The sequence below is a fragment of the Thermolongibacillus altinsuensis genome, from assembly GCF_004341205.1.
GTDB lineage: Bacteria > Bacillota > Bacilli > Bacillales > Anoxybacillaceae > Thermolongibacillus > Thermolongibacillus altinsuensis.
In genome coordinates this window covers 56299-99985 of record NZ_SLUL01000010.1, presented here as the reverse complement: position 1 = coordinate 99985, position 43687 = coordinate 56299, and the positions used below count along the sequence as shown (strand labels likewise).

At 40.3% G+C, this 43687-nt stretch carries 48 protein-coding genes and 1 pseudogene (1 of these 49 cut by a window edge); 37 read left to right on the top strand and 12 right to left on the bottom strand.

Translation table 11 applies throughout. From position 1 onward, the window contains the following. Positions 1–105 precede the first annotated feature (105 nt). Genes EDD69_RS10405 through EDD69_RS10395 form a run of 3 tightly spaced genes read left to right on the top strand, consistent with a single transcriptional unit; the run spans position 106 to position 3768 of the window. Positions 106–1719 carry a long-chain fatty acid--CoA ligase gene (locus EDD69_RS10405; protein WP_132948895.1) on the top strand — a complete coding sequence of 538 codons (1614 nt, stop codon included), beginning with the start codon at positions 106–108 and terminating at the stop codon, positions 1717–1719. A gap of 24 nt (positions 1720–1743) precedes the next feature. Continuing rightward, complete coding sequence (locus EDD69_RS10400) at positions 1744–2595, top strand: 3-hydroxyacyl-CoA dehydrogenase family protein (protein ID WP_132948894.1); 852 nt, start codon at positions 1744–1746, stop codon at positions 2593–2595. An 18-nt stretch (positions 2596–2613) separates the two neighbouring features. Then, positions 2614–3768, top strand: coding sequence for a thiolase family protein (locus tag EDD69_RS10395; RefSeq protein WP_132948893.1), 1155 nt, complete (start codon positions 2614–2616; stop codon positions 3766–3768). A gap of 33 nt (positions 3769–3801) precedes the next feature. Here EDD69_RS10395 and EDD69_RS10390 read toward each other — a convergent pair whose 3' ends face one another. Further along, a complete protein-coding gene (locus EDD69_RS10390) occupies positions 3802–4413 on the bottom strand; it encodes a trimeric intracellular cation channel family protein (protein ID WP_132948892.1) in 612 nt (203 codons plus the stop codon). Between the two features lie 391 nt (positions 4414–4804). Between EDD69_RS10390 and hflX the strand changes: the two genes are divergently transcribed. The 4 genes from hflX to glnA all read left to right on the top strand — a co-directional run bounded on the left by hflX (position 4805) and on the right by glnA (position 9299). Beyond that, a complete protein-coding gene (gene hflX / locus EDD69_RS10385; RefSeq protein WP_243643097.1) occupies positions 4805–6070 on the top strand; it encodes a GTPase HflX in 1266 nt (421 codons plus the stop codon). 14 nt (positions 6071–6084) lie between these two features. After that, positions 6085–7353 carry a methionine gamma-lyase family protein gene (locus EDD69_RS10380; RefSeq protein ID WP_132948890.1) on the top strand — a complete coding sequence of 423 codons (1269 nt, stop codon included), beginning with the start codon at positions 6085–6087 and terminating at the stop codon, positions 7351–7353. 126 nt (positions 7354–7479) lie between these two features. After that, entirely contained in the window at positions 7480–7908 is a 429-nt protein-coding gene (locus EDD69_RS10375; protein WP_132948889.1) for a MerR family transcriptional regulator, read from the top strand. A 56-nt stretch (positions 7909–7964) separates the two neighbouring features. Beyond that, positions 7965–9299, top strand: coding sequence for a type I glutamate--ammonia ligase (gene glnA / locus EDD69_RS10370; RefSeq protein ID WP_132948888.1), 1335 nt, complete (start codon positions 7965–7967; stop codon positions 9297–9299). Between the two features lie 29 nt (positions 9300–9328). Here the strand turns inward: glnA and lexA are convergent, their stop codons facing one another. Beyond that, complete coding sequence (lexA, locus tag EDD69_RS10365; RefSeq protein ID WP_132948887.1) at positions 9329–9946, bottom strand: transcriptional repressor LexA; 618 nt, start codon at positions 9944–9946, stop codon at positions 9329–9331. Positions 9947–10093: 147 nt separating this feature from the next. Here lexA and yneA point away from each other — a divergent pair, with 147 nt between their 5' ends. From yneA to EDD69_RS10325, 8 genes are all read left to right on the top strand, one after another. Further along, a complete protein-coding gene (yneA, locus tag EDD69_RS10360; RefSeq protein ID WP_132948886.1) occupies positions 10094–10399 on the top strand; it encodes a cell division suppressor protein YneA in 306 nt (101 codons plus the stop codon). A gap of 15 nt (positions 10400–10414) precedes the next feature. Continuing rightward, positions 10415–11113, top strand: a complete 699-nt coding sequence (locus EDD69_RS10355; RefSeq protein WP_132948885.1) for a YneB family resolvase-like protein — start codon at positions 10415–10417, stop codon at positions 11111–11113. Between the two features lie 16 nt (positions 11114–11129). After that, the gene (locus EDD69_RS10350; RefSeq protein WP_132948884.1) at positions 11130–11360 is read left to right on the top strand and encodes a DUF896 domain-containing protein; all 231 of its coding nucleotides are present in this window, start codon (positions 11130–11132) and stop codon (positions 11358–11360) included. A gap of 152 nt (positions 11361–11512) precedes the next feature. Further along, positions 11513–13519 (top strand): transketolase, encoded by a 2007-nt coding sequence (gene tkt / locus EDD69_RS10345; protein WP_132948883.1) that lies wholly within the window; start codon positions 11513–11515, stop codon positions 13517–13519. Between the two features lie 137 nt (positions 13520–13656). Further along, positions 13657–13869, top strand: coding sequence for a YneF family protein (locus tag EDD69_RS10340; protein WP_132948882.1), 213 nt, complete (start codon positions 13657–13659; stop codon positions 13867–13869). A gap of 212 nt (positions 13870–14081) precedes the next feature. Next, a complete protein-coding gene (locus tag EDD69_RS10335; protein ID WP_132948881.1) occupies positions 14082–14789 on the top strand; it encodes a cytochrome c biogenesis CcdA family protein in 708 nt (235 codons plus the stop codon). A 36-nt stretch (positions 14790–14825) separates the two neighbouring features. Then, positions 14826–15185, top strand: coding sequence for a response regulator (locus EDD69_RS10330; RefSeq protein WP_132948880.1), 360 nt, complete (start codon positions 14826–14828; stop codon positions 15183–15185). A gap of 28 nt (positions 15186–15213) precedes the next feature. After that, positions 15214–15681, top strand: a complete 468-nt coding sequence (locus EDD69_RS10325; RefSeq protein ID WP_165871773.1) for a CcdC family protein — start codon at positions 15214–15216, stop codon at positions 15679–15681. Between the two features lie 25 nt (positions 15682–15706). Here EDD69_RS10325 and EDD69_RS10320 read toward each other — a convergent pair whose 3' ends face one another. Then, entirely contained in the window at positions 15707–16144 is a 438-nt protein-coding gene (locus EDD69_RS10320; RefSeq protein WP_132948878.1) for a DUF2621 domain-containing protein, read from the bottom strand. A 118-nt stretch (positions 16145–16262) separates the two neighbouring features. Continuing rightward, positions 16263–16406 (bottom strand): small acid-soluble spore protein P, encoded by a 144-nt coding sequence (locus tag EDD69_RS10315; protein WP_132948877.1) that lies wholly within the window; start codon positions 16404–16406, stop codon positions 16263–16265. 124 nt (positions 16407–16530) lie between these two features. On the opposite strand from EDD69_RS10315, the gene EDD69_RS10310 reads away from it, so the two are divergent. Continuing rightward, on the top strand, positions 16531–16791 hold the full coding sequence (locus EDD69_RS10310; RefSeq protein WP_132948876.1) for a hypothetical protein: 261 nt from the start codon (positions 16531–16533) through the stop codon (positions 16789–16791). A gap of 17 nt (positions 16792–16808) precedes the next feature. On the opposite strand, the gene sspO is transcribed toward EDD69_RS10310, so the two are convergent. After that, entirely contained in the window at positions 16809–16958 is a 150-nt protein-coding gene (gene sspO, locus EDD69_RS10305) for a small acid-soluble spore protein O (RefSeq protein ID WP_132948875.1), read from the bottom strand. A 201-nt stretch (positions 16959–17159) separates the two neighbouring features. On the opposite strand from sspO, the gene acnA reads away from it, so the two are divergent. Both acnA and EDD69_RS10295 read left to right on the top strand, forming a co-directional pair. Continuing rightward, entirely contained in the window at positions 17160–19886 is a 2727-nt protein-coding gene (gene acnA, locus EDD69_RS10300; protein ID WP_132948874.1) for an aconitate hydratase AcnA, read from the top strand. A gap of 143 nt (positions 19887–20029) precedes the next feature. Continuing rightward, positions 20030–21598 carry an IS1182 family transposase gene (locus EDD69_RS10295; RefSeq protein WP_132948873.1) on the top strand — a complete coding sequence of 523 codons (1569 nt, stop codon included), beginning with the start codon at positions 20030–20032 and terminating at the stop codon, positions 21596–21598. Positions 21599–21707: 109 nt separating this feature from the next. Here the strand turns inward: EDD69_RS10295 and sspL are convergent, their stop codons facing one another. Further along, positions 21708–21839, bottom strand: coding sequence for a small, acid-soluble spore protein L (gene sspL / locus EDD69_RS10290; protein WP_132948872.1), 132 nt, complete (start codon positions 21837–21839; stop codon positions 21708–21710). Between the two features lie 146 nt (positions 21840–21985). Here sspL and EDD69_RS10285 point away from each other — a divergent pair, with 146 nt between their 5' ends. Next, entirely contained in the window at positions 21986–22258 is a 273-nt protein-coding gene (locus EDD69_RS10285) for a DUF6123 family protein (protein ID WP_132948871.1), read from the top strand. A gap of 10 nt (positions 22259–22268) precedes the next feature. On the opposite strand, the gene EDD69_RS10280 is transcribed toward EDD69_RS10285, so the two are convergent. From EDD69_RS10280 to EDD69_RS15385, 3 genes are all read right to left on the bottom strand, one after another. Further along, positions 22269–23180, bottom strand: a complete 912-nt coding sequence (locus EDD69_RS10280; RefSeq protein ID WP_132948870.1) for a DMT family transporter — start codon at positions 23178–23180, stop codon at positions 22269–22271. A gap of 84 nt (positions 23181–23264) precedes the next feature. Further along, the gene (locus tag EDD69_RS10275; protein ID WP_132948869.1) at positions 23265–23945 is read right to left on the bottom strand and encodes a queuosine precursor transporter; all 681 of its coding nucleotides are present in this window, start codon (positions 23943–23945) and stop codon (positions 23265–23267) included. Beyond that, positions 23938–24105 carry a hypothetical protein gene (locus EDD69_RS15385; RefSeq protein WP_165871772.1) on the bottom strand — a complete coding sequence of 56 codons (168 nt, stop codon included), beginning with the start codon at positions 24103–24105 and terminating at the stop codon, positions 23938–23940. Before EDD69_RS15385 ends, EDD69_RS10275 begins: the two co-directional genes overlap by 8 nt. 198 nt (positions 24106–24303) lie before the next feature. Between EDD69_RS15385 and EDD69_RS10270 the strand changes: the two genes are divergently transcribed. Both EDD69_RS10270 and EDD69_RS10265 read left to right on the top strand, forming a co-directional pair. Further along, on the top strand, positions 24304–24951 hold the full coding sequence (locus EDD69_RS10270) for a ribonuclease H family protein (protein ID WP_424565353.1): 648 nt from the start codon (positions 24304–24306) through the stop codon (positions 24949–24951). 6 nt (positions 24952–24957) lie between these two features. After that, positions 24958–25140, top strand: coding sequence for a zinc-finger domain-containing protein (locus tag EDD69_RS10265; protein WP_132948867.1), 183 nt, complete (start codon positions 24958–24960; stop codon positions 25138–25140). Between the two features lie 24 nt (positions 25141–25164). Here EDD69_RS10265 and EDD69_RS10260 read toward each other — a convergent pair whose 3' ends face one another. Together EDD69_RS10260 and cspD are read right to left on the bottom strand one after the other, a co-directional pair. Then, entirely contained in the window at positions 25165–25446 is a 282-nt protein-coding gene (locus EDD69_RS10260; protein ID WP_132948866.1) for a DUF2564 family protein, read from the bottom strand. Positions 25447–25579: 133 nt separating this feature from the next. Then, positions 25580–25780, bottom strand: a complete 201-nt coding sequence (cspD, locus tag EDD69_RS10255) for a cold-shock protein CspD (protein ID WP_132948865.1) — start codon at positions 25778–25780, stop codon at positions 25580–25582. A gap of 257 nt (positions 25781–26037) precedes the next feature. Here cspD and EDD69_RS10250 point away from each other — a divergent pair, with 257 nt between their 5' ends. Further along, a complete protein-coding gene (locus EDD69_RS10250) occupies positions 26038–26289 on the top strand; it encodes a hypothetical protein (RefSeq protein WP_132948864.1) in 252 nt (83 codons plus the stop codon). A 10-nt stretch (positions 26290–26299) separates the two neighbouring features. Here EDD69_RS10250 and EDD69_RS10245 read toward each other — a convergent pair whose 3' ends face one another. Continuing rightward, on the bottom strand, positions 26300–28849 hold the full coding sequence (locus EDD69_RS10245; RefSeq protein ID WP_165871771.1) for an EAL domain-containing protein: 2550 nt from the start codon (positions 28847–28849) through the stop codon (positions 26300–26302). A gap of 151 nt (positions 28850–29000) precedes the next feature. Between EDD69_RS10245 and EDD69_RS10240 the strand changes: the two genes are divergently transcribed. From EDD69_RS10240 to EDD69_RS10170, 15 genes and pseudogenes are all read left to right on the top strand, one after another. Beyond that, positions 29001–29402, top strand: a complete 402-nt coding sequence (locus EDD69_RS10240) for a secondary thiamine-phosphate synthase enzyme YjbQ (protein WP_132948862.1) — start codon at positions 29001–29003, stop codon at positions 29400–29402. Positions 29403–29417: 15 nt separating this feature from the next. Next, positions 29418–29978 (top strand): glycerol-3-phosphate responsive antiterminator, encoded by a 561-nt coding sequence (locus EDD69_RS10235; protein ID WP_132948861.1) that lies wholly within the window; start codon positions 29418–29420, stop codon positions 29976–29978. Positions 29979–30138: 160 nt separating this feature from the next. Then, entirely contained in the window at positions 30139–30960 is an 822-nt protein-coding gene (locus tag EDD69_RS10230; protein ID WP_132948860.1) for an MIP/aquaporin family protein, read from the top strand. A gap of 16 nt (positions 30961–30976) precedes the next feature. Next, on the top strand, positions 30977–32467 hold the full coding sequence (glpK, locus tag EDD69_RS10225; RefSeq protein WP_132948859.1) for a glycerol kinase GlpK: 1491 nt from the start codon (positions 30977–30979) through the stop codon (positions 32465–32467). 237 nt (positions 32468–32704) lie between these two features. Next, positions 32705–33160: pseudogene (locus EDD69_RS10220) on the top strand (transposase); the annotation flags it as partial. Positions 33161–33426: 266 nt separating this feature from the next. Further along, complete coding sequence (locus EDD69_RS10215; RefSeq protein WP_132948858.1) at positions 33427–33852, top strand: c-type cytochrome; 426 nt, start codon at positions 33427–33429, stop codon at positions 33850–33852. Positions 33853–33878: 26 nt separating this feature from the next. Next, positions 33879–35747, top strand: a complete 1869-nt coding sequence (gene nosZ, locus EDD69_RS10210; protein WP_132948857.1) for a Sec-dependent nitrous-oxide reductase — start codon at positions 33879–33881, stop codon at positions 35745–35747. Between the two features lie 58 nt (positions 35748–35805). Further along, positions 35806–36372: a hypothetical protein gene (locus EDD69_RS10205; protein ID WP_132948856.1), complete on the top strand. Its 567-nt coding sequence runs from the start codon at positions 35806–35808 to the stop codon at positions 36370–36372. Beyond that, positions 36369–37676, top strand: coding sequence for a nitrous oxide reductase family maturation protein NosD (gene nosD / locus EDD69_RS10200; protein WP_132948855.1), 1308 nt, complete (start codon positions 36369–36371; stop codon positions 37674–37676). Before EDD69_RS10205 ends, nosD begins: the two co-directional genes overlap by 4 nt. A gap of 5 nt (positions 37677–37681) precedes the next feature. After that, on the top strand, positions 37682–38479 hold the full coding sequence (locus tag EDD69_RS10195) for an ABC transporter permease subunit (RefSeq protein ID WP_132948854.1): 798 nt from the start codon (positions 37682–37684) through the stop codon (positions 38477–38479). Beyond that, positions 38476–39144, top strand: coding sequence for an ABC transporter ATP-binding protein (locus EDD69_RS10190; RefSeq protein WP_132948853.1), 669 nt, complete (start codon positions 38476–38478; stop codon positions 39142–39144). Before EDD69_RS10195 ends, EDD69_RS10190 begins: the two co-directional genes overlap by 4 nt. A gap of 1 nt (position 39145) precedes the next feature. Beyond that, positions 39146–40057, top strand: coding sequence for a FixH family protein (locus EDD69_RS10185; protein ID WP_132948852.1), 912 nt, complete (start codon positions 39146–39148; stop codon positions 40055–40057). A gap of 322 nt (positions 40058–40379) precedes the next feature. Next, positions 40380–41132: a DeoR/GlpR family DNA-binding transcription regulator gene (locus EDD69_RS10180; RefSeq protein WP_132948851.1), complete on the top strand. Its 753-nt coding sequence runs from the start codon at positions 40380–40382 to the stop codon at positions 41130–41132. Beyond that, positions 41129–42052, top strand: coding sequence for a 1-phosphofructokinase (gene pfkB / locus EDD69_RS10175; protein ID WP_132948850.1), 924 nt, complete (start codon positions 41129–41131; stop codon positions 42050–42052). The genes EDD69_RS10180 and pfkB overlap by 4 nt, the downstream gene beginning before the upstream one ends. Continuing rightward, positions 42049–43687: the 5' portion of a PTS fructose transporter subunit IIABC gene (locus tag EDD69_RS10170; protein ID WP_132948849.1), read on the top strand. 233 nt of this gene lie beyond the right edge of the window; 1639 of the gene's 1872 nt are visible here — the first part of the coding sequence; the start codon lies at positions 42049–42051; its stop codon lies off the right edge, out of view. Before pfkB ends, EDD69_RS10170 begins: the two co-directional genes overlap by 4 nt.

Genomic DNA, 43687 nt, shown 5'->3' with positions numbered 1-43687 from the left:
TATCCTTATTTCTGATGTCTACAAAACGTCTATGTTCATGAAAATCGAAGAAATTCAAAGAAAAAACGAGAAAATCGTTATTTTATAGAGGGAGGTTGATTCACGATGATGAATGTTCCATTAAATATTGCGACAATGCTTGAGAGGGCAGAAACATTTTTTCCGAAAAAGCAAGTCATCTCACGCATGAAACATGGTGTTGTGCGCCACACCTATAAAGAAATCGGCGAGCGAACGAGACGGCTTGCAAGCGCATTAAAACAGCTCGGGGTCGAAGTCGGCGACCGGGTCGGTACATTTGCTTGGAACCACCATCGCCATTTGGAAGCGTACTTTGCGATTCCAGGAATAGGGGCCGTTCTCCATACGATTAACATTCGTCTTTCACCGCAACACATTTCCTATATTATTAATCATGCCGATGATCGGGTGCTGCTTGTCGATGATGACTTGCTTCCGCTCATCGAGAAAGTAAAAGACGAGATTCCGAATGTGCGTGCGTTTGTGATTATGACAGATGAGAAAACGCTTCCGGAGACGACGCTTGATCCGGTTTATCATTATGAAGAGCTTCTTGAAAAAGGGAATCCAACCTTTTCATTCGTAAAAGATTTAGACGAAAATAGTCCAGCAGGAATGTGCTATACATCGGCAACAACTGGAAATCCAAAAGGCGTTGTGTACTCCCATCGCGGCATTGTGTTACACAGCATGGCGCTTGGATTAGCGGATAGTGCGGCGCTATCTGAAGCGGATGTCGCCATGCCGGTTGTGCCGATGTTTCATGCAAACGCTTGGGGGCTCCCTTTTGCCGCTACGTGGTATGGCACGACATTAGTAATGCCGGGTCCGTCGTTTACACCAAAAACGATTGCAGAATTAATGGAAGCGGAAAAAGTAACGCTCGCGGCAGGAGTGCCGACCATTTGGCTTGGATTATTGAACGAGTTGGAAAAAGGAAATTACGACTTAAGCAGTTTGACTCGTATTTTATGCGGGGGAGCGGCAGCGCCAAAAGGAATGATTCGCGCGTTTGAAGAAAAATATCGCATTCCATTTATCCACGCTTACGGGATGACGGAGACGAGCCCGCTTGTTCTTCTTTCTCGTCTAAAAAGCTACCAACAACACTTATCAAACGAGGAAAAATTAGACATTCGCGCCAAACAAGGAATCCTTGTTCCGGGGTTGGAAATGAAAATCGTCGGGAAAGATGGCGATGTCAAATGGGACGGAATCGAAATGGGAGAGCTATGTTTGCGCGGACCGTGGATTGCCGATGAATACTACAATGACGAGCGAAGCCAAACAGCGTTTCGCGATGGTTGGCTATACACAGGCGATGTCGTGACAATCGATGAAGAAGGATTTATCAAAATTGTTGACCGCACAAAAGATGTCATTAAAAGCGGTGGGGAATGGATTTCTTCTGTCGATTTAGAAAATGCGTTAATGGCGCATGAAGCGGTGTTTGAAGCAGCGGTTGTCGCTGTCCCGCATCCGCAGTGGCAAGAACGTCCGATCGCTTGCGTTGTCGTAAAAGAAGGCAAGACCGTGACAAAAGAAGAGCTATATGACTTTTTACGACCGCAGTTTGCGAAATGGTGGCTTCCGGACGATGTGGTGTTTATGAAGGAAATTCCGAAAACAAGTGTCGGAAAATTTTTGAAATTAAAATTACGTGAGCAACTGCGCGAATATTTTTCAAATGTTAAATAATACAATGCAATTGGAGGGGTTTTGATGGTACAAACAATCGCTGTCATTGGTGCAGGTTTGATGGGAAGCGGCATTGCTCAATCCGTTGCGATGGGAAAGAAAAACGTTTATTTATATGATATTTCGGACGTTGCTCTTGAAAAAGGAATGAATTCGATTCAAAAAAGCCTCTCTCGTTTTGTCAAAGCAGGGAAATTATCGGAACAAGAAGCGAAGCAAGTGATCGAGCGCATTCAAATCAATACAAATTTACAAGACGCTGTTAAAGATGCAGATGTTGTGATTGAAGCTGTTCCAGAAAATTTACAATTAAAGAAAAATATTTTTCAAGAGTTGGATCGTTATGCGAAACGCGAGGCGATTTTAGCAACGAATACATCAGAATTAAGCGTCACCGCGATTGCTTCGGCGACGACACGTCCGGATCAAGTTGTCGGCATGCATTGGTTTAACCCTGCTCCGGTTATGAAGTTAATCGAAATCGTTAAAGGAGTAACGACTTCGGAAGAAACGGTTGAAACGATTCAACAATTATCCGAAGAAATTGGCAAGGAAACGGTGATCGTAAAAGATATGCAAGGGTTTGTGACGACCAGGGCGCTTGCGGCGCACATGATTGAATGTATTCGCATGTACGAAGAAGGAGTGGCGTCTGCGGAACATATCGATAAAGCCGTTCGCCTCGGCTTAAATTATCCGATGGGACCATTAGAGCTTGCCGATTTAGTCGGCTTAGATACGATGCTATTTGTCAGTGAAAATCTGACTGAAGCATACGGTGACCGTTTCCGTCCGCCGCAAACGTTACGAAAGCTTGTTGAGGCGGGATATTTAGGAAGAAAAACAGGAAAAGGGTTTTACACATACAACGAATAAACGAAGGAGAGAACGATCATGAGAGAAGTCGTCATTGTCGAAGCGGTGCGCACTCCTGTCGGCAAACGAAACGGCGTGTTTCGCGATGTTCATCCCGTTCATTTGGCAGCTGCGGTACTGGATGAAGTTGTGAAGCGGGCGGGACTGTCGAAAGAATTAGTGGAAGATATTGTGATGGGGTGTGTCACTCCGATCGCTGAGCAAGGGTATAACATTGGGCGTCTCGCCGCTTTAGAAGCAGGTTTTCCGGTTGAGGTGCCAGCAGTACAAATCAATCGGATGTGCGGTTCTGGCCAACAAGCGCTTCATTTCGCAGCGCAGGAAATTAAATCAGGCGATATGGATGTTACGATTGCTGCAGGTGTCGAAAGCATGACGAAAGTACCGATTTTAAGCGATGGAAATGAACGGACCATTCCGCCGTCTCTACATGAAAAATACGAGTTTGTGCATCAAGGAATTTCTGCAGAGCTAATCGCTGAAAAATATCATTTGACGCGCGAGCAATTAGATGAGTATGCGTATGAAAGTCATCGGCGCGCCATTACTGCTCAAGAAAACGGAATATTTGATCAAGAAATTGTACCGGTTCAAGGGCTTGATAAAGATGGAAACGCAATCACGGTTACCGCCGACGAAGGTCCGCGTAAAGATACATCGCTCGAAGCGCTTGCTTCACTAAAGCCTGTTTTTAAGCAAGACGGAAAGATTACCGCAGGAAATGCAAGTCAAATGAGCGATGGAGCCGCCGCTGTGCTATTAATGGAGCTTCAAAAAGCATTGCAACTGGGATTAAAACCAAAGGCGAAAATCATCGCCCAAGTGGTCGTAGGATCTGACCCGACTTATATGCTTGATGGTGTGATCCCCGCAACAAAAAAAGTATTACAAAAAGCTGGGTTGACGATCAACGATATCGATCTTGTGGAAATTAACGAAGCGTTTGCTCCTGTCGTTTTAGCGTGGCAAAAAGAGATCGGTGCTCCGTTTTCGAAAGTCAATGTGAACGGTGGCGCCATCGCCTTGGGTCATCCGCTAGGAGCAACAGGTGTCAAGCTGATGACCTCGCTTGTTCATGAACTTGAACGAAGACAAGGAAAATATGGGTTATTAACGATTTGTATTGGTCATGGTATGGCAACGGCTACCATCATCGAGCGATGGAGCGAGTAGAAGAAAAGCAGCGCAAGCACTTTGCGCTGCTTTTTATAATGTTTCTGTTTTTAATGATTTATTCGGTAACTTCCAATTATACGTGTAAGATAAAATGCGTAACACGGTGACAACGATAAACAAAATATAGAGTTGAACAGGCGATTTAGCTAAGCCTGTACCGATGGCTAACCCTGCAACAATGGCCCATGCTGCATAAATTTCAGCGCGAAGAACAAGCGGTTTTCGTCCTGCAAGAACATCGCGAATGATTCCTCCGCCGCTACCTGTTAACACAGCGGCCACGATCACAGCACTGAGCGGATGATTCATTTTTACCGCATACAAAGCTCCTTGGATCGCAAAAGCGGATAAACCGATCGCATCAAAAAAATTTCCCCATCGCTGCCAATGCGGCAACATTTTTTGCGGGAATAAATAAACGAGCGTCATAGAAATAAACGCGACTAAAAATAACGATTCTTGTTGCCAAAGAGCGGATACAGGAACGCCAATCAATACGTTGCGGATCGCTCCGCCGCCAAAGGCCGTCACAATGCCGAGAATATACACGCCGAGTAAATCGTACTCTTCTTCCATTGCCACAATCGCTCCGCTAATCGCAAAAGCAATGGTACCGATGATGCTTAACACTTCCCACGTCATAAGCAAAGCCCTTTCTATATACTTTCCATGTAAAGATTGTAAGAAGAATGAATCCGAAAATCAATCATCATTTTCGGCTGAGTAACATGTTTATGGGAAGATAATTTTCTGCCACTTTTTCCGAACGAGAATGCCATCGGACAAATATATTGGTCCGTGGAGTGTTCTTCGTTCGGATTGGCATACGGTTCGCATGCCCAGTCTGCCAAATTTTTTTACAAAAAATTGACTCACACCATCATTTTCGACTCATAGCGATTTCCAAAAAGATTTGCTATGATTAATAAAGGCTTGCTTCATCATATGATATGTGATCCCCGACATCGAGGGGAAAAATAACATATGTCGAAAAATTAACTTCAATCTATACAGAAAGAAAGGAGGTATGAGATTGAAAGACTTGCAAACAAACGAACGGGAAAAAGTCATTTTAGTCGGCTGTCAGCTTCCAAACGTAGACGATGAGCGATTTTCGTATTCGATGGAAGAATTAAAATCGCTTGTCCATACGGCAAACGGCGAAGTTGTCATGATGCTAACGCAAAAACGGGAAACGATTCATCCCGCTACGTATATTGGAAAAGGAAAAGTCGAAGAGCTCATCCGGCTTGTAGAACAATTTGAACCAGATGTTGTCATTTTCAATGATGAGTTATCTCCAAGTCAAAACCGTAATCTTTCTCGCCAACTGAACACGCGAGTCATTGACCGCACGCAACTCATTTTAGATATATTCGCTCAACGCGCACGATCAAGAGAAGGAAAACTGCAAGTAGAACTTGCGCAACTGCAATATTTACTGCCTCGCTTGAGCGGCCAAGGAACGGAATTATCTCGCCTTGGTGGAGGAATCGGGACGAGAGGACCTGGAGAGACGAAATTAGAAACGGACCGTCGCCATATTCATCGCCGTATTGATGAAATTAAAGAACAGTTAAAAATGGTTAAGGAACATCGCGAACGTTATCGCGAGCGCCGCAAAAAAAATCATGTGTTTCAAATTTCTCTCGTTGGTTATACGAATGCGGGAAAGTCGACATTATTTAATCGTTTGACGCATGCAGATTCGTTTGAAGAAAATTTGTTGTTCGCAACACTGGATCCATTAACGCGAAAATTGACTCTCCCAAGCGGATATACGGCTCTTTTGACTGATACGGTTGGCTTTATTCAAGACTTGCCGACGACATTAGTGGCTGCTTTCCGTTCGACGCTTGAAGAGGTGAAAGAAGCGGACTTGATTTTACACATCGTTGACTCATCGAATCCGGATTACTATCACCATGAACAAACGGTTTATGAATTACTAGAAGAGTTGGATGTTTCGTCGATTCCGATCGTTACCGTTTATAACAAACGCGATATTGTTCATCCTGATTTTGTGCCAAGCTCAAAAACCGCTTCTATTACCATTAGCGCATTGAACCAACACGATTTGCAGCAGCTGCGGCAGTTTATTGAGGAAACAATGATTGAACTGATGACTCCGTATCATGTACTGATTCCAACCTTTGAAGGAAAACTGCTTTCTCAACTAAAAACGGAAACGATTTTACGCGAATTGCATTACAACGAACAAAATGGCATGTATGAATGCAAAGGGTATGTATTACCAACGCATCCGCTTCATGGACAACTAAGAATATACCAAAAATAGAAAGGGTTTGTTGTATGTTTCAACATTTAAAACACGGAGAAAAAATTGCATCACTCGTCAAAGAAGTAGAAGCACAAATTGCTTCGATTCATAAAGAAATCGATGAACGAATTGACTACAATCAATACCGCGTCTTGCAAAGTTTTCGACGTCATCAAATAAGCGATACGCATTTTATTCCATCAACTGGATATGGTTACGATGATATCGGGCGCGACACATTAGAACGCGTGTATGCCGATGTATTTGGCGGAGAAGCGGGACTTGTTCGTCCGCAAATCATCTCTGGAACACATGCGATTTCGATTGCTTTATTTGGCATTCTTCGCCCTGGTGATGAACTTCTTTACATTACGGGAAAGCCATATGACACACTTGAAGAAATTGTCGGCATTCGCGGTAGCGGAATCGGCTCATTGAAGGAGTTTCATATTGGTTATAAAAGCGTTCCGCTAACAGAAGAGGGGAAGGTCGACTTTCAAGCAGTCAAAAATGCGATCAACGAACGAACAAAAATGATCGGAATTCAACGTTCAAAGGGATACGACCCGCGCCCATCGTTCACGATTGCTGAAATCAAAGAGATGATTGATTTTGTTAAATCCATCAAACCAGATGTGGTTGTGTTTGTTGATAACTGTTATGGAGAGTTTGTTGAAGAGCAGGAACCGTGCCATGTTGGTGCGGATTTAATCGCTGGCTCGCTCATTAAAAATCCAGGCGGAGGGCTTGCGAAGACGGGAGGATATATTGTCGGAAAAAAAGAATACGTGCAGGCATGTGCCTATCGAATGACTTCGCCGGGAATTGGGGCGGAAGCCGGGGCATCCCTTTACAGCTTGCAAGAAATGTACCAAGGCTTTTTCTTAGCTCCTCATGTGGTCGGACAAGCGTTGAAAGGCGCTGTATTTACAGCAGCATTATTAGAGAAAATCGGAATGAATACATATCCGAAATGGAATGCCAAGCGGACCGATCTCATTCAATCTGTCCAGTTTGATGACCGGGAAAAGATGATTGCGTTTTGTCAAGCGATTCAGCATGCCTCTCCTGTTAATGCTCATTTTACCCCGTATCCGAACTATATGCCGGGGTACGAAGATGATGTGATCATGGCGGCAGGAACATTTATTCAAGGAGCAAGCATTGAGCTATCTGCAGATGGACCGATTCGGCCTCCATATGTTGCTTATGTGCAAGGGGGATTGACCTACTCTCATGTCAAAATTGCGATTTGTATTGCGATCGATCAGTTGATGGAGAAAAAACTCATTCAATTGTAAAAGAATCCTCCTTTCATTTTTTCTTTATTTTCAGAAAAAAATGATGTGATAAAACATAACATGTAATTGACATGATTTTTGACATGGTGTAAAATAAAGGCAAGTAGAGATGAGGGAGGAACCGACATGAGTAGCCATATTCGACGCTCCATGCCGTTGTTTCCAATTGGAATTGTGATGCAGCTAACAGGTCTATCTGCACGACAAATTCGTTATTACGAAGAACATGGCCTTGTTTCTCCTGCACGAACAGAAGGAAATCGTCGTTTATTTTCGTTTAACGATATAGACCGACTTCTTGAAATTAAAGACTTAATTGAACAAGGAGTCAATTTAGCAGGTATTAAACAAATTTTTGCTTCGCGCAAACAAGCGGAACAACCCGAACAGCCGAAACAACCGAACAAATCGAACACACCTGCCACACCAAAAGTGGTTAAACAAGATTTGTCAGAAGAAGAATTGCGTGAGCTTTTACGTACTGAATTGATGCAGGCAGGTCGTTTCAACCGTGCTACCCTCCGTCAAGGAGACATGGCGCGATTTTTCCATTAAGTTTGTTTTTATATTTTTAACATAAATAGCAGAAAGAATCTGGGGGAGGAAATGAAATGGCTAAGTACACAAGAGAAGACATTTTGCGCATTGTAAGGGAAGAGAATGTAAAGTATATCCGTTTGCAGTTTACGGACATTCTCGGCACAATTAAAAACGTTGAAATTCCTGTGAGCCAATTGGAAAAGGCGCTCGACAATAAAATGATGTTTGACGGATCCTCCATTGAAGGATTTGTTCGCATTGAAGAATCGGATATGTATTTGTATCCGGATTTAGACACGTTTGTTATTTTCCCGTGGACAGCAGAAAAAGGAAAAGTGGCTCGCTTTATTTGTGACATCTATAACTCAGATGGCACGCCGTTTGAGGGTTGTCCGCGTTACAACTTAAAACGTGTATTAAAAGAAATGGAAGAGTTCGGTTTTACCGATTTCAACCTTGGAGCAGAACCAGAGTTTTTCTTATTTAAGTTAGATGAAAAAGGCGAACCTACTCTTGAGTTAAACGATAATGGTGGTTACTTTGACTTAGCACCGACAGACTTAGGCGAAAACTGCCGCCGCGATATCGTATTAGAGCTCGAAGAAATGGGATTTGAAATTGAAGCATCTCACCATGAAGTGGCACCGGGACAACATGAAATTGACTTTAAATACGCAAATGCTGTAAAGGCGTGCGATGATATTCAAACATTTAAGCTTGTCGTCAAAACGGTTGCGCGCAAACACGGATTGCACGCAACGTTTATGCCAAAGCCGTTGTTCGGTGTAAACGGTTCAGGCATGCATTGCAACCTATCTTTATTTAGAAATGGAGAAAATGCATTTTTCGATCCGAACGGTGAGTTACAATTAAGTGATGTAGCGCTTCAATTTATTGCCGGAGTATTAAAGCATGCGCCAAACTTTACAGCGGTAACAAACCCAATCGTCAACTCTTATAAACGTCTTGTTCCTGGATATGAAGCGCCATGCTATGTTGCTTGGTCTGCTCGCAACCGTAGCCCGCTTATCCGCATTCCTGCGTCACGCGGCATGAGCACACGGATCGAAGTGCGCAGTGTGGACCCTGCAGCAAATCCGTACTTAGCCATGGCGGTACTGTTAGCGGCTGGTTTGGACGGAATTAGAAATAAACTCACTCCTCCAGCGCCAGTTGATCGTAACATTTATGTGATGACAAAAGAAGAGCGCCTTGAAAACGGAATTGTTGACTTGCCTGCAACATTAGCGGAAGCACTTGAAAACTTAAAATCAGACGAAGTGATTGTCAACGCTTTAGGTAAACATATATTTGAGCATTTTGTTGAAGCGAAAGAAATTGAGTGGGATATGTTCCGTACGGCGATCCATCCGTGGGAACGCGAACAATATATGACACTATATTAAAAAAGCTAACGGTTTTCCGTTAGCTTTTTTTAATGAATCATACGGTAGACACCAATCACCTTTCCAAGGATGACAGCATGCTGAACGATGATTGGTTCCATTGATGAGTTTTCTGGTTGTAGACGAATATGGTCTTTTTCTTTAAAAAAGCGCTTCACTGTTGCTTCGTTGTCTTCTGTCATGGCTACGACAATATCGCCATTATTGGCGGTTTGTTGCTGTCGGACAATGACATAGTCTCCGTTTAAAATTCCCGCCTCGATCATGCTATCGCCGACAACTTGCAACATAAACACTTGATCATCTGGTGAAACAAATCGCTCCGGAAGCGGAAAATACTCTTCTACATTTTCAATGGCTGTAATTGGCTGCCCAGCGGTCACTTTTCCAACGATCGGGACGTTTACAACATTTGCTTTCGGAATAGAAGGAGAAGAATCTAGTATTTCAATGGCACGAGGTTTTGTTGGATCGCGGCGAATCAAACCTTTGCTTTCTAATCGAGCCAAATGGCCATGGACCGTTGAGCTTGAAGCTAAACCGACCGCTTCACCAATTTCGCGAACGGACGGAGGATAACCTTTTGTCTGTACCTCGTGCTTAATAAACTCTAAAATTTGTTGTTGCCTTTTAGATAATTTGACCATTTTGTTATACACCTCATACTGTCAATCTTTTCTTATATTATAACACGTTTCATAACAATATACAAACATAAGTTCGAAAAAAAGTGTTGACACGAACAAAGGTTCTTATTATTATAAATACGAACAAACATTCCTAGGAGGATTGGCATGAGTAAAATTCATTATGTGGTTTTCTCTGTTTTAAGTTTTAGTTTTTTAGTCGCACTTTTATATGCAACAGAGCCTGTAGAGAAAGAAAAATACGTCGAAATTACTGTGTCTGTAGGCGATACTCTTTGGAATCTCGCTGAAAAATATAAAAATGAGCATAACCTTTCGAGAGAGGAATTTATTAAATGGGTCATGGATGTGAATCAATTGCCAAACGGCCAACTTGTAGCAGGTGAGAAAATTGTGATTCCTGTGCTAAAATCGGAATATAACGAACCGCTTTTAGCAGGGAAAGAAAAATAAGAGAAGGGAATCACGATGAAAGCAATTATTTATTGCCGTGTAAGCACAACAAAAGAATCGCAAGAAACATCTTTACAAAGACAAAGAGAGGAATTAGAAAAGCTGGCGTCTGAATATCATATGGATGTTGTGAAAATCATTGAGGAGCAAGCGAGTGGATATGACATCGAGCGTGATGGAATCATTGAACTGTTAAGCGCGATTAAAGAACATGATATCGATGTTTTGTTAGTTCAAGATGAAACGCGTCTCGGAAGAGGAAATGCGAAAATTGCTCTCCTTCGTTGCCTTCAAAAAGAAGGAGTGAAAATTTACACCGTAAGCCATCGAGGTGAACTGCAGTTATCGGAAGCGGATTCAATGGTGTTAGAGATTATTAGCATTGTTGAAGAATACCAACGAAAAATACATAATTTAAAAATTAAGCGCGGGATGCAGCGAGCGGTTTCGAAAGGGTATCGTCCAGAAAAAAATTTGCGTAACATGGGTCAAAATGCTGGAAGAGAGCGTAAAGAGGTACCGATCGAAGAAATTGTTCGCTTAAGAAAAAATGAGTTAACCTTTGCAGAAATTGCTGCGACATTGCGAGGCTTTGGTTATGATGTGTCCAAAGCAACCGTTCACCGACGTTATCAAGAGTATGTGAAGGAACAAAGCGCAGCGCTTGTCAACGATGAAAAGTTTTTGTATGATGAAACAGGTGAAAATAAATAAAAAGGTATGGTGAAGAATGCTATCACAAGAAAAAATTTTACGAATCAATTTTCTGGCAAAAAAAGCGAAAACCGAAGGATTGACAACAGCTGAACAAGAAGAACAAGCGCAATTGCGCCGTGAATATGTCCAGGCATTTCGAGCAGCGATGATTGAAACGCTTCATTCTGTAAAAATTATCGATCCAAACGGAAACGATGTGACACCGCAAAAACTGAAAGAAAGCAAAAGAAAAAGATTGCATTAAGCCAATGAGGATGGGGAACATAAATAGAGTAAATGTTCTCTTTTTTCTTTAACGAGTTTGTCACAAAAATATCTCGTGAAGCATTGTACATTTTTTCTGCTTTTCTATATGATAAAAAGTGAAAAACATTTAATAATGAAAGGATGAAAACGATGGCACATACGATTGATCAACTATCGATTGCAACTATCCGAACACTTTCGATTGATGCGATTGAAAAAGCAAATTCGGGTCATCCAGGCATGCCGATGGGCGCAGCACCGATGGCTTATACACTTTGGACAAAGTTTATGAACCACAATCCAAGCAACCCAAAATGGTTCAACCGTGACCGTTTTGTGTTATCTGCAGGACACGGTTCAATGCTTTTGTATAGCTTGCTTCATTTAAGCGGCTATGACGTAACAATGGAAGATATTAAGCAGTTCCGTCAATGGGGTAGCAAAACACCGGGCCATCCAGAATACGGACATACACCAGGAGTGGAGGCAACAACGGGTCCACTCGGACAAGGAATTGCGATGGCCGTTGGTATGGCGATGGCTGAACGTCATTTAGCAGCTACATACAACAAAGAAAACTTTGAGATCATTAACCATTTCACATATGCCATTTGCGGTGATGGCGATTTAATGGAAGGCGTTTCAGCTGAAGCTGCTTCGCTTGCTGGACATTTAAAACTCGGTCGCCTGATCGTTCTTTATGACTCCAATGATATTTCTCTTGACGGGGAGCTACGCTTATCGTTCTCAGAAAGTGTTGAACAGCGATTCAAAGCATACGGCTGGCAATATCTCCGTGTAGAAGACGGAAATAATATCGAAGAAATTGCCAATGCGATTGCGGAGGCACAAAAAGATTTAGATCGTCCGACATTAATTGAAGTAAAAACAACGATCGGGTATGGTTCTCCAAACAAAGCTGGAACAGCCGATGTACACGGTTCTCCGCTTGGAAAAGACGAGATTAAGTTAACAAAAGAAGCGTACAAGTGGACATTTGAAGAAGATTTCTATGTTCCAGATGAAGTATACGCTCATTTTAAAAAGGTCGTAAAAGAAGCTGGAGAGAAAAAAGAAGCAGAATGGAACGAATTATTTGCGCGCTACAAACAAGCTTATCCAGAATTAGCTAAACAGTTAGAATTAGCGATGGAAGGAAAACTTCCAGAAGGATGGCATGAACATTTACCAGTTTATGAAGAAGGAAAAAGTTTAGCTACTCGTGCTTCATCAGGTGAAGTGCTCAATGCCATTGCGAAAGTCGTTCCACAATTTATCGGAGGCTCTGCGGACCTTGCTGGTTCAAACAAAACGTTGATTAAAGGAGCAGGAGACTTCCTTCCAGGTAGCTATGAAGGCCGCAACATTTGGTTTGGTGTCCGCGAGTTTGCGATGGGTGCAGCGATGAACGGTATGGCGCTTCATGGCGGTGTGAAAGTGTTCGGCGGTACGTTCTTTGTTTTCTCCGATTATTTACGTCCGGCGATTCGCTTAGCAGCATTAATGGGATTACCGGTTACGTATGTGTTTACACATGATAGTATTGCAGTCGGTGAAGACGGTCCAACGCATGAACCAATTGAACAATTAGCATCATTGCGTGCGATGCCAAATATGTCTGTTATCCGTCCGGCTGATGCGAACGAGACAGCAGCCGCGTGGCGCTTAGCTCTAGAATCAACTGACCGCCCAACAGCCCTTGTGTTAACAAGACAAAACCTTCCTACGCTTGCGACAACAGCAGAGCGTGCTTATGAAGGTGTGAAAAGAGGTGCCTATGTCGTTTCAGAGGCGCAAAATGGCGATCCGCAAGCGCTATTGCTCGCTTCAGGTTCGGAAGTAAGCCTTGCGGTTGAGGCACAGAAAGTATTGGCTTCAGAGGGCATTCATGTTTCTGTTGTGAGCATGCCGTCATGGGATCGCTTTGAGGCACAACCAGCCGAATATAAAGAAAGCGTCATTCCAAAACATGTAAAGAAACGTTTAGCCATTGAAATGGCATCATCGCTTGGTTGGGAACGTTATACAGGCGACGAAGGTGACATCTTAGCGATTGACCGTTTTGGTGCTTCAGCTCCAGGCGAGAAAATTATGCAAGAGTACGGATTTACGGTTGACAATGTTGTTGCGCGTGTAAAAGCGTTGTTAAACAAGTAAGCAAAAGGGAGAGAAGCGCTCTCCCTTTCTTTTTGTAAAAGAAAAATATTTTCAGCGCATATTTTCAGCGCAAAATATTGTATAATGTTTTATTGTTTAGTACACTGTAATGTAGACAACATGAAGGAGGAAAAAATATGGGGACAACCATTTTAGTGGGCATTTTAGCGCTTGTTGCTGGGGTTGCGCTAGGGTTTTTCATCGCTCGCAAAACGATGATGAACTATTTGAAGAAAAATCCACCAATTAATGAACAAATGATTCGCATGATGATGATGCAAATGGGGATGACTCCATCACAAAAGAAAATTAATCAAATGATGAAAGCGATGAACAATCAATTTAAATAAGAAACTCGCAGGCACTCGTGAAGAGTGTCTTTTTTATCAATCACAATTCTTCCTCTTCTAAGCGAAATGAAAATGTGAGAGTATCAGAGAATTCGTCACTTCACAAATTTGCGTATGCTGCTCATCCGTAATTGAAGGATGAATTATTGCTCGTTTTTCTATTTTTTTGATAAAATATAAACAATGAAAAATTGGAATTGGAGTGCCTAACCATGGTCGATATCAAATTGTTTCTTGCTTTCGGCGCTGGCTTTTTGTCGTTTATTTCACCTTGTTGCTTGCCGCTGTATCCTGCCTTTTTATCGTATATTACAGGGATATCCGTCAGCGATCTGAAATCGGACTATGCGCTGTTAAAAAAGCGAAGTTTTCTTCACACTTTGTTTTTCTTATTAGGTTTTTCATTTATTTTTATTTCGATTGGTTTCGGCACATCGGTGCTTGGTCGATTTTTTCATACATACCAAGATTTCATTCGTCAAATTGGCGCCATTTTGATGGTCTTTTTCGGATTTGTTATTGCGGGCGTCTTTAAACCAAAGTTTCTTATGAGCGATCGGCGTTTATCGTTTCAAAACCGCCCTTCTGGATATATCGGTTCGTTTTTGATCGGCATGGCATTCGCAGCTGGCTGGACCCCTTGCACAGGCCCGATTTTAGTTTCTGTGATCGCTTTAGCAGCAACCAATCCGAGTTTAGGGGTTATCTATATGACCGCTTATTCGCTCGGATTTGCTATTCCGTTTTTGCTTTTATCCTTTTTCATTGGTAAAATGGGATGGATTCGCAAATACCATGTGAAAATTATGAAGATTGGCGGATATGTGATGGTAGCGATGGGAGTCGTTTTATTTTTTGATTGGATGACCAAAATTACAATCTATCTTACAAATATGTTTGGGGGGTTTACAGGTTTTTAATAGGTAAGCGATTGGAAGGTATGAGGGGGGATATGAATGGCCAAAGTTTTAATTGTCGATGATGCAAAATTCATGCGAATGACTTTATCGAACATTTTAAAAAAGGCAAATCATGAGGTTGTTGGCGAAGCAGAAAACGGTCAACAAGCTGTTGAAATGTATAAATCATTAAAACCAGATATTGTTACATTGGATATTACGATGCCTGTCATGAGCGGACTTGAAGCGGTGAAAGCCATTAAAAAAGAAGATCCGCATGCGAAAATTATTATGTGTTCCGCGATGGGGCAACATAAAATGGTTGTTGAAGCGATTGAGGCAGGAGCGACCGATTTCATTGTTAAACCGTTTGATGAAAGTCGTGTGATCGAAGCGATTCAGCGCGTTCTGCTATAAAATGTACGAAAAGAAAGGAAAGATCACCTTGGCAATTTTCAGCTCTGTCTTTGCCTTATTTATGGCGGTGTTCGTTCTTTTTGTTCGAATGAAAGCGGCAAAAAGACCTGCAACGGCAAAAAAAATTATTTTACCACCTATTTTTATGAGTACGGGAGCACTTATGTTTTTGCATCCGATGTTTCGGGTAACAACGCTTGAATTGATTGAAGCAGTGATTGTTGGATCACTGTTTTCAATTTTATTAATCAAAACATCTCGATTTGAAGTGCGAAATAATGAAATTTATTTGAAACGTTCAAAGGCCTTTGCTTTTATTGTGATCGGCCTTGTTTTCATTCGTCTCGCGTTAAAAACATATTTAAGCCAAACGATCGATTACGGACAGTTAGCTGGGATGTTTTGGATTTTAGCATTTGCGATGATTGTTCCATGGCGAATTGCCATGTATGTATCGTTTAAAAAAATACAAGCGGAGTTAAAGCAAAAAAGCTAATCTAAAAGCAAGTAGAGCTTTTAGATTAGCTTTTTTTCATTAGTAAATGCTCATATTTCCCCAAATCGATTTGTTTTTCTTTCAACGCTTTGATTAAAAATTTATGATCGCGCTTTGGAGTGGCGAGAATATAGCCGCGAATGACCAAATCTTCAGTAATTCGCTCCGCTTTTTCTTTTAACGCTAATTCGCCAATTTTTCCAGCAATTTTTTGGCGAGCGACGTCACGAAATAATTCTGGAACCGGTTTGACTAAATCTTCTAACAATGATTTTTCGGGTTCGGACCATAAATGACGCGTTTGTTCAATATAATACTCTTGCCAATCTAATTCCGATTTGCCATCTTCTTTTGGCAAACGTTTTAAAAATTTACGAAACATAAAAAAGCCACCGATGGACATCGTGACCAGAAGGAAAACAGTCCAAAATAAAATAAACCATAAAAACCAACCTGTTAACATCTCCATCCACCTCATTCAAATGATTCAACATTTATTATGTAAAAAAAGAAATGTTGAATCAAGCATAATAAAGGACTGACTTAACGATGTCAGTCCCTCTCTTTCTGATCAAGTTCTTTTACATATCATGACTGGAATTATGTTTTTGTCTTGTGTGATTTCGGTTTTTTACTTTTTTTGATCCGCTTAAAGGCTCTGGTTGCCCAGGGTTATCTCCTTTTGGTGCATTTTTACGCATATCTTTGCTTGTGTTTTTATTCATATGTCCACGCTCCTTTCTTTTATAAGATGAGGTGTTTTTCGTTATTTATTCCCCTTTTTTGCGCATATTTATTGATTTTCATTGGAACGATAATACTGTCTGAAAAAGAGAAGGAGTGAGAACATTGCCTTATCATAAAAATAAACAACAAGCGTTTCAAGCGGCACAGCAAGGAACGATGGAAGCAAAAGAATGGTATGATCATCTTGTGAAAGATCAGGCTGATTATGGCAGTCAGTTAAAACATTTAAAACAGGAAGTAAATGAAGCGTTCGCACAAATTAATAATGCATTAGAAGTTGCTTCAGAAAAACAACGGAAACAGCTAGAACAATTTCGTGATGATTTACAGGCCATTGTAGATGAAGTGAATCAATATGAATAATCCCGCTTTGTGCGGGATTATTGATTTTTCTTGCGCTTTTTATTATTTTGTCGCTGCTCTTCCGTTAGGGGTTCATTAGAAAATTCTTCGTTGTAACCAGCTCCTTTTCCTTGGGCGCTGGCATCGTTCATTCCTGGAATGACATGATTCGCTTTTCTTTTGGCCATTGTTCTTCACCTCCATATTCTATTATTGTAATTTTGATAAAAAATATACATTTATCTGAAACTTATAAACAATTATTATTTACTTATGTATAGCATTGTATTAAGATAAAAGCGTAGGAATTTTGGGGATTTGGGAGAAAGATGGCTATTTTTCACGTGGCTGGAAAATAGCTCACTATTTGCGTTAAGGGGGTAATACATATGACAAAACAAGATGTATTTCAAGCACGTGCGTCATTTGAAGTAAACGGAAAAAAGTATAACTACTACCGTTTACAAGCTCTCGAAGAAGCGGGAATCGGGAAAGTTTCTCGCCTTCCATACTCCATTAAGGTGCTTCTTGAGTCCGTGTTGCGTCAAGTAGATGGACGTGTGATTACAAAGGAGCACGTTGAAAATCTTGCAAAATGGGGAACGGATGAGGTAAAAGAGATCGATGTTCCATTTAAGCCATCGCGCGTGATTTTGCAAGACTTCACAGGTGTTCCTGCTGTTGTGGATTTAGCGTCTATGCGCAAGGCAATGGCGGACATTGGCGGAGATCCGTATGAAATTAACCCCGAAATTCCTGTCGATCTCGTTATTGACCACTCCGTACAAGTCGATAAAGCGGGAACAGACGATGCGCTTGAATATAATATGAATTTAGAATTTGAGCGCAATGCTGAACGTTATAAGTTTTTAAAGTGGGCACAAAAAGCGTTCAGAAATTACCGTGCAGTTCCACCAGCAACTGGAATTGTTCATCAAGTAAACTTAGAATATTTAGCTAATGTTGTTCATGCAATCGAAGGGGAAAACGGTGAGTACGAAGCGTTCCCAGACACGTTAGTCGGTACGGACTCTCACACGACCATGATCAACGGACTTGGCGTCCTCGGTTGGGGAGTTGGCGGTATTGAAGCAGAGGCTGGCATGCTTGGACAACCTTCTTACTTCCCGGTTCCAGAAGTCATTGGTGTAAGATTAACAGGAAAATTGCCAAACGGAACAACGGCGACCGACCTTGCATTAAAAGTGACACAAGTGCTTCGTAAAAAAGGTGTGGTTGGTAAATTCGTTGAGTTTTTCGGTCCTGGAGTGGCAACGCTGCCATTAGCAGATCGTGCAACAATAGCAAACATGGCGCCAGAATATGGAGCAACATGTGGTTTCTTCCCGGTTGATGAAGAAGCGCTTGAATATTTGCGTTTAACTGGTCGAGATGAACACCACGTTCAAGTCGTTGAAGCATACTGCAAAGCAAACGGCTTATTCTATACACCGGATGCGCCAGAACCAATTTTCACAGATGTTGTCGAAATTAATCTTTCTGAAATTGAACCAAATCTTTCTGGACCAAAACGTCCGCAAGATTTAATTCCGCTTTCTAAGATGAAGGAAGCATTCCGTCAAGCGGTTGTAGCGCCACAAGGAAACCAAGGCTTCGGTTTAACAGAAGCGGATCTTGATAAAGAAATAACGGTTACGTTAAATGGCGAAGAAGTAAAAATGAAAACAGGTGCGATTGCGATTGCCGCAATCACAAGCTGTACAAATACATCGAACCCATACGTACTAATCGCTGCAGGTTTAGTGGCGAAAAGAGCGGTAGAAAAAGGATTGAAAGTTCCGAAATATGTGAAAACATCGCTTGCGCCAGGTTCTAAAGTTGTTACTGGTTACTTGAAAGATTCTGGTTTGCTTCCATATTTAGAGCAAATCGGCTTCAACATTGTCGGTTACGGTTGTACGACATGTATCGGTAACTCAGGACCGCTTGCGCCTGAACTTGAAAAAGCAATTGCGGAAAATGACTTGCTTGTGACAAGCGTGCTTTCTGGTAACCGCAACTTCGAAGGTCGCATTCATCCGCTTGTGAAAGGAAACTATTTAGCATCACCGCCGCTTGTTGTTGCATATGCACTAGCAGGTACGGTTGATATCGACTTATTAAAAGAGCCAATTGGCAAAGACAAAGATGGCAACGATGTGTACTTTAACGACATTTGGCCATCGATGGAAGAAGTAAAAGAAGTTATAAAACAGACTGTCACGCCAGAATTGTTCCGTAAAGAATATGAGCGAGTCTTTGACGACAATCCGCGCTGGAATGCGATTGAAACAACGGATGAGCCACTTTACCAATGGGATGAAAATTCCACATATATTCAAAACCCTCCGTTCTTTGAAGGGTTATCACCAGAAGTTGGTGAAGTGAAACCGCTCAAAGGATTGCGTGTCGTTGGAAAATTCGGTGATTCTGTTACAACAGACCATATTTCACCAGCTGGTTCAATCGGTGTCAACACGCCAGCAGGTCAATACTTAATTTCTAAAGGCGTGGATCCAAAAGACTTTAACTCATATGGCTCTCGCCGCGGTAACCACGAAGTCATGATGCGCGGTACGTTTGCGAACATTCGCATTCGCAACCAAATTGCCCCTGGAACAGAAGGTGGATATACAACATATTGGCCAACTGGCGAAGTCATGTCTATTTATGATGCGTGCATGAAATATAAACAAGATGGCACAGGACTTGTAGTTATTGCTGGTAAAGATTATGGAATGGGAAGCTCTCGCGACTGGGCTGCAAAAGGAACATATTTACTTGGAATTAAGACGGTTATTGCAGAAAGCTTCGAGCGCATCCATCGTTCCAATCTCGTGCTAATGGGCGTATTGCCGCTGCAATTTAAAGAAGGTGAAAATGCCGAAACACTTGGATTAACAGGAAAAGAAGTATTTGAAGTGCATATTGATGAAAACGTAAAACCGCGCGACTATGTAAAAGTAACGGCTACAAATCCAGAAACAGGTGAAGTGAAAGAGTTTGAAGTATTAGTTCGCTTTGACAGCGAAGTCGAAATCGACTATTATCGCCATGGCGGCATTTTACAAATGGTGTTGCGCGAAAAATTAAAACGCGAAAGATTAAAACGCTAAAAAGAGGAGGGTGTCCCAAAAGTGTTCGCTAAGCGTTCGCTTTTCGGATACCCTCCTTTTTTCGAAAAAAAAATAAGAAAACCGTTCCTCTTTTGGTATCATAGAGTTACCCCAACCCCATACCAAGAAAGGACGGTTTTCTTATGTACATTCATTATAACCGAGATCAACTCATTTTGCCAATGGATCTTGAAATTCTGATTCCAACCCATCATCTTTGCCGGATCGTGGATCTAGCCGTGGAAAAAATGGATCCGGCTCTGCTTGTATCCCTCTATCCTGGCGGAGGGCGTCCAGCGTATCATCCAAAAATGATGTTAAAAGTCATCTTGTATGCGTATGCCAATCGCATTTACTCTTCCCGACAGATCGCCAAACAATTGAAAGAAAATATTTATTTCATGTGGTTGTCTGGCCATCAGACACCGGATTTTCGTACGATTAACCGATTTCGGTCGGAACGGATGAAGGACGTTGTTTACGAAATGTTTTTTTCCATTGTCGATTTGCTTCGCCAACAAGGATTGGTGAAGTTAGAGGATTATTTTCTGGACGGAACGAAAATCGAGGCGAACGCCAACAAGTACACGTTCGTTTGGCGCAAGTCGACGGAACGATACGATCAAAAGTTAGAGGAGAAATTCCGACAAATCGTCGCCTCCATTGAACAGGTCACGAAAGAAGATGAAGAGGCAGAACAAAGGCTTGATTTTCAAGAACAACTAGAGGCCTCTCCGATCACCTCGGAAGCGATCGAAGACGTGATCGAACAAGTGGAGGAGCGTCTCAAGAAAGAGCCGAAGAACCGCACGTTGAAAAAAGCGAAACGTCAATTAGAACAAGATCTTCTTCCGCGTAAAAAGAAATATGAAGAATACCAAGAAGTGTTAGGAGAACGGAATAGTTTTTCAAAAACGGATCCGGATGCGACGTTTATGCGGATGAAGGACGATCATATGAAAAATGGGCAGTTGAAACCGGGATACAACGTGCAAATCGGGACGGAAGATCAATTCATCACCGGATTTAGTGTACACCAACGTGCCGGAGACACAGGCTGTTTCATTCCGCATTTGGAGCAGTTCGCCGCATACGGACGCCCCCTGCCGAAACGAGTGATCGCTGATTCCGCATACGGGAGCGAGGAGAACTACGCGTATTGCGAAAAACAAAAGATCACAGCGTTGATCAAATACAACACATGGGATCGGGAACAAACGAAAGCGTGGGCGAAAGAGATCGGTCGAATCGAACATATGACGTATGATGAGGAGTTGGATGAGTGGATTTGTGCAAAAGGAGAACGGTTGGTGTTTGTGTACGAACGGAAGCAGAAGACAGAGAACGGCTATGAATCGATCAAGCGTACGTATCGCTGTACGGCTTGTGCGGGATGTCCATTTCAATCCCAATGTGCGAAAGGAAAAGAAACGAAAACGATCACTGTCTCTCTCCAAAACCAAAAACAACGGCAGGAGATTCGGCAACGGTTGGCCACCGAAGAAGGGATGGCAACGTACCGAAAGCGTCAAATAGAAGCAGAGCCGGTATTCGGGCAAATCAAGCATAATCAACAATTTCATCGTTTTTCATTGAGAGGCCTCCCAAAAATTACCTTGGAATGGGGTCTAGTTTGTGCTGCCCACAATTTGAAAAAGTGGGCCTATACCATCGATCCACATCGAAAGAAAAAGAAGAAAACCCGATCATAGGAGGGTTCTCTTCCATTCAGATAAAAAATATAATCCATATGATGGAAAACGAAAAAAGAGAGCTGTTCTCAAAAGGTCATTTTACTGACCTTTTGAGACAGCCTCTTTGTTATTTTGTGTTTATTTTTTTCGCTGCTTCTTCTAGCCTGCTTTTCGGATTTGGAGTAAAGGTTGCGTCGTATCCTTGTGGGTTCACACCTGATGCTTTTGTTCCGCGATTTCTTCCATTGTTTTTGCTCATGTTTTCACCTCCGTGCATATTGTCCCCCGTTTTTTAAAAAATTTACTCGGAGTAACAACCGACATTCTCGCTCATTTTCTGGCGAAAGACTCATAGTCAAAGCATTTACATTGCGATAAGATGAAAAAGAAGGGAGAGTGCACGGGGTGAAAAACCATCAAACGATTGAGGAATATATCGACTTTCTTTCGTCAAAAGGATTTCGACTTCGTCAAGATGCTGTGAAGTTTATTTTATTCGGGCAACAATATACAGGGGCTAGCGACTGGCTTGTCAATATTGCCATTGAAACAACACTAAAAATACAAAAAGAATTTGACGGGAGTTATTATCTTTCTTTACTGGAACAACTTGTAGATGAAAAAGTAGCCAATCGGAAAGAGGCTTTTCAATTTTTGAAGAAAAAAGGAATTGAGTAAGCGCTCGAAGTTATAGGCCTCGAGCGCTTTTGTTTTTATTGAGCACATTTTGTGGAAGTTCCGATAAAATCATACCGAGAAAAATAAGAAAAGCACCAAGGATGGCGATATGGTGTAATCGTTCGTCATTCCATATGTAGGCGGTCAGCGCAGCAAAAACAGGCTCCATCGCAAAAATGAGAGCGACGCGTGTCGGAGATGTGTATTTTTGAAAGTTTGTTTGAATGAAAAAGGCAACTGTTGTGGCAAACAGAGCAGTGATGATAAGCGCCGTCCATACTTCTAGTTGAAGCAATAGAGAGTAGCTTAGCGTTTTCCAATCTTCTAAAAATAAAGAAAATAAAAAACAAAGAAAGGCTACTGTTTGAATTTGGATCGTCGTTAATGATAAGGTTGAATAACGAGAAGCGTATTTTCCTGTCAATACAATATGCAAAGCAAACGAAATCGCACAGAAAAAGACGAATAAATCTCCTTTATTTATCGACATGCTTCCGTTCATCGTTAAAAAATACAGTCCTACCGCAGCAACTCCTGTACCAAGTAGGGCATTGATACTCGGCTTTTGTTTTAACAATAAAAACGAAAAGAACGGAACAAGCACAACGCTTAATCCTGTAATAAATCCTGCTTTGGAAGACGTCGTATAAAGAAGGCCGATCGTTTGTAGCGCATATCCAGCAAACAGCCATATGCCAAGCTTTACGCCAGCAAAAACTAATTCTCGATCGATTCGATCCTTTCGTTTTCGTTCAAATAAAAAAAGCCATGTCCATAAAAACAAGCTTGCTAACAAGAAGCGTATGCCGTTGAATAAAAGAGGCGGCAAAAAAGCAATTGCGTTTTGAACGACGACGAATGTGGCTCCCCAAACAAAAGCAACGAATAGTAAACTAACATCTGCTTTTTGTTGTAACGTCATTATTCATCTCCTTATCCTTATTATTTTAGGTCATCATTGAGAATGATGACCTAATACCAAAATTTTACCATACTATTCGAATCATTACATGTCTTTTGGTTTGAGTTTTTTAGCGATGTAAATAAATGGAGTGTCTAATGCTGCAACAATCCACTTTAATACATAAGTTGTAATAAAAATTTGGAACCATTCATTCATTGGAAATACACCGATAAAGGCAACCGATGTAAAAATGAGCGTATCTACGAACTGACTAACCATTGTACTTCCGTTATTGCGAATCCAAAGCTGTGAATCGTGCGGGAATTTCTGTTTTAAAAAATGGAATAAATGAACATCGAGCGATTGACTGACAATAAAAGCAAGCAAACTGCCGAGTGCGATGCGTGGTAATAGCCCAAAAATGGTTTCTAATGACTCTTGGGCAAAATCGGTTGCATGAGGTTTAAACAGCAAAGCGATTTGCATCACAATCGTTAACGAAATCAGCGTAAAAAAGCCAAGCCATACCGCTTTTTGAGCCTCTTTTTTTCCGTATTTTTCGCTCAAAATGTCAGTGACTAAAAATGAAGTTCCATACATCACGTTTCCAAGAGTAGCTGTCAATCCTAACAGTTCTACCGTTTTCACGACTTGTAAATTTGCAACAACGGTTGAAAAACCGATCCATACAAATAAACCTGAACGCCCGAACAAGCGGTAAATCAGCAATACAAGCGAAAAGGTGACAATGGCTGAAAACAAACCTAATATTTCATTAAACATACACAGCTTCCTCCTTACATATATATGATAAGCTTAATTTTCCGACATAAACAAGCTTTTCTGCCACTTCTCCGAACGAAAACGCCATCAGACAAATGAATTTGTCTGTCATGCGTTTTACGTTCGGAATCGGCATGCTTCGAGCATGCCGAGGCGGCAAGAAAAATCTTGCCGCCTATGGCAGAAAAGCGGTCTTCTATTCATGATGAGATATGTCGGAAACTCAACGAATCTATATAGAAATGAAAGCACGAACGATATTATACAACGATTCATTCAATTGCGCGAGATTATTTTTGAATGAAGATGTATAATAAAAAAACAATGACAAAGTCGGAAGGTGAAAAAATTGAAATTCATGATCGAATGGACATATGTGACACCGAAGAAAAAGGAAATGGTTCTTACATCTGATTTCGTTTCGGCTGAAGAAGCGCTAATCCTAGCAGAGGATTTTGAAAAAACAGGACGGGTGAAAGAAATTATATTTTACGATGAACGACGAATCGCTTGGACGAAAAAAGAATTAATAAAGTTATTAAAAGAGTTAGAAACAGAACCTCATGACATTATCGCCTATTTCGATGGAGGATTTGACCGGCAAACAAAAAAAGCAGGGGTAGGAGCCGTTGTTTATTATAAACAAAACCGTCAACCTTTTCGTTTACGGGCCAATGCCCAATTACAAGAGTTGCAATCGAATAATGAAGCGGAGTATGCGGCATTCTGGTTTTTAGTACAACAACTTGAACAGTTAGGTGTTCATCATCTTCCAGTGACATTTCGTGGAGATTCGCATGTTGTCTTAAATCAGTTAGCAGGGGAGTGGCCAGCGTTTGCTGACGAAGGGGGATGGCTCGATCGAATTGAAAAGAAATTAAAGAAGCTTGGTATTATTCCCACGTATGAACCGATTTCTCGGAAAGAAAATAGCGAAGCACACCATCTTGCGACTCAAGCACTTAATGACATCATCATTGCAAGTACGATACAATTGGAGCGTTAGATCACGATGAATAGAAAAGAAATTCTTGACCATTTAAATGAAATCATCGACACCTATTGTGAAGGGTGTTTTCTAAAAAGCGCGCTACGAAAAGAATATAGCAAAACGTATGCGCAATCGTTTTGCATTCACCAATGTACAGTGGGGAAGAAAATTCAAGAATATGGGAAAATGTTAAATAAAAATTGACCGAACAATGTGTTCGGTCCGTTGTCATTGCATGGCTTCCATGAGCTGGTGCTCTGCATCAGCCAGCTCTTTTTCACAGCGTTGTAAAACAAAATCTTCTACATTTTTCGTTTGATTTTTTACCTGCATGAGAGCTTGTTTTGCGTCCGCAATCGCTTGTTCCGCGTGTTTCAGCATATTGGAATCGAGGCTCATTGTTGCCGCCCCAACCATTTTTTTGGCGGATTCCACAGCGAGATTCACTTCCGTCACAGCGTTAAAGATGCTTTCTGACTGGAGATTCGGTTTTCTCGGATTTTGTGTCACAAATTACACCTCCTCAACAGATAGTATTCCTGCTTAAAAAAAGAGATATGTAAATTCTGATCAAATAAAAAAAGACCAGCATGGCACTGGTCTTTTCGTCGAGCTAACTTATATATCGAATAATCTCGAACGATTACAATTTGACAACGTTAGCAGCTTGTGGTCCACGGTTTCCTTGAACGATTTCGAAAGAAACTGCTTGACCTTCTTCTAATGTTCTGTACCCTTCACCTTGGATTGCTGTGAAGTGAACGAATACATCGTCTCCGCCTTCTACTTCGATGAATCCGTAACCTTTTTCGTTGTTGAACCATTTTACTTTACCGTTTTGCATAATACTGAATCCTCCTAATACCTTTAGCACTAATGGCTAATAAAAAAATTTTTTCATATAACGGAATATATTTCACAGCAATCACTCGGTGAATTGCAGGAGATATATTCAGTTAGATGATATCTAAACTATACATGAGTTTAAAGGAAGAGTCAAGATGAAGAGGTGATTTTTTCAAAAATTTTTTTGTTAAAGGACTTTTCGTATTTTTTGACTAAAAATAGAATAAATTGAATAAAGAAGGGGGAGAGAACTGCGTGTATCGTGGCGAGATTGGTGGGAAAGAGGTCATTATTAAGTTAAGAAAGCACGTCAAACAGAAAAAAGTCGATGAAATGAAAATTTATCAAACCGTTTTATCGTTTGGTGAATCCGCATTTCAGCAAGAAAAAAGTGAATTTGGGATTTTTAGTGACAAGTTAGGATTGATCGTTGCTTCCATCGAAAAAAATGATATCCCTGTTATTTACGTTGACTATTTAATTCAAAATGAAAACGTATATGAGTAAAACCCAGACGTTATACATGTCTGGGTTCGTTCATGTTTTGCAACATTTGTTTTAATTGTTCAGCGGACAAAGGAGGGCTGAAGAAATATCCCTGTCCTTCTGAGCATCCGTTTTTCGCTAAATAATCAAATTGTTTTTCATCTTCAATTCCTTCAGCAATGACATTCATGTTTAAATGTTGAACTAACGAAAGAACGGAATCGACAATTGCTTTTTCGTAATAGGAATGAGGACATTCCTGAATAAACGAACGATCGATTTTTAACGTGTCAATATCCAATTGTTTTAAATAACTAAGCGATGAGCAACCCGTTCCAAAATCATCGACAGCGATGCGAACACCGAGCTGTTTCAAAAGATTTAAATTTCGGGTGATGGTTGGTTCGTTGTAAACCATCATTCGTTCTGTAATTTCAAGTTCTAACCATTTTGCCTCTAAATTTGCTTCTTGTAAAATCATTTCGACCCGTTTTGCGTATTTGCGATCTTGCAATTCACGTGCGGAGATATTGACGCAAACGCGAATCGGTGTCAATCCTTCTTTTTGCCACTGTTTTGCTTGGCGACAAGCTTCTTTTAAAACCCACTCGCCCAACTGTACAATTAATCCTGACTCCTCAGCTAATGGAATAAACGTGCTTGGCGGTATGGCTCCAAGCGATGGATGATGCCAGCGAACAAGTACTTCTACAGCCGCGATTCGTTTTGACGGCAATTGAACGATTGGTTGATAGAGCAGAAATAGTTCTTTCTGTTGAATGGCTTTCTGTAAATCATTAAGTAGTTGCATGTTTGTCCTCATTTGTTGAAGTTGATGATCGCAATAAACAAAATAACCGTTTTTTCCTCTTTGCTTTGCTTCAAGCATGGCTAAATCGGCGTGTTTTATTAAAATTTCCGCATCTTCTCCATCATCCGGATAAAATGAAATGCCGATGCTTGGTGTTAAAAATAGCTCATGTCCATGGACAACAATCGGTTTTTGAAATGAGCATAAAATTTGTTTGGCCGTTTCAATTGCATCTTTCTTCGTTGAAATGTTTGGAAGTAAAATAATAAATTCATCTCCACCCATTCTTGCGACTGTATCGTTTGTATATACGCAACGTCTGAGGCGTCTGGCTGCCTTTTTTAACAATAAATCCCCAGCCGAGTGACCAAGGGAGTCATTGATATATTTAAAGCGATCGAAATCAATATATAAAATGGCAAAAAGTTGCTTTTTCATTTTCGCTTTATCAATCGTTTCTTGTACTCGTTCTTGAAATAAACGGCGATTGGCGACCCCTGTCAAAGAATCGTAATAAGCCATATACTTAATTTTTTGTTCGGCTTCAATGGATTCGGTAATGTTTTTTGCGATGCCAAAAACACCTGTAACCAAACCGTTTACGATAATCGGAACAGTGGTTACGTTTAAGTATAGTAAATTTCGCTGTTTATTGTAAATGCGAATACGGGCATGTTGAGATGTGCCGCGTTTGGCTTGTTCGAATAAATCTTCAGCAACTTTTACATCTTCATGAACGACAAGTTTCGAGAAATGAAGTTGTGCTAGTTCTGTTTGACTGTAACCAGATATTTTCTCAGCCGTTTCGTTTACGGATAAAAACTTCCCATCTAAATCAAGAGAGAAGACGCCATCATGATTATATTTAAATAATGATTGATAACGCTGCTGATTTTTTTCTAACTTTTCTCGCATTCGTGCTTGTTCAATGGCTAAACCAGCAAGTGATGAGAATGTTTCAATGATTTCAAGATCTTCTTTTGTTGGTGCAACCGAATTATAGTGGTAAATGGCGAATGTGCCGAGCACTTGCTCAGTAGAAGAAAAAATAGGAATAGCCCAGCAGGAACGTAGTCCGTGAGCTAGTGCAATCTGTTTATAGTCCTCCCAAAGAGGATCATGTTCAATATCGGATACGATGACGATTTCTTTTCGATAGGCTGCTGTTCCGCATGAACCTGCTTTTTCGCCAATTTGTATACCATTTGTCGCTTGTATGTACTCAGAAGGCAGATGAGGGGAAGCTGCATGATAAAGGCGATTTTCTTTTTTATCAAGCACCAAAATGGATCCAATCGTCATCGGATTGATTTGTTCAATCGTTATGATAAGTTCATTTAATATTTCGTTTATTTCTTTTCTTCTGGCAATCATTTCTAAAATTTTCTTTTGGCCAAGCAAAAGCTGTTCCGTTTGTTTTTGTTTAGAAATATCTTGGCAAGAAATAAGTAAAATTTGTTGACCGTCCTCTTGATGAATACAACGAAGATATTCTTGCACCCAGATGATCGAACCATCTTTTTTTTGTTTACGGTATGAAATTTGATGGATGACATGTGCGCATTCGTTGAATACTTTGTTCATTTGTTGTTCAACGTAGGATCGATCCATTTCGTAAACCGTTTTAAGTATCGATGCACCTATTAATTCGTCTTGCGTATAGCCGAGGGATTTGGCTCCAAAATGATTGACGTCTAAAATGGATCCGCGTTCATCTAAAATAAATTGCATCGATGGCATCAAACAATAGTAGTCACGTTCAAAATCCATTTGTTTCCTCCCACCACTGTTGTCTCTTTTCATTAACATATTGTACTCTGATTTTGGCAAATGAGAAAGAAAAATATCAAACAAGAACATGGAAAAACATGAACAAAATGAGTATGATGATATTGCAAAACGATTGAAAGGGGAGAATAGGATGCTTAAAAAATGGACGATTCATACGACAAAACGAGATGAAATGATCGATATTACCCATCTTGTTCAGTCGTTTGTGACCGAACAGCGTGTAGATGAAGGAGCTGCCATTATTTATTGTCCGCATACGACCGCTGGAATTACCATTAATGAAAATGCCGATCCAGATGTTAAAAGAGACATGATTCGACGTTTTGACGAAGTATATCCGTGGCATCATTCGCTTGATCGCCATATGGAAGGAAATACGGCAGCGCATATGAAGGCAAGCACGGTCGGTGCTTCGGCACATGTCATTATTACAAATGGAAAACTGTTGCTTGGAACGTGGCAAGGCATTTATTTTTGCGAGTTTGATGGACCGAGAACGCGTACGTTTTATGTAAAACTAATCAAGGGATAAGGCGAGGGGAGAAAAATGGATTTTCATGGACAGAAAATTTTACCAGCGATTCGTTCCATGAAAGATTTTGAGAAATTGTTAAAAATGAATTATCAATACGGTGTGTTTTTAGATATACATATCGGAATGTTAAAAAGTGTTTATGAATACGCCAATCAACATCAAAAAAAGATGTTTCTCCATGTTGATCTCATTCAAGGTTTAAAAAGCGATGAGTACGCAACGGAATTTTTATGTCAACAACTAAAGCCATACGGGTTAATTTCGACCAAAAGCAGCGTCATTACAAAGGCAAAACAAAAAGGGGTACTGGCTATTCAACGGACGTTTATTATTGATTCCAACGCGATGGAAAGAAGTATTTTGTTAATAGAGAAAACGAATCCAGATTACATTGAAGTTCTTCCGGGATTGGTTCCAAAAGTGATTCGCCAGCTTCGTGAAAAAACAGGAAAAGCCATTTTCGCTGGAGGATTGATTGAAAGTCCTGAAGAAGTGGAAGAAGCGCTTAATGCCGGAGCGATCGCGGTGACCACTTCCAATGTTGAACTTTGGCGACATTTTGAACCTAAATAAGAAAAAAATATTGACAACGCTTTCAAAACCTATTAACCTTATAGTTAAGTTAATAATATTTGTGACGGAGAAATGGAGACTCACGCATGTTCCTTTCAAGCGGGATATGTGTGGGTTTTTCTTTTTTCCGTCAAATCACCAAAACAAAGGGGGAATGATCATGACACCATTTATGGCCGAAGTGGTTGGTACCGCATTGTTAATCATCTTTGGAGCGGGGGTATGTGCAGGTGTCAATTTGAAGAAATCGTTTGCACAAAATTCAGGATGGATCGTCATTACGATGGGATGGGGATTAGGTGTAGCGGTTGCAGCATATGCAGTTGGAAAATTTAGTGGGGCCCATCTGAATCCAGCGGTGACTTTAGCGTTAGCATTCACTGGTGATTTTCCATGGAGCGATGTGCCGATGTACATATTGGCACAATTTCTCGGTGCCATGATTGGTGCAACGGTTGTTTTTCTACACTATCTCCCTCATTGGCGTGAAACGGATGATCCAGCAACAAAGTTAGGCGTTTTTGCGACGGGTCCTGCAATCCCAAATTATTTTGCGAATTTGTTAAGTGAAATCATTGGAACATTTGTATTGATTGTTGGAATCTTAGCTATTGGAGCAAATGAATTTACGGAAGGTTTAAATCCTTTCATTGTTGGTTTCTTCATTGTGAGCATTGGTCTTTCACTCGGAGGTACGACAGGATATGCGATCAATCCTGCTCGTGACTTAGGTCCACGCATTGCTCACTTTCTCTTACCGATTCCGGGAAAGGGAAGTTCGAATTGGAAATATGCGTGGGTTCCTGTTCTCGGTCCAGTGCTTGGCGGTTCATTTGGCGGTTTATTCTATAAAGCCGTTTTTTTAGGAAAAATGACAGCAGCATTTTGGTATGTTCTCATTGCGATTGCACTCGTTTTAGTCATTACTTTTTCATTTGAACAAAAAAGAAATACAGCGGTTACACGCAATGTAACAGCATAATAGGAGGATGGGAGAAATGGAAAAATATATTCTTGCTTTAGATCAAGGAACAACAAGTTCACGCGCCATTTTGTTTAATCGAAAAGGTGAGATTGTTCATATTGCTCAAAAAGAATTTACGCAATATTTTCCGCAACCAGGATGGGTCGAGCATAATCCGAATGAAATTTGGGGCTCGATTTTAGCGGTCATTGCTACTGTATTATCAGAGGCAGCCGTAAGCCCTGAACAAATTGCGGCAATCGGCATTACGAATCAGCGAGAAACGACGGTTGTGTGGGATAAACAAACAGGCCAGCCGATTTATAATGCGATTGTTTGGCAATCTCGACAAACGGTGCCAATTTGTGAACAACTAAAAGAGCAAGGTTATGACGAATTATTCCGTGCAAAAACCGGCTTGCTGATCGATGCTTATTTCTCTGGAACAAAAGTAAAGTGGATTTTAGATCATGTCGATGGAGCACGCGAAAAAGCAGAAAAAGGGGAACTTTTATTTGGTACGATTGATACATGGCTTGTATGGAAGCTATCGGGCGGTCGTGCTCATGTCACTGATTATTCCAACGCTTCACGCACGTTAATGTTTAACATTCACGAACTGAAATGGGATGAGGAACTATTAAGCATTTTAAACGTTCCAAAATCAATGCTTCCTGAGGTCCGACCATCTTCTGAAATTTATGCTCATACGATTCCGTACCACTTCTTTGGGCAAGAAGTACCAATTGCGGGAATTGCAGGAGACCAGCAAGCGGCTTTATTCGGGCAAGCGTGCTTTGAAGAAGGAATGGCGAAAAATACGTACGGAACAGGTTGCTTCATGCTAATGAACACAGGAGAAAAAGCTGTTCAATCGAAACACGGGCTGCTAACAACGATTGCTTGGGGAATTGATGGAAAAGTAGAATATGCGCTCGAGGGAAGCATTTTTGTTGCAGGTTCAGCTATTCAATGGCTACGTGACGGATTGCGAATGATTAAAGAAGCAAAAGATAGTGAATTGTATGCAACAAGAGTTGAATCGACTGACGGTGTATATGTCGTTCCGGCGTTTGTTGGCTTAGGTACACCGTATTGGGATAGCGATGTGCGCGGAGCGATTTTCGGATTAACGCGTGGTACAACGAAAGAACATTTCATTCGCGCGACACTAGAATCGCTTGCTTATCAGACGAAAGATGTATTAATGGCCATGGAAGCTGATTCAGGAATTACGTTAAAAACATTGCGCGTTGACGGCGGAGCGGTAAAAAACAATTTCCTTATGCAATTCCAAAGCGACATTTTAGGGGTGCCTGTCGAGCGGCCAGTTGTAAACGAAACAACGGCGCTAGGAGCAGCTTATTTGGCAGGATTAGCAGTCGGATATTGGAACAGCAAAGAAGAAATTGCTCAACAGTGGAATATTGATCGTTCCTTTACACCGGCGATGACAAAAGAGGTACAAGAGAAGCTGTACGAAGGATGGAAAAAAGCTGTTCAAGCAGCACGAGCTTTTAAATAAACGTTTTTACCGACTGCTCGCGATGCAGTCGGTATTTTTACACCTCAAATTATAAAATAAAACTATGTTCTAAATAATCAATCTTGAAAATAAAAAATATAATCGACAATAAAGCACGTCCATATTGGATGATGCATGACCATTTCCATTCACTATTAAAATATCCAGCTTGTCGACAAAGTCGACAAGCTTTTTTATTATAGCTGAGAGATCGTAAGGTGCATTGAGGTGAGAAACATGCTTCGGCGACAAGATACAGACAAACGCCATTCGATGATGGCTGTTACTCTCAATGAGTTAGTACCACAAGACCATCTTGTGCGTAAAATCGATGCAGCGATTGATTTTTCGTTTATCTATGACTTGGTGAAAGATTTGTATTCGGAAGACAAAGGCCGCCCAAGTATTGATCCTGTTGTTCTGATTAAAATTCCATTGATTCAGTACCTATTTGGAATTCGCTCCAGGAGACAAACCATCAAAGAAATTGAAACCAACGTGGCATATCATTGGTTTTTGGGATTTGATTTTCATGATCCGATCCCTCACTTCTCTACATTTGGTAAGAATTATGAGCGTCGTTTCAAGAACCCGAATCTATTTGAACAGATTTTCTCCCATATCCTTTCTCAAGCTATTAAGCACGGATTTGTGAATACCGAATACATGTATGCAGACTCAACTCATGTCAAAGTTGTCTACAGTCTGAAACTGTCTCTTTTTTGAGACAATTTTTATTTTGTTTGACGGGCAGTCGCATTTTTGTGCATAAGGTGTTGGGGTTAGCCCAACGAGCACTACAAATGATGGTGTGCTCAAAAGCACTACTTGCAAAATTTTATAAAAAAATATTCACATAATATTCAAAAAGAGGATAGAAGTAGTGATTCATTTCACACTGATGATCTGATCTATTTCTTTATAATCATAAAAAAATTGATCTTGTAGGAGGTGAGGAAATGAAGAATTTAGCGATCATTTTTCTCGTTAGTGTAGCTGTAGGATTGGCAGGGGGATATACATATTTTCATTTCACAAACAACGATGAAACTGCTGCCGCCAAACAAGAAACGGCTGCTGTTCAAAAGAAACCAACGGCTTTAACGCAAACAACTAGCACAAGTTCAAAGGAGGGGGAAATTCTTAAACAAAAGGGTTGTTTGTCATGCCATTCCGTGTCTAAGTTAAACTTGCAAGGTGGAACAACAGGACCGGATCTATCCAACGCTTATAAAGTAGTGGAAGGCAAACACGGAAAACCAATTGAAGAGTTTTTAAAAGAACCGACGTCTGCAGTTATGTCAGGAGTGATTAAATCCAATCCGCTTACAGATGAAGAGCGAGCTGCTATTATTCAAGTTTTAAAAACCGCCTCAGAAAAATAAACAAACGGATAAAGAGGTGTTCATGAGTGAAGAAAAAAGTTGTTTCTGCCATTTCCGGATTAGCTGTCGGAATTTTAGCTTCAACCGTTTTCTTTGGTAATTTTTCAACAGAACAAACGCAATCAACAGCAGCAGCGAAAACAAATGCGGAAAAAGTATATGTACCGTTTGGTGAAAAAGACGAATATTATTTATTTGCCTCAGGTGGCCATTCCGGTCAAATGTTTATTTATGGAGTACCATCGATGCGTCGTATTCGGACTGTTCCTGTATTTTCATTAGATTCAGCAACAGGATATGGCTGGGATAAACATACGAAAGAGATGCTTGGAGGCTATACTTGGGGAGATTTGCATCATCCTGCTTTTTCTGAAACAAATGGAGAATATGACGGAAAATACATGTTCGCTACGGACGTAGCAAACAGCCGCGCCGCGGTGATGGATTTGAAAACGTTTACAGTAAAAGATATTATTAATGTTCCGAATACAAGCGGTCCTCATTGTGCGGCGTTTGTTACAGAAAATACGGAGTACTTATTTTTACCAACACGTTTTTCTGTACCGCTTGGAAATAAATACGAATCATTGGATGACTATAGCGAAAAATATCGTGGAGTCATGAGTGCTGTTACATTTGATGAGAAAAAACAAAAGCTAAGCATTGCTTACCAAGTCGCTTTACCACCTTGGTCATACGATTTGTCTGATGCCGGAAAAAAGATTTCAAAAGACTGGGCCGTTATTACTACGTATAACACAGAAGAGGCAACGACAAATTTAGAAATCAACGCTTCGAAAGAAGACCGCGACTTTATTGTGTTGTTTAACTGGAAAGAGTTAGAGAAGATGGTTAAAGAGGGGAAATATGACAACGTAGACGGACAAAAAATGATTTTTCCAGAAAAACATAAAGGAGCTATTTATTTAGTTCCGGTTGCGAAATCACCACATGGAGTCGATGTAACCCCTGATGGAAAGCGATTTATTGCATCGGGAAAACTGGCTCCGGCACTTACGGTATTTTCATTTGAAAAAGCGTTTAAAGCGATTGAAAATAAAGACTTTGTCGGTGAACGTAACGGAATTCCAATTTTAAGATATGAATCAGTAATGGAGCGAGAAGTAAACCCAGAAAATGCATTAGGACCGCTTCATACGCAATTTGATGATAAAGGTATGGCTTATACGACCATGTTCATTTCTTCAGAAATTGTTAAATGGGACCCAAATACAGGTGAAGTGCTTGATCGCGTTCCTGTACAATATTCTCCTGGTCATGCTGTTGCCGCAGAAGGGGATACAGTTTCCCCAGACGGTAAATATTTAGTTTCTTTAAATAAACTTGCAAAAGATAGCTATTTATCAGTTGGACCATCACATCCAGAGTCAATGCAGTTAATCGATATTAGCGGTGAAAAAATGGAAGTGATTCAGTCCGCTCCTGTTGATCCTGAACCTCATTATGGTCAAATGATTAAAGCGGATAAAATTAAAACGATTGAAGTATATGAAAAAGACGAGAAAAACCCAAATGCTGTTTATAATCAAAAAGATGCGCGAATTGTTCGAAAAGGTAACGAGGTTCATGTGTATGGCATTGCGATGAGATCAAAATTTATTTTTGATGCGAAGGCGAAACGGCCAGATGTTATTGAAGTAAATGAAGGAGATAAAGTGGTTATTCATTTAACAAACATCGACTTAGACGAAGATATTACACACGGATTTGCCATTAACAAATATGACATCAATATCGAAGTGCAGCCGGGACAGACGAATACAGTAGAGTTTGTTGCGGATAAACCAGGTACGTACCCGCTTTATTGTACAAACTTCTGTTCAGCTCTTCACCAAGAAATGACAGGCTATTTGTTAGTCAAACCAAAACAATAAATAAGAAAAAGGGGGAATCGTACATAGATTCCCCTTTTTAAAAAAGGATGTGAGATACATGGCTTCAAAAAAATTATCGTTACAATCTGCGATTATGATTAGTTTGGCGGGGGGACTAATTGCTCTATCGCTGTTTTTTCCGTGGTGGGGAATGCATTTTATAGCTCCGCAATATCCAGAAGGACTTGATATTGTTGTCTATCCGAACAAATTAGCAGGAGACATCGATATTATTAACGGACTCAATCATTATATTGGAATGAAGCCATTCAGTGAAAAAAGCTTTCCCGAGTTAGCGTATTTACCTTATGTGATCTGTGCGATGTCTATTTTTACGTTTGTTGTGGCTTGGATGCGGAAAAAAAGCTGGTTGTATGTTTTGATTGCCATTTTTGTTTTCGCGGGGTTGCTTGGCTTATACGATATTCATCGTTGGCTCGTTGATTTTGGAACGAACTTGGACAATAACGCACCGATTAAAATTCAGCCGTTTGTTCCACCGATATGGGGTGAAAATCGCATTGCTAATTTTGTAACAAATAGCTATTTCTCTACCGGTGCTTATATGATCGGGGTTTCGTTTTTGCTGATGCTGTTTCCATTATGGAAGGAGCGAAAGAAATGAAAAAGTGGGTCGTAGGATTCGTTTTTTTTCTCGGTTTATTTTCGGGCGCGCTTTCTGATGTAAAGGCGGAACAAACATTACAGCAATTAATTGACGAAACTCCTGCTAACGGCACGGTTTATCTAGAAAATAAGACGTACATCGGGGATGTTGTTATTCGTAAACCGCTAAAGATAAAAGGCGCAAGATATACGGTTATCAAAGGAAGCGGTAAAGGAAATGTTGTAACCATTCAATCACCGCATGTTGTACTTGAAGGGATAACGATTACGAACAGCGGAAAAAGCCGAAGCACTCAAGAAGAGTTCGCGGCCGTCAAAATCTATTCAAACTATAATACTTTAAAAAATATTACGATCACCAATTCTTTTCATGGCATTTATTTAAGCAAAGCCCATCATAATCGAATTGAAAATGTGCGTGTAATAGGGAAAGGAGGAGGTGAAATTGCTGGCCAAGGCAATGGTCTGCACATTTATTATTCTAATTTTAACCGATTGACTCGTAATACGATTGTTGGTACTAGAGACGGCATCTTTTTTGATTATTCCAATAAGAACATTGTCGAACAAAATAACGTTTCTCACACGAGATATGGCCTTCATTATATGTATTCTGATTACAATGAGTTTTATCAAAATCAGTTTATTTTCAACACGGGTGGAGCCGCTATTATGAACTCCAACCATCTTATTTTAAAAAATAATAAATTTTTGCTAAACCAAGGGATGCGTTCATTTGGAGTTTTGTTACAAATGGCCAATAACAATCAAATTATCAATAACGAGTTTTATCAAAACCAACGCGGATTGTATATTGACCAATCAACAAATAATTTCATTAAAGGAAATATGATTTTACAAAATCAAATTGGTGTGGAATTATGGGCGAGTTCACAGCAGCAAACGTTTACGAACAATCGATTCTCAAGGAACGTAACGGCTGTGCTAAGTTTAGGTGGGGAAGCGAACAATCAATGGAGTTTTCATGGCGTAGGAAATCATTGGGGAGATCAAGCGCGGTTATTTGACCTCAATCAAGACGGAAGAGGGGAATCTCCCTTTGAGTATAAATCTTCATTACACAAAATCATCGAGAAAAATGAATTAGCTTATTTATTTTTAAATACACCGAGCATTCACATTTTTGAAAAAATCAATGAATTATTACATGAAGACAAAGTGATGGCTATGGATCCTCATCCTCTTGTTGAACACGATGAAATATCGATGAAGTTTATCGTGGTGTGGCTGATATTGGTCGGAATGGGGTTTCTAATGATCCTAAAATTAAAAAGGGGTTAACTGAGATGAATTATATTTGGAAAGAATGGCTGGAGATTTCAAGAGGAAAAGCATTTTGGTTTTTTCTTACTCTCATCGTCGTTACTTCTTTTTCGATATTTTTAAATGCGAAAGATCTGCCATTTGAACAAGGTTTTGAAATTTTTTTACTGTTGCTCTTCGAAATGGACATTTATTTAATCCCATTATTATGTATATTTTTTGCATCTTTTTCAATGATACAAGAAAAAGAATTAAAGACGCTTGTTATGATGCTAGCAAAAAGCGACTCTTTTGGGCGGTTTTTATGGAAAAAAAGCGTTGCTATTCAATTCATCACGATCGCCACATTTGTGGTTTGGTATTTGATTTTAGCTATACCAGTAAAATTTTTGTTTCAATTTCATCCGAATCATTTTCTTTATTTTTTAGTAACGGTGATCATTCTAGTTTTGATTTTTAATCAAATCGGACTTTTCTTAGGTAGTGTGTGCAACACGAAAATTCAATTAATTGGGGCCAATATTTTTGTTTTGTTTTTCTTCTTGTACTTATACGATTTTATTTTGCTTTATTTTCTTCCTAAAGTAACATATGAAAATGTTAAGCTATTTTCCGTATTTTATTTTCTCCATCCATTACATACGTTACGTTTTTATTTGGAGACGTCCATGAATGTCTTTTCGTTAGACTATTTGTCAAGGACAATGGAAAAATTTTTCTCATTTCCTCCTCTTGCTTTATTAGCGGTGAACATCAGCGTTTGGGTTATTCTTATATTTTTTGTTTCAGTATGGCTCTATCGTAAGGGGGAACAAGGATGATTCGAGTCGCGAATCTAACGGTAGCATATAAGAATAAGAAAGTGTTGGATGATGTCAATATCGTTATTGAAAAAGAAGAGAGATGTGCTCTTATTGGAAGAAACGGAGCGGGAAAATCAACGTTTATTTACAGTTTGTTAAATCTTCTTCCTGTCAAGCAGGGCCAAATCTTTATTAATGGGATTGATCATAAACAAAATCATTGGAAAAAACATGTAGCTTACTTGCCAGAAAAATTTCAACTATATCCTCATTTAACGGGAGAAGAAAATTTATGTTTTTTCGCATCCTTAAATAATCGAGAGATTAATAATAAAAAAATTGAAGAGATCCTTAAATTAGTTGGCCTATGGGACGAAAGGAATGGAAAAAGCAAACAGTACTCGAAGGGGATGCTGCAGCGGCTCGGACTGGGAATTATGCTTTATTATGACGCGGAAATTTTAATATTGGACGAACCGACAAGCGGGTTAGATCCAATGGGAAGAGCGGATATTCTTTCAATCTTACATTCATTGCGCGGAAAAACGATCTTACTGTCGTCGCATCATTACGATGAAGTAAAGAAAATTTGTACGCATATCGCTCATTTAGAAAATGGAAAAATAACGAAATATTCTATTTCTGAGTTTGAATCGATGTTTATGGCAGAAAGGGGATCATGAAATGAGAAAAATACTAGTTAGTTTTCTTATTTATGTTTTGCTTCTAACTGGTTGTGCGAATGGAGACTGGGAAGTTTCCGTAAAGACAAAACCGTTTTATAAAGAAGGAGTCTCCTCACCATTTATTGTAGAAATAAAAGAAAACGGCAGATTAGCTAAAAAATTAACGATTCGCGCTACATTTGAGATGGTGAATATGGATCATGGGAAAATAGAAATAAAATTAAAAGAGAAAAGTGGCGGAATATATGAAGGCAAGGTTCAATTGCCAATGGAAGGAGATTGGGAGGTTTTACTACATATCCAGAAAGGTAAAAAAACAGCGGAAAAGTTAATAAAGTTACACGTAAAGAAAGAAGATGCGGTTGCGAAAATCAATGGGAAGAAAATTACGATGGAAGAAATCCGTTTTTATCAATTGTTTAGTCAGCTAAATATTGCGATCAGCAAAGAAATGGATAAAACAAAATATAATGAAAAAGAATTAAAAGAAAAGCTTACCTATTGGGAGAGGCAAGAAAAGTATGTTCATGACGTAAATTCAGCGCTCACCCATCTCATCGAGTTACATTCGATTGCTCTTCTAGCGAAAGAAAAAGGGCACTTGGTTACTAAAGATGAAGTAGAGAGAGCGGTAAGCATGTTGCGACGTCAATATGAGCAATACAAAATTGCCGAAGAGATGATTAAAAAGTACGGAGAAGAAAAATTTTGGGATAAACAGAAAAAATACAGTGAATTGACATTGCTAGTGAACAAAGTGTACGGTGATATTGTACAAGAAGTAAAAAAAGCAAACCCGAATGCTGGACAAACGGAAATTCATTATTTGGCGCAGAAACAATATGAAGATTTACTTATTTCTCAAATTGATTCATTACATATCGAACTTTTTGCTTCGAATATGTCTTAAAAAATTGTTATCATTTTGTTGAAGCTGTCTCGCGATTATGAGACAGCTTTTCGTATTTTTGTAAATTCGAACGAGTTTTTTCACATTATTCAGCAAAAATGTAATTGATGGATTTTTCGTCAAGACTTTGCGAGGATGTTTTCTAGCAAAAGCCATGATTCCAGGGAACCTACTTTATTACTGAATATGATTGTTTTTGAACGTTTTATAAAACAAAATGATTTTTTTTGATTAAAATTGATTGTTTTTGATTGATTTTTGAAAGGGTTTACGTTATGATAAAAGTACAGATGGTTCGAATACCCATTAAGGGGGTGAATGTTTGTTAACACCAGAGCGACATCGGATTATTTTACAGCTGTTAGAGGAAAAAGAAGTTGTTAAACTGCAAGAGTTAGTGGAAGCGACTAATTCCTCTGAATCGACCATTCGCCGTGATTTAAGTCAATTAGAGAAAGAAAAAAAACTAAAGCGAGTGCATGGTGGAGCAGCACTGCTTCATCAAAAGCGCGAAGAGTTGAGCGTTTTTGAAAAATCGACAAAAAACATTCAAGAAAAGCAACTAGTTGGAAAGTATGCGGCTAGTTTGATCCGTGATGGTGACTGTATTTATTTGGATGCAGGAACGACAACATTGCAGATGATTCCATATATCGAAGCAAAAGATATTGTTGTTGTGACAAACGGAATTACGCATTTAGAAGCATTATTAGAAAAAGATATTCCCACTTATTTAGTCGGTGGATTGATTAAAAAGAAAACAAAAGCGCTCATCGGTCGTGGGGCGTTGGCATCATTGGAAAGCTATAGTTTTGATAAATGTTTCATCGGCGTGAACGGGATTCATATTGATTACGGATATACAACCCCTGATCCTGAGGAAGCGCTGATTAAACAAACAGCTATGAAGCTTTCACGTCAAGCTTTCATTCTAGCAGATCATTCAAAATTAAATGAAAGCACATTCGCAAAAATTGCTGATTTACAAGAAGCAACGATCATCATTGATGAAATAGATGAAGAATTGCTAGCATTGTACGAAGCAAAAACAACAGTAGAGGTCGTGAAAAAATGATTTACACATGTACATTAAATCCTTCCGTTGATTACGTTGTCGAACTGACCGATTTTCACTTCGGGGAACTAAATCGGGCAACGAAGACAGCTTTCTTTCCAGGAGGAAAGGGCATTAATGTATCGCGCGTATTAAAACGTTTAGGCGTTGATAATACCGCATTTGGTTTCATCGGTGGATTTACAGGAAACTTCATCACCGATGCTTTAAAAAAGGAACAAATTCATTGCGATTTTGTTGAAGTCGATGGCGATACACGAATTAACATTAAGCTAAAGGCGTCAATCGAAACAGAAATTAATGGGCAAGGACCATTGGTTTCTGATAAAGATCAACAACAACTGATCGATCGAATTGAGCGTTTGCAGGAAGGAGATTTTCTTGTTTTAGCGGGAAGCCTGCCGCCATCTTTACCAGCGCACTTTTATATAACGATGATGGAAACAGCGAAGAAAAAAGGTGTGCATGTCGTTGTTGATACAAGCGGTGATGCGCTTAAACAAGCGATTGCGAACAAACCGTTTTTGGTCAAACCAAACCAATTTGAACTCGGTGAACTATTCGAAACAACGATCCGTTCACACGAGGAGATCATCACTTACGGAAAAAAATTGATTGAAGATGGCGTTGAGCATGTAATCGTATCGTTAGCAGGGGATGGAGCATTTTTCTTTCATAAAGATATGACATTGTTCGCAACGGTTCCTAAAGGAGTTGTGAAAAATTCAGTTGGAGCAGGAGACTCCATGGTTGCAGGGTTTTTAGCGGCATATGTAAACGGAAAATCGCTTGAAGAGGCGTTCCGTTACAGTGTCGCAGCAGGAAGTGCGACCGCTTTTTCTGAAGATTTGTGCACGAAGGTAAAAGTTGAACAATTGTTAAATGAAATAACGATTACGCGAATGGGGGATTTCGCATGAAAATTACCGATTTATTAAAAGAAGAAACGATTGTTCTTCATTTAAAAGCAAAAACAAAAGAAGAAGTGATTGACGAGCTTGCGGATGTATTAGATCGAGCTGGAAAGTTGAATGACAAACAAATGTTTAAACAAGCAATTTTCGCTCGCGAAGCGCAAAGTACAACGGGCATCGGGGAAGGAATTGCCATTCCCCATGCGAAAACGAAAGCGGTGCGCGTTCCAGCTGTCGCTTTCGGACGTTCACAAGAAGGCGTTGATTATGAAGCGTTAGACGGAAAACCAAGCCACCTTTTCTTTATGATTGCGGCTCCTGAAGGGGCAAACAACACGCATTTGGAAGCGTTATCTCGCTTGTCGACGCTTTTGATGGATGCATCGTTCCGCGCAAAAATTGAAAACGCTTCAACAAAAGAAGAAGTGATTCAAGCGATTGAGAAGAAAGAAGCGGAACTCATGAGAGAAGAAACAGCTGCTTCACCTGCCAAGAAAAAAATATTGGCGGTAACGGCTTGTCCAACAGGAATTGCTCATACGTATATGGCAGCGGATGCATTGAAGGCAAAAGCAAAAGAAATGAATGTCGACATTAAAGTAGAGACCAATGGTTCAAGCGGAGTGAAAAACGAACTAACGAAAGAAGACATTGAGGAAGCAGTGGCGATTATCGTAGCAGCAGATAAGCAAGTGGAAATGGAACGGTTCAAAGGAAAACATGTTATTCAAGTTCCGGTTGCTCATGCAATCCGCAAGCCAGAACAACTTATTGAGCAAGCGTTAAAACAAGATGCGCCCATTTATCAAGGAAGCGGATCGGAAGCGAAGACATATACAGGAAGCAGTGGGGAGAGAAAAGGATTTTATAAACATTTGATGAATGGCGTATCCAATATGCTACCGTTTGTCGTTGGTGGCGGTATTTTAATTGCGATCTCATTCATCTTCGGTATTAAAGCGTTTGATCCGAACGATCCGTCCTTCCATCCAGTGGCGAAAGCGCTCATGGATATCGGCGGTGGCAGTGCGTTTGCTCTCATGATTCCGGTATTAGCAGGATTTATCGCGATGAGCATTGCTGATCGTCCTGGTTTTGCGCCTGGAATGGTCGGTGGATTTATGGCCGCAAACGGTGGAGCAGGATTTTTAGGCGGATTAATTGCTGGTTTTCTTGCAGGGTATTTAGTCGTTGGGTTGAAAAAGTTGTTTAGCCGTCTGCCGCAATCGCTTGAAGGAATTAAACCGGTACTACTCTATCCGTTATTTGGTATTTTGGTTACTGGACTGATCATGATGTACGTCGTCATTGACCCTGTGAAAGCGTTAAATGATGGCATGAAAACATGGCTTGAAAATATGGGAACGGGAAATCTTGTTTTACTTGGTCTCATTCTTGGTGGAATGATGGCGGTTGATATGGGAGGTCCAATTAACAAAGCAGCATTTACATTCGGAATTGCGATGATTGATGCAGGAAATTATGCGCCGCATGCCGCGATTATGGCTGGAGGAATGGTGCCGCCATTAGGTTTAGCACTTGCGACTACATTCTTTAAAAATAAATTTACAAAAGCGGAACGAGAAGCAGGAAAAACGTGCTACATTATGGGAGCTTCGTTTATTACAGAAGGTGCGATTC

Excerpts from the sequence above, each read along its gene's own strand:
- EDD69_RS10390 (WP_132948892.1), bottom strand. The coding sequence starts at position 4,413 with ATGACGTGGGAAGTGTTAAGCATCATCGGTACCATTGCTTTTGCGATT.
- EDD69_RS10340 (WP_132948882.1), top strand. The coding sequence starts at position 13,657 with ATGGGGACAACCATTTTAGTGGGCATTTTAGCGCTTGTTGCTGGGGTT.
- EDD69_RS10240 (WP_132948862.1), top strand. The coding sequence starts at position 29,001 with ATGCTTAAAAAATGGACGATTCATACGACAAAACGAGATGAAATGATC.
- EDD69_RS10215 (WP_132948858.1), top strand. The coding sequence starts at position 33,427 with ATGAAGAATTTAGCGATCATTTTTCTCGTTAGTGTAGCTGTAGGATTG.
- glnA (WP_132948888.1), top strand. The coding sequence starts at position 7,965 with ATGGCTAAGTACACAAGAGAAGACATTTTGCGCATTGTAAGGGAAGAG.
- EDD69_RS10350 (WP_132948884.1), top strand. The coding sequence starts at position 11,130 with ATGCTATCACAAGAAAAAATTTTACGAATCAATTTTCTGGCAAAAAAA.
- EDD69_RS10190 (WP_132948853.1), top strand. The coding sequence starts at position 38,476 with ATGATTCGAGTCGCGAATCTAACGGTAGCATATAAGAATAAGAAAGTG.
- EDD69_RS10355 (WP_132948885.1), top strand. The coding sequence starts at position 10,415 with ATGAAAGCAATTATTTATTGCCGTGTAAGCACAACAAAAGAATCGCAA.
- EDD69_RS10400 (WP_132948894.1), top strand. The coding sequence starts at position 1,744 with ATGGTACAAACAATCGCTGTCATTGGTGCAGGTTTGATGGGAAGCGGC.
- cspD (WP_132948865.1), bottom strand. The coding sequence starts at position 25,780 with ATGCAAAACGGTAAAGTAAAATGGTTCAACAACGAAAAAGGTTACGGA.
- EDD69_RS10205 (WP_132948856.1), top strand. The coding sequence starts at position 35,806 with ATGGCTTCAAAAAAATTATCGTTACAATCTGCGATTATGATTAGTTTG.
- EDD69_RS10295 (WP_132948873.1), top strand. The coding sequence starts at position 20,030 with ATGTACATTCATTATAACCGAGATCAACTCATTTTGCCAATGGATCTT.
- EDD69_RS10195 (WP_132948854.1), top strand. The coding sequence starts at position 37,682 with ATGAATTATATTTGGAAAGAATGGCTGGAGATTTCAAGAGGAAAAGCA.
- EDD69_RS10230 (WP_132948860.1), top strand. The coding sequence starts at position 30,139 with ATGACACCATTTATGGCCGAAGTGGTTGGTACCGCATTGTTAATCATC.
- EDD69_RS10395 (WP_132948893.1), top strand. The coding sequence starts at position 2,614 with ATGAGAGAAGTCGTCATTGTCGAAGCGGTGCGCACTCCTGTCGGCAAA.
- sspO (WP_132948875.1), bottom strand. The coding sequence starts at position 16,958 with ATGGCCAAAAGAAAAGCGAATCATGTCATTCCAGGAATGAACGATGCC.
- EDD69_RS10245 (WP_165871771.1), bottom strand. The coding sequence starts at position 28,849 with ATGGATTTTGAACGTGACTACTATTGTTTGATGCCATCGATGCAATTT.
- EDD69_RS10335 (WP_132948881.1), top strand. The coding sequence starts at position 14,082 with ATGGTCGATATCAAATTGTTTCTTGCTTTCGGCGCTGGCTTTTTGTCG.
- EDD69_RS10320 (WP_132948878.1), bottom strand. The coding sequence starts at position 16,144 with ATGTTAACAGGTTGGTTTTTATGGTTTATTTTATTTTGGACTGTTTTC.
- EDD69_RS10380 (WP_132948890.1), top strand. The coding sequence starts at position 6,085 with ATGTTTCAACATTTAAAACACGGAGAAAAAATTGCATCACTCGTCAAA.
- EDD69_RS10280 (WP_132948870.1), bottom strand. The coding sequence starts at position 23,180 with ATGACGTTACAACAAAAAGCAGATGTTAGTTTACTATTCGTTGCTTTT.
- acnA (WP_132948874.1), top strand. The coding sequence starts at position 17,160 with ATGACAAAACAAGATGTATTTCAAGCACGTGCGTCATTTGAAGTAAAC.
- EDD69_RS10235 (WP_132948861.1), top strand. The coding sequence starts at position 29,418 with ATGGATTTTCATGGACAGAAAATTTTACCAGCGATTCGTTCCATGAAA.
- lexA (WP_132948887.1), bottom strand. The coding sequence starts at position 9,946 with ATGGTCAAATTATCTAAAAGGCAACAACAAATTTTAGAGTTTATTAAG.
- yneA (WP_132948886.1), top strand. The coding sequence starts at position 10,094 with ATGAGTAAAATTCATTATGTGGTTTTCTCTGTTTTAAGTTTTAGTTTT.
- nosD (WP_132948855.1), top strand. The coding sequence starts at position 36,369 with ATGAAAAAGTGGGTCGTAGGATTCGTTTTTTTTCTCGGTTTATTTTCG.
- EDD69_RS10315 (WP_132948877.1), bottom strand. The coding sequence starts at position 16,406 with ATGAATAAAAACACAAGCAAAGATATGCGTAAAAATGCACCAAAAGGA.
- EDD69_RS10185 (WP_132948852.1), top strand. The coding sequence starts at position 39,146 with ATGAGAAAAATACTAGTTAGTTTTCTTATTTATGTTTTGCTTCTAACT.
- EDD69_RS10270 (WP_424565353.1), top strand. The coding sequence starts at position 24,304 with ATGATCGAATGGACATATGTGACACCGAAGAAAAAGGAAATGGTTCTT.
- EDD69_RS10265 (WP_132948867.1), top strand. The coding sequence starts at position 24,958 with ATGAATAGAAAAGAAATTCTTGACCATTTAAATGAAATCATCGACACC.
- EDD69_RS10275 (WP_132948869.1), bottom strand. The coding sequence starts at position 23,945 with ATGTTTAATGAAATATTAGGTTTGTTTTCAGCCATTGTCACCTTTTCG.
- EDD69_RS10330 (WP_132948880.1), top strand. The coding sequence starts at position 14,826 with ATGGCCAAAGTTTTAATTGTCGATGATGCAAAATTCATGCGAATGACT.
- tkt (WP_132948883.1), top strand. The coding sequence starts at position 11,513 with ATGGCACATACGATTGATCAACTATCGATTGCAACTATCCGAACACTT.
- glpK (WP_132948859.1), top strand. The coding sequence starts at position 30,977 with ATGGAAAAATATATTCTTGCTTTAGATCAAGGAACAACAAGTTCACGC.
- pfkB (WP_132948850.1), top strand. The coding sequence starts at position 41,129 with ATGATTTACACATGTACATTAAATCCTTCCGTTGATTACGTTGTCGAA.
- sspL (WP_132948872.1), bottom strand. The coding sequence starts at position 21,839 with ATGAGCAAAAACAATGGAAGAAATCGCGGAACAAAAGCATCAGGTGTG.
- EDD69_RS10405 (WP_132948895.1), top strand. The coding sequence starts at position 106 with ATGATGAATGTTCCATTAAATATTGCGACAATGCTTGAGAGGGCAGAA.
- EDD69_RS10375 (WP_132948889.1), top strand. The coding sequence starts at position 7,480 with ATGAGTAGCCATATTCGACGCTCCATGCCGTTGTTTCCAATTGGAATT.